The following is a 54450-nucleotide window of genomic DNA, read 5'->3' as shown; positions in this document are numbered from 1 at the left end:
GCCATCGGCGAGCTTCGCGGCGCTGGCGGCAAGGGCCCGCAATGGCCGTGAGACGACCAGGTAGACCCAGCCCAGGCAGACGACGATCGCGGCCAGCCCGAGCATCCCGGCGAGCACGCTGCGGTCCTCGCGCTCGTACGGGGTGATCTGGAAGCGCTCGGCGTTCTGCCAGCTGACGACCGTCCAGCCGATGTCGGCCGCGATACCCCCGCCGGAAAACGGGGCTGCCGCGGCGACGCTGACGCTGCCTCCTTCGCGGATGAGCAAGCCGTTCTCGACGGGGCCGGCGCCGGCCTGCACGCCGGCGGCCCGGACCAGGTCGGGAAGGTCCTCGTTCGGCAGTTCCTCGAAGGCCAGGAAGCCGTCACTGGCGGCGAGGGTCTCCGCGTCGGCGTTCACGACGCGCACCTCGCCGAGGCCGGGCCGCTTCAGCAGCGAGTTCAGGAACTCCACCCGTATCTCGCCGACGAGGGTCGTGCCCTTGTGCTTCGGCACGGGCGCGCCGGCCTGGATCACCGGCTTCTTCTCGCCCTTGCCGGACACGCGGACCAGGGGCAGGTCCTCGCCGTCGCTCCAGGCGTGCTGGTCGCTGCCGGCCCGGGCGACGACGTCGCCGCTCTCGTCGACTACGTACAGGGCCGCGTAGCGGGAGTGCTTGCCCAGGGCGTCCTGGAGCAGGCCGGTCGTGGCTGCGGGGTCGTCCGCGTCTATCAGGCGGGAGGTGGAGACGAGGTCGGCGTGGGCCTCGTTCAGCGCCCGGCGGACCCGGTCGGCGACCAGATCGGTGCGGTCGCGCTGGTCGTTGACCATGGTGGTCGGCACACTGACCGAGTCGTCCGTACGGTTCAGCAGCAGACCGACGGGCACGCACCACAGCAAGAGCAGAGCGGCCGTCAGCACGAGCGGTCCACGTGTCCCGAACCGGCTCCTGCCGCCGTGGGGGGCGTCGGAGTCGTCTCCCGCGCGTCCCGCGCCGCGCAGCTGCTCGCGCAACCGTTCCAGGGCGAAGCCGATCCGGGCGGCTTCTCCCCAGCGGGGCACCGAGACAGGGCGGGTCAGATCCCCCCGGACGAGCCGACGGGACTCCAGGAACAGCCGCAGCAGCGGCCGCTGCACGGTCGCCCACAGCACGGCCGCGGCCAGCAGCCCGAGCACCACCAGGGCGCCGGCCGCCACCAACCCGTAGAGCTCCCGGTCCTGCTCACCGGCCTGCTGCTGGACGACGGGGAGCATGGCCACCACCGTCAGCCCGAGTCCTGCAGCGACGCTCTGCTTCTCCTCCGGATCGGAGGAGGCAAGTGAGGCGTAACCGGCAGTGGCCAGACGGCCGTTGTAGTCATCGCCCACGAGGGTGCCGCTGACGCCTGGGTAGCCCCGGGAGCCGGGCTCCTTGGCGTTGACGGGGTGCTGCTCGGTCTGTTCCGCCGCCTGGCCGGACAGCTGGGTCATCTGCTTCTGCAGGAACAGGAGTTCCTTGCGTTCCTGGTCCGAGTTGAGCGCTTCGGCCTGCTCGAAACCGGCCGTGGCAAGGACCTCCCCGTCCCGGGCGACGACCGCCATGGTGCGGAAGGGGCCGAGGTTGATGGCGGGCACGGACAGACTGTTGGACGCGACCAGTAGCTGCTGCGGCCGGTCCTTCCGGTCCAGGACCGCCATCGTCATCAGGCGGACGTCACCGGTCTCCAGCCGCACCATGCGGGGGATGAGGGCCTGGTCACCGGTGAGGACGTCCTTGTCCAGCCAGGCGAGAGGGATCTTCTCACCGCGTGCGGCAAGGACCTTACCGCTCTCCAGGTCCAGCACGGTGGTGCCGGTCCACTTCTGGTACGTCCTTCCCAAGTCGGACAGGACGCGCTCCGGTTCCGCCGGGGCACCCGCATTCAGCGCGGCGGCAGTGCGGTTGAGGTCGGTGACCCGCTCGTCGATCGAGGCACGCAGGGCAATGGCGCCGTCCTCCGCGAAGTGCTGCTGCGAGGAGAGCACCGCCTTCGGCACGACCGGTTCGCCGCCGGGGCCGAGCACCTTCGCGGTGAGGCCGGCCAGTGCGAGGATCAGCACGCACAGCACCGCGATCGGTGGACGGATGCCGCCCAGGAGCGGCATGTCCGCCCGTCTGCGGTTGCGCCGCCGCCCTCCCCGCACGGAATTCGCGGCATGGCTCGTGGTCACCGGTGTTCTTCCCCTGTGCTTTCTACGCGTGCGCAGCGCCCGAAGGAACCACCGCCGCCTTACAACGCCGTCACTGACAAGACTTCTCGGAGCTGCCGAGGTTGTGCCCCCGGCGCGGAACGAGCTGTGCTGTCGCTCACGTCCCGAGCGAGAGTTCATCCAGGCCGTCGCCGCCTGGAGCGCCCCGGTTGTAGAGGAAGCCACGCGTGCGGTCGGCCGCCAGCCGGTAGCGGGCCAGCCGGGCCTCGGACAGCTCGCCCGGGTTGTCGAGCACCTGCTTCACGTCGACCAACCGGTGGTCCTCGACCGCGCCCTCGGGCAGCTCCTCACCGGGCTCCACCTCCGGCGGGATGTCCACCAGCGTGGTGCGGTAGCGGGCGGTGACGTCCCAACCATCGGCCGTCTCCCGGAACTCGAACCAGCCGATCGCCCCCTCCTCGGTGAGCCCCGTCGGCGAGGAGTGCCGGGCCACCTGGTTGCCGAGGCTGTATGCGATCCAGGTGCCGTTCAGCTTCTGGATCGGCTGCACCACGTGGGCGTGGTGCCCGATCACGAGGTCGATCCCGGTCTCCTGGGTGATCCGCTCCGCCAACTGGAGCTGCGGGACGCTCGGTTCGTTGTAGTGCTCGAGACCCCAGTGGACCGAGAGGATGACCACCTCGGCGCCCTGCTTCCGGGCCCGGGCCTCGGTCTTCTTGATCCCGTCCGTGCTGATCCGGTTGAACGCCCAGCGCTCCTTGTTGGGCGTGGGGTTGAGGAAGGACTCCCAGGAGTAGGAGAGGTGGGCAACCTTGACGCCTTTGACGTGCCGGATGTTGATCTGCTCTGCTTCCTCGGGCGTCCGCGCCGAGCCGGTGTGACCGAGCCCCACCTCGTCCATGGCGTTCAGTGTGCGCCGTACGGCCTTCAGACCGTGGTCGTAGGTGTGGTTGGAGGCCGTCGAGCAGGTGTCGTAACCCACATCCTTGAGGGATGTCAGGATCTGCGGCGGAACCAGAAACTCCGGGTATCCCTCGAAGGGGCCCTTGGGCCTCCCGACGGGAGTCTCCATGTGACAGATCGCCAGATCGGCTTTACTGATGACCGGCTTCACCCCGGCGAGCAGCGGCCCGAAGTCCAGTCCTGCCTCCCCCTCACCGGTCTCCTCGGCATCCTTGGCCGCCTGCTCCACCAGCTCGGGGTGGATGAGCACATCACCCGCGGCTGCGACGGTGAACACGCGGCCACCCGGCCTGCTCTTCGGCTCCGAGGGGCCCGAGGTACAACCAGCGGTCAGTACGGCGATTGCCGCCGGAATCGCCAGTGCACGACCGATACGGAGAGACTTACGAAATGTCACTGACTAATGGTCACACGCCCTCTACAGCCACCGCCGGGTTTACGATCACAAGACAATCACTTTTCCTGCACATTCTTGGGCTTGCAGGTTTGGTCCTCGTGCTGCTCGGCTGCCAGTCGACGTCGCACGAGGCTGCGGAGGTCTCGGTCCCGAAAGCCCGGGAGCTGGTGGACCTGCGCAGCAGGATCCTCACGTACACGGCCGAGCTCGAGCCCGGCGACCCCTACACACCACCCGACGACGCAGAGCGCGAGCAGTTGGCCCGGGGCGTCGGACTGCTCCTGGAGGGCGACGCGCGAGAGGCCGAGAGGCTGCTGGCGCCGGTCGGCCTCGGCGTCACCCGGCTCACCGACACCGCGTCCGGCCGCCGCTACGACGAGGTCGCCGCCACCGGGCGGGGTGACAGCGAGCACTGGGGTCGGCTGTACGTGACCGCGGACGCCCGCCTCCGCTGGAACTCGCAGGTACCGCACCCCGTGTCCGACCGGGACACCGAGGAACTCGGCGTGCGGCTGCTGGAGGACAACCCCGGCGGAGCGCTGGTCCTGGCCGGTGCCCACCGCCGGGCCGGTCGCGACGACGCCGCCGACGTCGCCCACCGCGAGGACAGCGCCTTCCACGCCATCGTCCTGGAGCTGCAGAAGCGCGGGGTACCCGGCGTCCAGCTGCACGGCTTCGGCGACTCCGACAAGCGCCCCTACGACGCAGTGGTCTCCACCGGCGCTGTGGAGAGCGCGCCCGGCGAGGTCGCCGCCCTGGCCGACCGCATGGAGGCCGATGGGATGCGTGTCTGCCGGGCCTGGTCGGCGCGCTGCCCCCTGGAAGGCGCCACGAACGTCCAGGGCAAGGCGGCACAGCGCCAGCACGCCACCTTCGTCCACGTGGAGCTGGCCCGCGACGCCCGGGACGACGGCCCCGAGTCCGAGAAGGCGACGGATGCCCTCTCTGGCCTCCTCACGACGTGGGCGAACGACTGAGCAGCGGCCGCTCGTTCAGCCGCAGCCACCGCACCCGCCCGGTAGCGAACCGGTCGGCAGGGAGCGCCTGTTGCGGGCCTCCCTGTTCCGGGCGGCCAGCAACTCGTCGGCGGGGTAGCCCACTTCCTCGAGCGTCAGCCCGTGCGGGCGTACGACGTGCACCGCCGAGTCCCGCACGCCCGCCGAGAGCACCTTCGCCGGCCATTCCACCGGCCGGTGGCCGTCGCCCACGAACAGCAGCGCGCCGACGAGCGAACGCACCATGTTGTGGCAGAAGGCATCGGCCTTCACGGTCGCGGTGAGGACCCCGGACGCGTCCCGCTCCCAGGACAGCTGCTGCAGGGTACGGATGGTCGTCGCCCCGTCGCGCCTCTTGCAGTACGCGGCGAAGTCGTGTTCCCCGAGCAGTCTCGCGGCCGCGGCGTTCATCGCGTCGACGTCCAAGGGCCAGTCGTGCCACAGGACATGGCCGCGCAGCAGCGGATCGACACCGCCGGGGTTGTCGGTCACGCGGTACGCGTAGCGGCGCCAGATCGCCGAGAACCGCGCGTTGAACCCCGCCGGCGCCTCGGCCGCGCTCCAGATTCGCACGTCCCGCGACAGCCGGCCCGCCAGCCGCTTCAGGAGCTTGTCCCGGTGCTCGGCCCAGAGCTCCTCGGGCAGGTCCACGTGCGCCACCTGCCCGCGCGCGTGCACCCCGGCGTCCGTCCGCCCGGCGACCGTCAGCTCGTACGTCGCCCGCGAGCGCGTCACCGTACGCAGCGCGTCCTCGATCTCGCCCTGCACGGTCCGCTGCCCGCGGGCCTGCTTGGCCCAGCCGGAGAAGTCCTTGCCGTCGTACGAAAGGTCCAGCCGTACCCGGACGAAACCGGGCTCCACCTCGTCGCTCACGCGATCCATCCTTATCTGCTGAACGGGCCCGCCCCCCAGGTGGGGAGCGGGCCCGTCCGAAGACCTCTTGCCACGAAGCGCGGCTCAGGCCTCCTTGGTCTCCTCGGCCGGAGCCTCGGCGGCCTCGTCGGCCTCGGTCTTCTCGACCTTGGCCTCCTCGGCCTCCTTGACCGCACGCTTGGCGGCGGCCTCGGCCTCGGCGACGGTCGCCTTCTTGGCAATCTCACCCTCGACCAGCTCGATCACAGCCATCGGGGCGTTGTCGCCACGACGGTTGCCGATCTTGGTGATACGGGTGTAGCCACCCGGACGCTCGGCGTAACGCGGAGCGATCTCGGTGAAGAGCGTGTGCACGATGCCCTTGTCCGTGATCGTCTGCAGCACCAGGCGACGGTTGTGGATGTCGCCCTTCTTCGCCTTGGTGATCAGGCGCTCGGCGACCGGACGCAGGCGGCGGGCCTTGGCCTCGGTCGTGGTGATGCGGCCGTGCTCGAACAGCGACTTCGCCAGGTTCGCGAGAAGCAGCTTCTCGTGAGCGGCGCTGCCACCGAAACGGGCTCCCTTGGTGGGACGCGGCATGGGGTTTCTCCTTGTGATCTGCACCGGCCGTGTCAGGTACCGGTGTCAGTTCCCTCCAAACGGTCGCCGGAGGGTGTGCGGGGAGCCTGGGCTCCCCGCAAGCCTTCTCAGTACTGCTCGGTCTCGACGAACCCGGCGTCCGCGTCGTCGTCGGCGCCGAAGGCGTCGGCGGCGGCGGTCGGGTCGAATCCGGGCGGGCTGTCCTTCAGGGCCAGGCCCATGCCGGCCAGCTTCGCCTTGACCTCGTCGATCGACTTCGCACCGAAGTTGCGGATGTCGAGCAGGTCGGCCTCGGAGCGCGCCACGAGCTCACCCACGGAGTGGATGCCCTCACGCTTGAGGCAGTTGTACGAACGAACGGTGAGCTCGAGCTCCTCGATCGGCAGCGCCAGATCGGCGGCGAGGGCGGCGTCCGTGGGGGACGGGCCCATGTCGATGCCCTCGGCGTCGATGTTGAGCTCGCGGGCCAGACCGAACAGCTCGACCAGGGTCTTACCGGCGGACGCCATGGCGTCACGCGGGCGCATGGCCTGCTTGGTCTCGACGTCGACGATCAGCTTGTCGAAGTCGGTGCGCTGCTCGACTCGGGTCGCCTCGACCTTGTAGGTGACCTTGAGCACCGGCGAGTAGATGGAGTCGACCGGGATCCGGCCGATCTCCTGGCCCACCTGCTTGTTCTGCACGGCGGAGACGTAGCCGCGACCGCGCTCGACGGTCAGCTCCATCTCCAGCTTGCCCTTGCCGTTCAGCGTGGCGAGCACCAGGTCGGGGTTGTGCACCTCGACACCGGCCGGCGGGGCGATGTCGGCAGCGGTGACCAGGCCGGGGCCCTGCTTGCGCAGGTACATCACGACCGGCTCGTCGTGCTCCGAGGAGACGACCAGCTGCTTGATGTTCAGGATGAGGTCGGTGACGTCCTCCTTGACGCCCGGCACGGTGGTGAACTCGTGCAGGACACCGTCGATGCGGATGGACGTGACAGCCGCACCCGGGATCGAGGAGAGGAGCGTGCGACGGAGGCTGTTGCCGAGCGTGTAGCCGAAGCCCGGCTCCAGCGGCTCGATGACGAACCGCGAGCGGTACTCGTCGACAACCTCTTCGGTCAGCGAGGGGCGCTGAGCGATCAGCATGGTGGTGTTCCTTCAGTCGTGGACGCCCGCTATTTGACGTCCTCTGCCACCGGGCGGAGCCCGGTGCTGTTACAGCAAGGGTACGGGCGATACGACCCGAAGGGGTCGTACCGCCCGGACACTCAGGTCAAGCGGACGTCAGACGCGACGACGCTTGGGGGGACGGCAGCCGTTGTGCGGCGTGGGGGTGACGTCCTGGATCGAGCCGACCTCGAGGCCGGTGGCCTGGAGGGAGCGGATCGCGGTCTCACGGCCGGAGCCGGGACCCTTGACGAAGACGTCGACCTTGCGCATGCCGTGCTCCTGCGCGCGGCGTGCGGCCGACTCGGCGGCCATCTGCGCGGCGAAGGGGGTGGACTTGCGCGAGCCCTTGAAGCCGACGTGGCCCGCGGAGGCCCACGAGATCACGTTGCCGGTCGGGTCCGTGATGGACACGATCGTGTTGTTGAACGTGCTCTTGATGTGCGCGTGGCCGTGAGCGACGTTCTTCTTTTCCTTGCGGCGCACCTTCTTGGCAGCGCCCTGACGTCCCTTGGGGGGCATGTCTTATCTCCTACGGGAGGTGGTCGGTCCTACAGCGAAGACCGTGGGAACGCGGGGGTCCGGGGGTCGCCCCCGGATACCGCAGTGTCCGCTGCGGACTACTTCTTGCCCGGCTTCTTCTTGCCGGCGATTGCGCGACGCGGGCCCTTGCGGGTACGGGCGTTCGTGCTGGTGCGCTGACCGTGGACCGGCAGACCGCGACGGTGGCGCAGACCCTGGTAGCAGCCGATCTCGACCTTGCGGCGGATGTCGGCCTGGATCTCGCGACGGAGGTCACCCTCGGTCTTGAGGTTGACGTCCACGTACTCGCGGATCTTGACCAGGTCCTCTTCGGCCAGGTCACGAACGCGGGTGTTCGGGTTCACACCGGTCGCGGCGAGAGTCGCCTTCGACTGGGTGCGGCCGATACCGAAGACGTAGGTGAGTGCGACCTCCACACGCTTGTCGCGCGGGATGTCAACACCGGAAACGCGTGCCATTCAATGGCTCCTGTGTGTTCGGGGGTCTTCCGCAGTACCGCTCCCGACCGCCGACCTCTCGGATCGAGAGGTGGTACGTCCGGGTCCCCGGCCCCCGCCGGAGGTGTCGTCAGCCCAGTGGCTTGGACGGGCACTGCGTATGTACGAATTCTTACGTCGCGCGAAGAACTGCGAGGTGCAGGTCGGCGTGCGTCAGCCCTGGCGCTGCTTGTGGCGCAGGTTGTCGCAGATGACCATGACCCGGCCGTGACGGCGGATCACCTTGCACTTGTCGCAGATCTTCTTGACGCTCGGCTTGACCTTCATGGGATGTGAGGTTCTCCGGGTCAGTGCCGACACCCCACGGAAGGGGGTGCGACAAGATCTACTTGTAGCGGTAGACGATCCGCCCACGCGTCAGGTCGTACGGAGAGAGCTCCACCACGACCCGGTCGTCCGGAAGGATACGGATGTAGTGCATCCGCATCTTGCCGGAGATGTGCGCGAGGACCTTGTGACCGTTCTGGAGCTCCACCTTGAACATGGCGTTCGGGAGGGACTCGATCACGGTGCCCTCGATTTCGATGGCACCTTGCTTCTTGGCCACGCTTCGCCTTTCGAATCGGCTACCTTGATCGACTCTCCTCCCCGGGTGCGGACACACGGGTACACGAGAGCCGACGCATCAGTCTACGTCAGGGCCTTCGAAAAGACGAATCCGGCAAGTCTGCCCACCCCAGAAGATCATTAAGCCCTGCTCAGGGGCGGGGCACGGCCGATCGGCCTCGGTCGCTACCCGGGGGCAGGCCGAGGGGAAGGAAAGGATCCGGTCGTCAGGCCAGAGGGCCGGCCGTCAGGCCAAGGGGTCCGGCCGTCAGGCCAAGGGGTCCGGCGCTGCCGTGATGCCCAGTTCGGCCAGCTTCGCCTTGCCGCCGTCGGGGGCGGTCAGCACCAGCGGGCCCTCTTCGGTGAGCGCCACGGAATGCTCCCAGTGCGAGGACCAGGTGCCGTCGGTCGTGACGACCGTCCAGTCGTCCTCGAGCACATCGGTCAGCGGCGTACCGAGGGACACCATCGGCTCGATCGCGAGGCAGAAGCCGGGCACCAGCTTGGGGCCGCGGCCGCGCTTGCGGGAGACGTAGTTCAGCAGATGCGGGTCCATGTGCATCTCGGTGCCGATGCCGTGGCCGCCGTACTCCTCGATGATCCCGTACTTCCCGGTCGCGGGGCGGGGCTGACGGCGGATGTACGTCTCGATGGCGCGGGAGATGTCCACGAGGCGGTTGCCGTTCTTCATGGCGGCGATGCCGGCCCACATCGACTCCTCGGTCACCCGGGACAGCTCGATGAGCTCCGGAGCGTGACCGCTGCCCACGAACGCCGTGTACGCGGCGTCGCCGTGCCAGCCGTCGACGATGGCGCCGCAGTCGATGGAGATGATGTCGCCGTCCTTCAGGACGGTCTTGTCGTCGGGGATGCCGTGGACGACGACCTCGTTCACGGAGGTGCAGATCGTCGCGGGGAAGCCGCCGTACCCGAGGAAGTTCGACTTGGCGCCGTGGTCGGCGATCACCTTGCGCGCGACCTCGTCCAGATCCCGGGTCGTGGCGCCCGGCACCGCGGCCTCGCGGGTCGCCGCATGGATGGCGGCGACGACCAGCCCCGCCTCGCGCATCTTCGCGATCTGCTCGGGGGTCTTGATCTGCACCATTGCGGCGGGTGCCTTTCTCGGCGGGGAATCAGGGGGCTCATCAACAATACGGCCGCGGCGTCCGTCGGACACCGCGGCCGTACACAAGACTGTCCGGATCAGGCCTGGGCGGCCTTGTCCTGCTGCAGGGCCTCCATCGCCCGGGCGGTGACGTCGCTCACCTTGCCCAGCGCGGGGATGGTGACCACCAGGCCCTGGGCCTTGTAGTAGTCGATGATCGGCTCGGTCTGCGTGTGGTAGACCTCGAGCCGCTTGCGCACGGTGTCCTCGGAGTCGTCGTCGCGCTGGTACAGCTCGCCGCCGCACTCGTCGCAGACGCCCTCGGCCTTCGGCGGGGTGTAGGTGACGTGGAAGACGTGCGCACTGTTGTTGCGGCACACACGGCGCCCGGCGATCCGCTTGACGACCTCGTCCTCGGGAACCTCGAGGTCGAGGACGGCGTCGAGCCCGGCGCCCTCGCCCCGGAGCATCTCGTCCAGCGCCTCGGCCTGGCCCACGTTGCGCGGGAAGCCGTCCAGCAGGAAGCCGTTCGCGGCGTCGGGCTGGGCCATGCGGTCCTTGGCCATTCCGATGGTCACCTCGTCCGGGACCAGGTTGCCGGCGTCCATGTACGCCTTGGCCTGCTTGCCCAGCTCCGTGCCCTGGGAGATGTTGGCGCGGAAGAGGTCGCCCGTGGAGATGTGCGGGATCGACAGGTTCTTGGCAAGGTACGCGGCCTGCGTTCCCTTCCCGGCACCGGGCGGTCCGACAAGGACGATTCGCATCAGCGGAGGAACCCTTCGTAATTGCGCTGCTGGAGCTGGCTCTCGATCTGCTTCACGGTCTCCAGACCCACACCCACGATGATGAGGATGCTCGTCCCGCCGAACGGGAAGTTCTGGTTCGCGCCGAAGCCTGCCAACGCCATCGTCGGGACAAGAGCGATCAGACCCAGGTACAGCGAGCCCGGCCAAGTGATCCTGTTGAGCACGTAGCTCAGGTACTCGGCAGTAGGACGACCAGCCCGGATACCCGGGATGAAGCCACCATACTTCTTCATGTTGTCAGCGACTTCGTCGGAGTTGAACGAGATCGCCACATAGAAGAAGGCGAAGAACACGATCAACAGGAAGTACGTGGCAACGTAGAACGGTTTGCCGTCGACGAAGTGCTGTTGGATCCAGGATCCCCAGGCGGAGCTGCCTCCGCCTGCACTGAATTGGACCACGAGCGTCGGGATGTAGAGCAGCGAGGAGGCGAAGATCACAGGGATGACGCCGGCCTGATTGACCTTCAGCGGGATGTAGGTCGACGTACCGCCATAGGACCTGCGGCCGATCATCCGCTTCGCGTACTGGACCGGAATTCGACGCTGCGCCTGCTCCACGAAGACCACCAGGCCGACCATCACGAAGCCGACCAGCATGACCACGGCGAACTCGATCCAGCCGTCGGCGAGCTTGCCCTGCTGCTTGATGGCCCACAGGGCTCCGGGGAAGCCGGCGGCGATCGAGATGAACATCAGGATGGACATGCCGTTGCCGATACCGCGGTCGGTGATGAGCTCACCCAGCCACATGACCGCCGCAGTGCCCGCGGTCATGGTGATCACCATGGTGACGATAACGAAGATCGACTTATCCGGAACGATTGCGTCGGCCGAGGCGCAGCCCTGGAACAGCGCGCCGCTGCGCGCGGTGGCGACCAGACCGGTGCCCTGGAGCACCGCGAGAGCGACCGTGAGATACCGCGTGTACTGAGTGATCTTCGCCGTGCCGGACTGACCCTCCTTCTTGAGGGCCTCCAGCCGGGGGATGACCACCGTCAGCAGCTGCAGGATGATGCTCGCTGTGATGTACGGCATGATGCCGAGCGCAAACACCGTGATCTGCAGCAGCGCACCGCCGCTGAACAGGTTGGCCAGGCCGAGGAGGTTGTTGCTCTTCGCGGTCTGATCAACACAAATCTGCACGCTCTGGTAGTCGACACCGGGAATCGGGATGTGAGCCCCAAGCCGGTACAACACGATCATGGCGAGGGTGAAGAGCAATTTCTTGCGCAGGTCGGGCGTCTTGAACGCCCGGGCGAACGCGGTGAGCACGGTGCCTCCTGCGACCCCCGCGTTGCGCGCGAGAGGTAACGGTCGGAAAGAATCAGGGTTACTTGCAACAGGGCATTCTTACGATGGGCACAGACCACCGACAGATGAGCACGGCTACCTTACCCGGGTAGTAGGCAAGCATGAAACTTCCGGGCGATACCCCCCGTCGGCCTGCCGCGGTCGGCCCACCCCAATGTCCCGGAGCGTACGGCTTTCGCCGGGTGCCTGCCCCGACGAAGGAAGCCATGACAGCAGTGGATCTCCGCCAAAGACCGGACCGTCGGGTTCCCGGCGAGTCGGGGACGGCTCCAGGACCGGATCCGCGCTGCCGGTACCGCCACTGCGATGGCGGCCGCCGTGATCTGCGGGCGGCAAGCTCGACACGGTGCGGGAGAACGGCACACGCCGGGACCGAGGCCCTCTCTGGCTACGAGACTGCCCGCCGTGGCACCATCGCCATCGTCCAGTCGCCGTCCCGGACCCACCGGATCCGTCACCTCCATCCCTGAGGCCCCCGGATCGGTCACCCTGGCCGGTTCCCCGGCATCCTCCCCGGCATCCCCTCCTATGCCGTGAGGCAGGTCCTATGCCGCGAGGCAGACCGACGGAGTCGCCGTGCGGAAGGAACGGGCAGGGCTCGTGACCACGCCGTACGCGGACGGAGGCGGCGACTGAGGCGTGCGCCGGCAGCCAGGGTCCACTCTCACTCCTCACGGCATGACAGTGGATCGCGACTCCCCTCTTGTTGCGCATGCAAAAGTCCGGGAAAGCGGAACCTTAGATACCGCCCTCAATAGTATTGACTACGAGATTTTCATCTCGGATCAGTGTCGATCACTCACGTCCAGAGCATCAAATGCGGACAAGCAACAAGGCGGGCGTTCTCATCACCGATGAGATTCCCGCACATCATTGGAACGCTCGAATACATCGACAGTGCAGCCGCCAGTCAGGACGCCGACCGGCCCGACGCCGTGCTCCTGGGACCTTCGACCAGGCCACATGATGAACGACCCGTCTGGGCAGAGCTGGAGAACACCGGCCCCGGGTGTCGGTTCATCGCGCGCGAAGACCGCCCCCGCTGCTTGGCGGGATTCACCTATTTCCCGCGGACCATCACAGAAGAACTCGCAACATACCGCGCCCGGTTTCTCGAACGCTCTCCTCGGGGGAATAAGTCCTCGGCTCCCCTGTCAAACGGCCTCAGCAATTACCGCATCGCCCGGGAAGGCGGCGTAAAAAAGGCGACAGTCCCGGCCTGCCCCCGACGTCCATGCCATGTGTTGCCAGCAAAGAAGCCTGGCCGGTACCCCCGAAGGGATACCGGCCAGGCTTCTTGAAAGACCTGTCAGCCGCTGCTCAGACGAGCTCGGTGACGGTGCCGCCGGCAGCGGCGATCTTCTCCTTGGCGGAGCCGGAGACGGCGTCGACCGTCACCTGCAGCGCCACGGAGATCTCGCCCTGGCCGAGGACCTTGACGAGGCTGTTCTTGCGCACGGCACCCTTGTCGACCAGGTCGGCGACGGTGACCTCGCCACCCTGCGGGTACAGGGCCGCGAGCTTGTCCAGGTTCACGACCTGGTACTCGGTGCGGAACGGGTTCTTGAAGCCCTTGAGCTTCGGCAGGCGCATGTGGAGGGGCATCTGCCCGCCCTCGAAGCGCTGCGGAACCTGGTAACGGGCCTTGGTGCCCTTGGTACCACGACCAGCCGTCTTACCCTTCGACGCCTCACCACGACCGACACGGGTCTTGGCGGTCTTGGCACCGGGGGCGGGACGGAGGTTGTGGACCTTCAGCGGGTTCTGCTCCGCCATGTCAGTCGACCTCCTCGACCGTCACGAGGTGGCGGACGGTGTGCACCATGCCGCGGAACTCGGGGCGGTCCTCCTTGACAACCACGTCGTTGACCCGCTTGAGGCCAAGCGAACGCAGCGTGTCGCGGTGGTTCTGCTTGCTGCCGATGTACGACTTCGTCTGCGTGATCTTGAGGCGAGCCATTACGCACCCGCTCCCGCACGCGCACGCAGCAGAGCCGCGGGAGCGACGTCCTCGAGCGGCAGACCGCGGCGGGCCGCGATCTCCTCGGGACGCTGCAGGCCCTTCAGGGCCGCCACGGTCGCGTGCACGATGTTGATCGCGTTGTCCGAGCCGAGCGACTTCGACAGGATGTCGTGCACGCCCGCGCACTCGAGCACGGCACGCACCGGGCCACCGGCGATAACACCGGTACCGGGGGAAGCCGGCTTGAGCAGAACGACGCCGGCAGCCTTCTCGCCCTGGATCGGGTGCGGGATGGTGCCCTGGATACGGGGGACCTTGAAGAAGTGCTTCTTGGCCTCCTCAACACCCTTGGCGATGGCGGCCGGCACCTCCTTGGCCTTGCCGTAACCGACGCCGACGGTGCCGTCACCATCGCCCACCACGACCAGCGCGGTGAAGCTGAAGCGACGACCACCCTTCACAACCTTGGCGACGCGGTTGATCGCGACAACGCGCTCAACGTACGCGGTCTTCTCGGCGGCAGCTGCGCCGCCGTCACGGCCCTTCCGGTCCCGCCGCTCGCCGCCACCGGCACCGCTTCCGCGGCGCTGGGGTCCAGCCATTGGAATTACCTCTCTTCGTTTTCCGCTGAGCTACGGAACCGGCTCAGAACTTCAGGCCGGCTTCGCGGGCGGCGTCCGCCAGGGCGGCGATGCGCCCGGCGTACTGGTTACCACCACGGTCGAACACGACAGCCTCGACGCCGGCGGCCTTGGCACGCTCGGCGACCAGGGCGCCGACCTGCTTGGCCTGCGCGGACTTGTCGCCCTCGCCACCCCGGATGGAGGTGTCCAGGGTCGACGCCGACGCCAGGGTGTGACCCTTGATGTCGTCGATGACCTGGGCGACCATGTGGCGGTTCGAGCGCGTCACGACCAGGCGCGGACGCTCGGCCGTGCCCGAGACCTTCTTGCGGACGCGGATGTGGCGGCGCTTGATGGCAGCAGCCTTGTAGGCCTTGCCCTTAGCGATCTTCACACCGTATGCCATGGCTTACTTACCCGCCTTTCCGACCTTGCGGCGGATGACCTCGCCCGCGTACTTGACGCCCTTGGCCTTGTACGGGTCGGGCTTGCGCAGCTTGCGGATGTTCGCGGCGACCTCGCCGACCTTCTGCTTGTCGATGCCCTCGACCGAGAACTTGGTCGGCGACTCGACCTTGAAGGAGATGCCGTCAGGCGCCTCCACCAGGATCGGGTGGCTGTAGCCGAGCTGGAACTCCAGGTTGGAGCCCTTCGCGGCAACGCGGTAACCGACACCGCTGATCTCGAGCGCCTTGGTGTATCCCTGGGTCACACCGGTGATCATGTTCGCCACCAGCGTGCGGGACAGGCCGTGGAGGGCCTTGTTCTGACGCTCGTCGTTGGGGCGGGTGACGTTCAGAACGCCGTCCTCACCCTTGACGATCTCGATCGGCGCGGCGACGGTGTGCGTGAGGGTGCCCTTGGAACCCTTCACGGTGACCGTGCGGCCATCGATGGTGACGTCCACACCGGCGGGAACCTGGATGGGGAGCTTGCCGATTCGCGACATGAGCTTTTCCTCCGTTCCCGACTACCAGACGTAGGCGAGGACTTCCCCACCCACGCCCTTCTTCTGCGCCTGCTGGCCGGTCAGGAGACCGTGGGACGTGGAGATGATCGCCACGCCCAGGCCGCCGAGAACCTTCGGCAGGTTGGTGGACTTCGCGTAAACGCGCAGACCCGGCTTGGAGATGCGCTTGATGCCGGCGATCGAACGCTCACGGTTCGGGCCGAACTTCAGGTCCAGGACGAGGTTCTTGCCGACCTCGGCGTCCTCGACCTTCCAGCCGGTGATGAAACCCTCCTGCTGGAGGATCTCCGCGATGTGCGACTTGATCTTGCTGTGCGGCATCGACACGGAGTCGTGGTATGCCGAGTTCGCGTTCCGCAGACGCGTAAGCATGTCTGCGATCGGATCAGTCATGGTCATGAATTGGCCTTCGGCCTCTCTCGCCGGGGTTTCCTGTATGCGCCATCCCTCTCCCCACTCAGTGGCGGGACGGGTGCGGTGCGGGGACCTACGGCGTAGTAAGTCGGTCGGGGCGGCGGACGCCCAACCCTCCTAGCCTAAGCCATGGAGGAGTGGGCCACCGCCGACCCTTTACTTACCGAGAGACTCCGGTGTTCCCAAGTAGGGAATTACCAGGAGCTCTTGGTCACGCCCGGCAGCTCGCCACGGTGAGCCATCTCACGAAGGCACACGCGGCACAGGCCGAACTTGCGGTAGACGGAGTGCGGGCGGCCGCAGCGCTGGCAGCGGGTGTACGCGCGCACACCGAACTTCGGCTTGCGAGCAGCCTTGGCAATCAGAGCCTTCTTCGCCATCTCGCTCATGCCTCCTTGAACGGGAAGCCGAGGTGACGAAGGAGGGCACGGCCCTCGTCGTCGTTGGTCGCCGTGGTGACCACGGTGATGTCCATACCCCGGACACGGTCGATCTTGTCCTGGTCGATCTCGTGGAACATGACCTGTTCCGTGAGACCGAAGGTGTAGTTGCCACGGCCGTCGAACTGCTTGGGGGACAGACCACGGAAGTCGCGGATGCGCGGGAGCGCGAGCGACAGGGTGCGGTCCAGGAACTCCCACATGCGGTCGCCACGGAGCGTGACGTGGGCACCGATCGGCTGACCCTCGCGCAGCTTGAACTGCGCGATGGACTTGCGGGCCTTGGTGACGGCCGGCTTCTGACCGGTGATCGTGGTGAGGTCGCGGATGGCGCCCTCGATCAGCTTGGAGTCGCGGGCGGCGTCGCCCACACCCATGTTGACCACGATCTTGACGAGGCCGGGAACCTGCATGACGTTCTCGTACGAGAACTCCTCACGCAGCTTGCCCGCGATCTCCTCGCGGTACTTCGTCTTCAGACGCGGAGTGGTGGTGGTAGCCATCAGATGTCCTCACCCGTCCGCTTGGCAACGCGGATCTTGTTGCCCTCTTCGTCGAAGCGGTAACCGACGCGCGTGACGACCTTGTTGCCGTCCTTCTCCACGACGAGCTGAACATTGCTCACGTGGATGGGGGCCTCGGTCGTGACGATGCCACCGGTCTGCGAACCGCGAGCGGTCTGGCCGGCCTTGGTGTGCTTCTTGACCCGGTTGACACCCTCGACCAGGACGCGGTCCTCGCGGGGGAAGGCCTGAATGACCTTGCCCTGCTTGCCCTTGTCCTTACCGGTGATGACCTGTACCAGGTCGCCCTTCTTGATCTTCATGCTTACAGCACCTCCGGCGCGAGCGAGATGATCTTCATGAACTTCTTCTCGCGCAGCTCACGGCCCACGGGGCCGAAGATACGGGTGCCGCGAGGGTCGCCGTCGTTCTTCAGAATGACGGCGGCGTTCTCGTCGAAGCGGATGTACGAGCCGTCCTGGCGGCGGCGCTCCTTGACGGTGCGAACGATGACCGCCTTGACGACGTCACCCTTCTTCACGTTGCCACCGGGGATCGCGTCCTTGACGGTGGCGACGATGACGTCACCGATGCCCGCGTAGCGGCGACCGGAGCCACCGAGAACACGGATGCAAAGGATTTCCTTGGCACCAGTGTTGTCGGCGACACGCAGTCGCGACTCCTGCTGGATCACGTCTATCTCCTGATTGTCTGCCGGTTCCCGGCGGGGGCCGTCCTCTTACGAGGGAAAGCCCCCACCGAGCCTGGCGGAACGAACTCGAAGGGTTACCCCTTCAAGCAATTACTTGGCCTTCTCGAGGATCTCGACGACGCGCCAGCGCTTCGTCGCGGACAGCGGCCGGGTCTCCATGAGGAGGACACGGTCGCCGACGCCCGCGGCGTTCTGCTCGTCGTGCGCCTTGAGCTTGTTCGTACGGCGGATGACCTTGCCGTACAGCGCGTGCTTCACGCGGTCCTCGACGGCGACGACGACGGTCTTGTCCATCTTGTCGCTGACGACCAGACCCTCACGGGTCTTGCGGAAACCGCGGGCTTCCTTGTTCTCAGTCACGTTGCTCTCGCTCATCAGGCGCTCTCCACCGTCTCGATGCCCAGCTCACGCTCACGCATCAGGGTGTAGATCCGGGCGATGTCCTTGCGGACGGCCTTCAGCCGGCCGTGGTTCTCGAGCTGGCCGGTCGCCGCCTGGAAGCGGAGGTTGAACAGCTCTTCCTTGGCCTCGCGGAGCTTGGCAAGAAGCTCCTCGTTGCCCAGCTCGCGCAGCTCGGACGCCTTGGTTCCGGCCGACATCACGCCTCACCTGCCTCGCGCCGAACGATGCGGCACTTCATCGGAAGCTTGTGAGCAGCGCGGGTGAGCGCCTCACGAGCAATCTTCTCGTTCGGGTAGGACAGCTCGAACATCACCCGACCGGGCTTGACGTTCGCGACCCACCACTCAGGGGAACCCTTACCGGAACCCATGCGGGTCTCGGCGGGCTTCTTGGTCAGCGGGCGGTCCGGGTAGATGTTGATCCAGACCTTGCCGCCACGCTTGATGTGGCGGGTCATCGCGATACGAGCCGCCTCGATCTGGCGGTTGGTCACGTACGCCGGGGTGAGGGCCTGGATGCCGTACTCGCCGAACGCAACCTGCGTACCACCCTTGGACATACCGCTGCGCTTCGGGTGGTGCTGCTTGCGGTGCTTGACCCTACGGGGGATCAGCATTTCGGTCAGGCCTCCGTTCCGGTGCTCTCAGCCGGAGCGGCGGCAGCGGCCTCGGCCTTGGGGGCCTCGGCCGCAGCAGCCTGCTGCGGCTTGCGACCGCGACCGCCACGCTCGCCACCGCGGCCACCACGGGCCGGGCGGTCGGCGCCGCCACGGGCCGGGCGGTTGCCGGCGCGGGCAGCAGCGTTCTCGGCGCGGACCTCGGCGATGTTCTTGACGTCGCCCTTGTAGATCCAGACCTTCACGCCGATGCGGCCGAAGGTGGTCTTGGCCTCGAAGAAGCCGTACTCGACGTTCGCGCGGAGCGTGTGCAGCGGCACACGGCCCTCGCGGTAGAACTCCGAGCGGGACATCTCGGCGCCGCCGAGACGGCCGCCACACTGGATCTTGATGCCCTTGGCGCCCGCCTTCATCGCCGACTGCATGCTCTTACGCATGGCGCGGCGGAAGGAGACGCGGGAGGACAGCTGCTCGGCAACGGCCTGGGCCACGAGCTGAGCGTCGACCTCGGGGTTCTTGACCTCGAGGATGTTCAGCTGGACCTGCTTGCCCGTGAGCTTCTCGAGGTCGCCGCGGATGCGGTCGGCCTCGGCGCCACGGCGGCCGATGACGATGCCGGGACGCGCGGTGTGGATGTCCACCCGCACGCGGTCACGGGTGCGCTCGATCTCAACCTTCGAGATACCGGCGCGCTCCATGCCGGACGTCATCATCCGACGGATGGCGACGTCTTCCTTGACGTAGTCCTTGTACAGCTTGTCGGCGTACCAGCGGGACTTGAAGTCCGTGGTGATACCGAGCCGGAACCCGTGCGGGTTTACCTTCTGGCCCATTACCGGGTTCCTTCCTTGCTGCTGACGACCACGGTGATGTGGCTGGTCCGCTTACGGATCCGGTAGGCACGGCCCTGAGCACGCGGACGGAACCGCTTCAGGGTCGGGCCCTCGTCCACGTACGCCTCGCTGATGAACAGCGAAGAGGCGTCCGTGTGGTCGTAGTTGTGCGCGGCGTTGGCAATGGCGCTGTCCAGCACCTTGCCGACCGGCACGCTCGCGGCCTGCGGGGCGAAACGCAGGACCGCCTGAGCCTCCGTGGCGTCCATGCCACGGATGAGGTCCACCACGCGGCGGGCCTTCATGGGCGTGACGCGGATGTACCGCGCCTGGGCCCTGGCTTCCATGGTTGTCCCTTCGGTGTAAGTCATTAGTCGTTCCACCCCGCGCTTAGCGGCGCTTCGACTTCCGGTCGTCCTTGACGTGGCCGCGGAAGGTGCGAGTCGGCGAGAACTCGCCGAGCTTGTGGCCGACCATGGACTCGGTGACGAACACCGGGACGTGGGTCTTGCCGTTGTGCACCGCGATCGTGTGGCCGAGCATGGCCGGGACGATCATCGAGCGACGGGACCAGGTCTTGATGACGTTCTTGGTGCCGGCTTCGTTCTGCGAATCCACCTTCTTGATCAGGTGGTCGTCGACGAAGGGCCCCTTCTTGAGACTGCGCGGCATCTAAACCCGCTCCTAGCGCTTCTTGTTCGTCTTGCGGCGGCGGACGATGTACTTGTTGCTCGCCTTCTTGGGAGAACGAGTACGACCCTCCTTCTGACCCCACGGGGAGACCGGGTGGCGACCACCGGAGGTCTTGCCCTCACCACCACCGTGCGGGTGGTCAACCGGGTTCATCGCCACACCGCGAACGGTCGGGCGAACGCCCAGCCAGCGCTTGCGGCCGGCCTTGCCCCAGTTGATGTTCGACTGCTCGGCGTTGCCGACCTCGCCGATGGTGGCGCGGCAGCGGACGTCGACCAGGCGGATCTCGCCGGACGGCATACGGAGGTGGGCCATCTGGCCCTCCTTCGCCAGCAGCTGCACGGAGGCACCCGCGGAGCGGGCGAACTTCGCGCCGCCGCCGGGCCGCAGCTCGATGGCGTGGATGGTCGTACCGACCGGGATGTTGCGCAGCGCCAGGTTGTTGCCGGGCTTGATGTCGGCGGCCGGGCCGTTCTCGACACGGTCGCCCTGGCTCAGGCCACGCGGCGCGATGATGTAGCGCTTCTCGCCGTCTGCGTAGTGCAGGAGCGCGATGCGCGCGGTGCGGTTCGGGTCGTACTCGATGTGAGCGACCTTGGCCGGCACGCCGTCCTTGTCGTGACGACGGAAGTCGATCAGACGGTAGGCGCGCTTGTGGCCACCGCCCTGGTGACGGACGGTCACACGACCGGTGTTGTTACGGCCGCCCTTGCTGTGCAGGGGGCGGACCAGCGACTTCTCCGGCGTGGACCGCGTGATCTCGACGAAGTCGGCGACGCTGGAGCCACGACGGCCCGGAGTCGTCGGCTTGTACTTGCGGATACCCATTTCTCAGTCCTCGTCCGATATCGGACGACTCGACCTCCGTCAGGAGGTCGGGCCGCCGAAGATGTCGATACGGTCGCCCTCAGCAAGGGTCACGATGGCGCGCTTGGTGTTGGCGCGCTTGCCGAAACCGGTGCGGGTGCGCTTGCGCTTGCCCTGGCGGTTGATCGTGTTGACCCCGGTGACCTTGACCGAGAAGACCGCCTCGACGGCCTGCTTGATCTGGGTCTTGTTGGCACGCGGGTCGACGATGAACGTGTACTTGTTCTCGTCCAGCAGCGCGTAGCTCTTCTCGGAAACAACCGGCTTGACAAGAATGTCGCGCGGGTCCGAGTAGGTCTTGCTGGTGATAGTGGCCTCGGACATCAGGCCTCGCTCCCTTCGGTGTCGTTGGCGGCCTTGGGGCCGGACACGAAGGACTCGAAGGCGGCCTGGGTGAAGACCACGTCGTCGGAGACGAGCACGTCGTACGTGTTCAGCTGGCCCGGCTCCAGGATGTGGACCTGGGGCAGGTTGCGGGCGGACAGCCACGCGGCCTCGTCGGCGCGGTCGACGACCAGGAGCAGGTTCTTGCGCTCACTGATCTTGCCGAACAGCGTCTTCGCTGCCTTGGTGGAGACCTCACCCTCGACCACGCCGGAGACGACATGGATACGGGAGTGACGCGCCCGGTCCGAGAGGGCACCGCGCAGGGCGGCGGCCTTCATCTTCTTCGGGGTCCGCTGCGAGTAGTCACGCGGCACGGGGCCGTGGACGACGCCACCGCCGGCGAACTGCGGCGCACGGGTCGAACCCTGGCGCGCGCGGCCGGTGCCCTTCTGGCGGTAGGGCTTCTTGCCACCACCACGGACCTCGCCACGCGTCTTGACCTTGTGCGTGCCCTGACGGGCGGCGGCCAGCTGCGCGACGACGACCTGGTGGATCAGCGGGATGCTGACCTTGGCGTCGAAGATCTCGGCCGGGAGCTCTACGGTCCCGGACTTGTCGCCGGCGGGCGACAGAATGTCAATGGTGCTCATAGTCCTCAGGCCCCCTTGGCCGCAGTGCGGACCAGGACCAGGCCGCCGTTCGGACCGGGAACTGCGCCCTTGATGAGCAGCAGACCCTTCTCCGCGTCAACGGCGTGAACGGTCAGGTTCTGGGTGGTGACCCGCTCGTTGCCCATGCGGCCCGCCATGCGGAGGCCCTTGAACACACGGCCCGGGGTGGCACAGCCACCGATAGAGCCGGGAGAGCGGTGCTTGCGCTGGGTGCCGTGACCGGCGCCGAGGCCCTTGAAGTTGTGACGCTTCATGACACCGGCGAAGCCCTTGCCCTTGCTCTTGCCCGTGACGTCAACCTTGACGCCGGACTCGAACACCTCGGCAGTGATCTCCTGGCCCAGCGTGTACTCGCTGGCGTCAGGGGTACGGAGCTCCACCAGGTGACGGCGGGGGGTCACGTCGGCCTTGGCGAAGTGGCCCTTGAGGGGCTTGTTCACCTTGCGCGGGTCGATCTCGCCGAAGGCGATCTGGACCGACTCGTAGCCGTCGATGTCGTTCGTGCGGACCTGGGTAACGACGCAGGGCCCGGCCTTGACAACGGTCACCGGGACGACACGGTTGTTCTCGTCCCAGACCTGGGTCATGCCGAGCTTCTCGCCCAGGACGCCCTTGATCTGCTTAGCCATCTCTTCCGCGCCTCTCAGAGCTTGATCTCGATGTCAACGCCGGCCGGAAGGTCCAGGCGCATCAGCGAGTCAACGGTCTTGGGCGTCGGGTCGAGGATGTCGATCAGGCGCTTGTGCGTGCGCATCTCGAAGTGCTCGCGCGAGTCCTTGTACTTGTGCGGCGACTTGATGACGCAGTACACGTTCTTCTCAGTGGGCAGCGGCACCGGGCCCGCGACCGACGCACCAGTGCGGGTCACCGTCTCGACGATCTTCTTCGCCGAGGAGTCGATGACCTCGTGGTCGTAGGCCTTGAGCCGGATGCGGATCTTCTGTCCCGCCATGGCTACTCAGTAGTCCTTTGTCTAGTGAAAACGCTCTGGTACTCGGAGGGTCCTGCCCTCTTCTCCGACCCACGCGGTCGGGCGTGTCGCATTCCCTCTACGAAGATCTCCCGAAGGATTTCCCAACCAAGGGGTGCGGGCCTGAAGACCGCGGAACCGGGAGAAGAGCTCCCGCCGAGTGCCTGGCCGGTACCCCGCTGACACTTCCCGGAAGATTCCCGTACGTCCGACCCGCATGGGGTCGACGAGTACTGTGGGACTCGCTTCCGGTCCTCCCGGCGGGAGGCGCGCAGCATCGGTACTCAACCGAGCAACCCGGACAGTCTGCCACACGGTCCCGCCCCCTGGCCAATCGAGCCGAAGAGATTACCCCGAGGGGGTTGACTGTCAAACCGCGGCGCGCGGAAGACCCGTTCCACCAGGGCCTCCGCTTCCCTCGGCCCGCTCCCGAACGGGCGCTCACGCTGCGCCTTGTGGCCGGCTCGAGCGGTAGCCCGCCGAGCAGGTCCACCATGCACGTGCGGCCAGGGCGGCGGGCAGATCCGGCACCCTCGCGCGCGGCGTCGCCCTTTGCGCACCCCGGTGGCCGCGGCCACCGTCACGATCACCGGGAAGTGCCGCCGGGTCAGAGCTCCGCCGAGCCGGTCGCCCCGGTCCCCCAGGCCCACCTGCCCGCCGGAGCACGCGGCCAGCGCCTCCCCGCACAGCGGCGAGACGCAGCAGTGACGGCCGTGGACGTCCACGGCCGGACTCGAACCGGGAACCGATCACCGCCCCAGCGCGATCAAGATTCTCACCGCCTCCCCGGCCCGGGCATATCCGGACCATACGGTCACCGCGCGTGGGCGGGCGACGCAGCGCCGTCCTCGCGCGCCCTCGCGCCGTCCTCGCTCGCGGCCCGGTCGCATCCTCTGTGGCCCGTCGGAATATCCGCTGGAGGCCGCGTCCCCGCACACCTAGAGTGACCGGGCAGTCGGCCATGACGGGGGATCGATCACCATGCGTACGCACTATCCGCGCACGCCGCACCTGCCCTGGTCGCCCGGCGCGAGTGTGGACGATCTGCGCGTCAGCGACCTGTCGCGCCTGTGCGGGCGCGAGGTCGTCGTCACCGAGAAGCTCGACGGCGAGAACACCACGCTGTACGCCGACGGCCTGCACGCCCGGTCCCTGGACTCGGCGCACCATCCGTCCCGGGCCTGGGTCAAGGCGCTGCACGGGCGGATCGGGCACGCCATACCCGCGGGCTGGCGGGTGTGCGGCGAGAACATGTACGCCCGGCACTCACTCGCGTACGACGACCTGGACGGCTACTTCTACGGCTTCTCCGTGTGGGACGCCCGCGGCCGTTGCCTCGACTGGGACCGGACCGTGCCGTTCCTGCGCGATCTGGGCATCCCCGTGCCGCGCGTGCTGTGGCGGGGCGTGTTCGACGCGCGGGCCGAGAAGACGCTGCGCACGATGCGGCTCGACCTCACGCGGCAGGAGGGATACGTCGTCCGGACCGCCGAGGGGTTCGCCGCCGAGGACTTCGGGCAGCGCGTGGCCAAGTGGGTGCGCCCCGGTCATGTGCAGACCGGTACGCACTGGATGCACGCGGCCGTGGTGGAGAACGGACTCGGCCCGAACGCCCCTTTGTGGGCGGTGCGTTCCGGCGCGCCCGCCGACGCGCAGGCGCTCGCGGCCGCGGTCGGGGTGCCCGGCGGGGACGGGGCCGCCCTCGGCAGGCTGGAGGCGGCCGATGCGACGGGCGATGCCCGGCTCGCCGGCGTACTGGCCACACTGCTGCACGGCACCCGGCGGGCGTGGCTCGCGCCGAAGCTGGCTCCGGTGCTCGGCATGCCGCTCGCCCGGCGCGTCGCGGACCTCGTCGGGCTCCACCCGGCGCTGCACCGGCCCTACCCGGACGAGGACCGGGGTGCCGGTCTGCTGCGGATGGCGTACGCCGCAGATCTCGGCGTCCTGCACGCCGTCGCACGGGCTACCGCGCCGACCGCCGGGGCGCGCGAGCAGGTGGAGTGGTCCGCGCTGCATGCGGAGGACGCACGACCTGTCGAAGGGCTGCGGGAAGCCTTCGCCGGCCTGGACGACGACGCGGCCGCACGCTGCCTCGCCGAGTCCCGCGAAGCGTACGCGCTCGGGCGGATCGGCTCGGCCGAGGAGGCCGTCGCGGCGACCTGGCGGTGGCGTACGGGCGGCTTCCCCAAGCTGATCCAGATGGTGGGGCCGTCGGGCAGCGGCAAGAGCACGTTCGCGCGGGGGCTCCCCGGAGTGGACGCGTACGTCTCACTCGACGACCTGCGCGAGGCCCGCGGCGCGCGCTCCGACCAGAAGGCCAACCAGGAAGTCCTGCGCACGGGGCTCGGCCGGCTGGACACCGCCCTGGCCGCGGGAGGCACCGTGGTGTGGGACGCGACGTCGCTCAACCAGCAACAGCGTTCCCTGGTGCATACGGTCGCCCGGCGCCGCGACGCCCTGATCACCCATGCCGTGGTCCTCGTCGACGAGGACGAGCTCGTCCGCCGCAACGGCGCACGCGAGCATCCCGTGCCGCGTGAAGTCCTCGCCGCCCAGCTGCACCGCTTCGGCCCGCCGTACCCGGGCCAGGCGCACCGCACCTGGTACATCGGGGCGAGCGGGACCGTCGAGGAGGAGGCGTAGAGGTGCGCACCAGCGAGGAGATCTACCACCGGGTGCGCTGGGACGCGCGCTTCGACCCCGCCCGCTTCGTGATCGGGGTCCTCCAGCGCGGGGCGCCGCCCAAGCGGGTGCCGCTGCCCGCGTTCGTGCCCGGCGGCGACATCCCCTGGCACCGGGTCCTGTTCTTCGAGGCCGACGGCGAGGTGGTCTGGGACCGGACGTCCGGCGTCGACCGGATCGACGCCACGGACGCGGGGCGGGTGCGCGAGGCTCGCCGGCTGCGGGCGCCGTTCTTCGCGGCCCGCACGCCGCACGTGTGGGACGGCGCCGACTGGGTGCCCGCGCGCACGCCCCGGGGCGCCGCGCCCTTGGGCCCGCTGCGCGTGCTGACGTGGAACACCCTGTGGGACCGCTACGACGCCGACCGCATCGACACCGCGCTGCGCAGGCCGCTGCTCCTGGCCGCCCTCCGCGCCGCCGACGCCGACGTCATCGCGCTCCAGGAGGTCGAGCCCCGGTTGCTCACGATGGTGCTGGCCGAGCCGTGGGTGCGTGAGGCGTACACCCTCGGCACCGATCCGGGGGCGCGGGACGTCGACGAGTGCGGTCTCCTCCTGCTGAGCAGGCTGCCGGTGCGGGAGGCCGGTCACCACGGACTCGGCTCGCACAAGGCGGTGACCGCACTGGTCGTGGAGACGGGCACGGAGCCGGGGGCGGAGCCGCTCACGGTGGCCGCGACCCATCTGAGCAGCGACCACTCCGAGAACGGCGCCGGGCGGCGCGATGCCGAACTGGTCCGGATCGCCGAGGGACTGGCGCAGCTGGACGGCGATGTCGTCCTGATGGGCGACTTCAACGACGGCACGGACGCACCGGGCACGGCCCTCGGGATGCGCGACGCCTGGAGCGAGGTCCATGGCCCGGACGACACGACCCCCACCTTCGACCCCGGCGTCAATCCGCTCGCCGCGGTCTCCTCGCTGACGGGGCGCGCCTCCCGGCTGGACCGGGTGCTGCTGCGCGCGGAGGGACTGCGGGTGCGGGAGGCCGTGCTGTGCGGCGACACGCCGACGGACGAGGGCCTGTACATCTCCGACCACTACGGAGTGGGCGTCGAGCTGGGTCTCGCCGGAGCCGAGCCCGGGGAGGTGCTGGACCTGCGGCCGACGCCCCGTACGGCGCTGGCGTGGCTCCCGCCGCACGAGGTGTGGCCACCGCTGCAGGAGATCCGCCGGGACCACGACCCGCAGATCCGCCGGTGGCCGCCGCACGTCAACCTGCTCTTCGGTTTCGTGCCGGAGCACGCCTTCGAGCGGGCGGCCCCGCTGATCGCGGCGGCCGCCGCGGAGAGCGCGCCGTTCGACGCGCGGCTCGACGGCGTGCAGTGGTTCGGCCACCGCGAGGACGCCACGGTGTGGCTGGACCCGGCGGCAGGCGGCGAGGAGCCGTGGGCGGCGCTGCGGGAGGCGCTGGCCGGACGCTTCCCGGCCTGCCGGGGCCGCCGCGAGGGCTTCACCCCGCACCTCAGCCTGGGCCGGACCACGGATCCCCACGCCCTGGCCGCCCAGTGCGCCGAACGGCTCGCCCCCGTGCGGGTGCGGGTCGGCGAGCTGGCGCTGCTTTCGCGCCGCGGCACCGAACCGATGCGCGTCCGGGCGACGGTGGCACTGGGCACCGGGGAGGTCCGCTGGGTACCGGAGGAGGTGCCTGCGGACGGAGTGGCGGCGGACACCGCAGAAGCCGCGCGCGCCGGGCGCATCGCGGAGCGCGTCGCGGCCGCGCTCCCCGACGGCGTCGTCCACGTCGTCGGCTCCCGTGCCATGGGCTGCGCGCTGCCCGGCGCGGATCTGGACCTGGTGGCCGCGCTGCCGGGCGACGTCCGGCTCGCGGACGTGCGTGCCCGGTCGGCGGCGGCCCTGCCCGAGGCGTCCGGCATGCGCGAGGTGGTCGGCGCGCGGGTCCCCGGCCTGCGGATGGACGTCGGCGCGCTGACCGTGGACCTGGTCGTGGTGCCCACCGGAGCGACGGCGCCCGCCCGGGCCGTCGACCGCCGTACCGAACTGGGCGAGGCGGCGGCGATCGCGCTCAGCGCGGTCAGCGACGCGGAAGCGGTCCTCGCACGAGTCGGCGACCGCCGCGAGGTGTTCACCCGGCTGGCGCGGGAGGTCAAGGCGTGGGCGAAGGCGCGGGGCCTCGACTCGGCGCCGTTCGGCGGACTGCCGGGACTGGCGTGGTCCGTGCTCGCCGCCCGCACCGTCCGCGAGGCCGGGGATGTGCCGCCCGCCGAGTTGCTGCGGCACTTCTTCGCGACGTGGGCGGCCTGGGACTGGCGCGAACCGGTGGGCACGGCCCTGCCGGGTGGGCCCAGCCTGCCGGTCACGATCATGACCCCGTCCGAGCCCGTGCGCCCCTGCAGCGATCAGGTCACGCCCGGCATGCGCGACCTGCTCACGCAGGAGCTGTTCCGCGCCTGGGAGTTGCTCGGGGCCGGCTCCGCGGAACTGCTGCTGTGCCCGCCGCCGCTGCACCGGCGGCACGCGGCCTGGGCGGTCGTGACCGTACCGCCGGGCCCGGACGAGGGACGGGTCCGGGGCCGGATGCGCGCGCTGCTCACCGAGCTGTCCGAGGTGGCCCCCGACGCCCACGCCTGGCCCAGGCCCTGGGGCACGGATCCGCCGCGCCTGGCGATCGGGCTCGGCGCGACTCCGCCGGAGCGGGCGGTGATCGACCGGATCGCGGACCGGTGGCTGCGGGGGCTCCCCGGTGTGACGGTGACGCGCGCCGACGGCGGGGACGTACCGACCCTGCGCTGACGCGCGCCGACGGCGGGAACGTACGACCCTGCATCGGCCACCCGGCCGCGCCGTGGGAAGACCACGTGCCCCCACCCCGCTGCCCGGCCAAGACCACCTGACCCCACCCGGCCACGCGGCGAAGACCCATGCCCGTACCCGGCCGCGCGGCCGGGACCGCCTGGCCCCGCCCCGCCGCGCGGCCAAGGCCACACATGCCGCCAGGCAACCCCACACCGCTCGCCGCCGTCTTGTTGATCGTCGGAAGGGCCCTGACCAGCCCGTCCGCACGTGGGGAGATCACAGTACGCAGTCGGGGGCGTGACACTGCCCGTCCGCTGCGGGGGGAAGCGGACGGAGCATCACCAGTGAAGGACAGAGCTGTCTGCGCGCTGCCCGGGGCCGCGCGCGAGGACGACCGGAACGCCACCACCCGGCCGAGGCCGCGCCGCCGCAGTGTCGTCGCCGCCCTCACCGCACTCGCCGCCCTGGCCGGCACGGGCGCGCTCGGCGGCTGTTCCGTACCCGCCCCGCGGCGATCGGGCCCGGTGGCCGATCCCGCGCCCGGCATTCCGATAGCCAGCTCCCGGCGGGCGCAGCTGATGCAGATCCTGGCGCACCCGGACGACGACCTGTACTTCATGAACCCGGACACGCAGCAGATGCTGACCGCCGGGGTGCCGCTGGTCTGCGTGTACGTCACCGCCGGCGAGGCCGACGGCAAGAACCACATACCAGGTGACTGGGACGTCCCCGTCGACAAGACCGCGTACTCCTCGGCCCGCCACCAAGGACTGCGCCAGGCGTACGCCGAGTTGCTCGGGCTCGACAGGTTCACCGACTGGCAGAAGGGCGTCGTGACCCTGCGCGGCGACCGGCGGGCAGAGATCAACACTCTGGCGAACGGCGTCCGCCGGGTCGAGCTGATCTTCCTCAACCTCGCCATGCACACCGCCCGCGGCGACCGGATGGGCCTGCCGAGCCTGTGGCACGACCGGGCGCTCGGACTCGCGACCGTCGTGGCCGACGACTCCCCCGTCCGCAAGGCCGACTCGTACGACTACGACCAACTCGTCGACGTGCTCGTCGGACTGATGGAGCGTTACCGGCCGACCGTCGTGCAGACCCTCGACCCGGATCCGGACATCCAGCACAGCGACGAGGCGACGCGCAAGAAGGACAGTGAGCAGCGCGGCTACTCCGACCACGCCGACCACACGGCGGTGGCCTCCTTCAGCTGGGCGGCCATGGTCCGCTGGGTGGCCGAGGCGACGCAGGACGGCGGCGAGGTGCCCGCCTTCGTGGCGACGTCCTTCCGCGGGTACTACAACCGTCACTGGCCGAAGAACCTCCCCGCCGCCGTGCTGGGCCGCAAGGCGTCGCACCTCGTCCCCTACGGCGGCGACCCCGACTGGGACTGCGGCAACGCGGCCGGCTGCGGCGACTACAACGTCGGCGGCAAGCGCCCGCTGAAGAACAAGAAGGGGTGGGTCCGCTCCACCCACCACCGCTACCCCGGCCCCCGCACCGCCGTCGTGAGGGAACCGGACGGACGGCTGTCCGCCTACGGGGTGCTCGGGCTGCGGGCGGTCCGCTGGCGCGAGAGCGACCCCGGGAGCGGTCGCTGGGGCAAGCCCGCCGACCTCGGCGGCGGCCCACTCGCCCCCGCCCTGGGCGCCGCCGCGCTGGAGGACGGCAGGCAACTGCTGTTCGGGCTGCGGTTCTCGGCGGTCAGCGGGCACGGCGGGGACAATGCCCGCGAGATCGTGCTGCTGGAGCAGCGCTCCGCCGGCGGGTCCTTCCTCGCCTGGCGCGGTCTGGGCAATCCCGAGCGCGACGACGACCGCGGCCGGCGCATCGGCGTACCGGTGGCCGTCACCGCGCCGGACGGCCGGGTGCATCTCTTCGTGCGCAACGCGGACAAGGGCGTCAGCACCCGGGTGCGGGACACCGGCGGCGGCTGGAGCGGCTGGCAGGACCTCGGCGGCGGCGAGATCCAGGACGGGCTGACCACCGTCGTCGACACCGAGGGCCGCGTCCACCTCTTCGGCGCCGGGCACGACACCGTGCACCATTGGGCCCAGGACGCGCCCGGCGGGGCCATGGCCCTGCGTCCGGGGGGCCGGCTGCCGGCGGCCGTGGACGTTCCGGCCGCGCTGGCGGATGCCGACGGGGCCCTCCAGCTGCTGTACCGGCAGGAGCGGCCCTACGAGCGCGCCACGCCGACGGACTCCCGAGGCACGGCGGCGGCCGGGCTCACCCGTATAGGTCCCGACGGAAAGCGGCTGCCGGCAATCCGCTTCGAGGGGTACGGGCCCGTACGGGCGGCGGTCGGGAAGAACGGTGCCGCCCTCCTGGGCATGGATCTGCACGGCCGGATCCAACTCCGTTTCGCCGGACGCCTGTTGACCCGTATGGCCGGGGTGCAGAGCATCGACGTGCCCAGCCTGCACATGGGCGGCGACGGCCCGGCCGTCGTGGGCCTGGGCGCGGACGCCCACCCGTGGACCTGGTGGCCCAGCCCCGGGGCGGACGGCTGACTGCGCCCGCCACGACCCGGCACCCGTCATCGCCGGACGGGCCCGCGACGGCGGACCGAGAGCGCAGGGCCCCGGCATCCGGGAACGCGGACCCTGGCATCCGGGGCCACGCGGTCACAGCGGCGCCCGCGCCCTCAGCCGCCGCAGCATCCGCGCGTCCTCGAAGCCCACCTCGCGTGCCGCGCTCTCCACGGTCGCGCCGAGGCCGACCAAGTGCTCGGCCCGTTCTACCCGTAGCGCCTGCTGGTAGCGCAGGGGCGTCAGACCCCCGGTGGCGCGGACGAACAGCCGGGTGAGGGTGCGTGCGCTCACGCCGGCGAAGGCCGCCAGATCCGCCAGCGGCAGCGCCGCGGTGAACCGGGCGTCGATGAGGTCCTGGACCTCGTGGACGGTGTCGTCCACATGGGACCGGTGCCGCAGCATGGCGCTGGTCTGCGGTTCGTTGCCGTTGCGGCGGGCGTAGACGACCATCTCGCGCGCGACCCGGGCCGCGAGCGCCGGGCCGTGCCGCCCGGCCAGCAGGTGCAGCGCCAGGTCGATGCCGCTGGCGATGCCGGCCGAGGTCACCACCCGGTCGTCGGTGGTGAACAGCACGTCCCGTACGACGACCGCCCTCGGATGCCTCGCCGCCAGCTCCTCCTGGAGGTGGTGGTGCGTGGTGCACCGCCGTCCGTCCAGCAGCCCGGCGAGACCCAGGGCCTCGGCGCCGGCGCACACGCTGGCGACGGTGCCCCCGGCCGCGTGGTGGGCGCGCAGTCGTTCCAGCACCGACGAGCCGGGGAGCGGGCCGCCGCGCAGTGTGGGCGCGCGCCAGCCCGGCACCACGATCAGGTCGTCCGGTCCCAGCTCCGGCCAGCGGGTCGATGCCGCCAGCGGCAGGCCCTGGGCGCTGGGCACCTGCTCCCGCTCGGCGACATAGGCGAGCCGGTAGGGATGCCCGAAGTCCGCCGCGGTGCCGAAGACCTGGGCGGGTCCGGCCAGGTCGAGCAGATGAACGCCGGGGACGAGGACGAAGACGACCTGGCTCACGCCGCGGACGCTCCCGACTCCGCCTCCAACTCGGCCACGGTGGCGATGCGGGCGAACCGGTCGCGCAGGACCGCCTCGGTCCGCTCGATGATCGCTTCGGCGCTGAGTCCACCGATCGGGTTGGTGGTGGTGGCGTCGCTGACGAAGACCATCCGGTAGCCGAGGTCGCTGCCCAGGCGGGTGGTCGTCTCCACGCACTGTTCGGTGCGGATGCCGCACACCCACAGCTCGCCCACGCCTTCGGCGGTCAGGATCCGCTGCAGATCGGTGGTGGTGAAGGCGTTGTGCGACGTCTTGTGCAGCACGGGTTCGCCCGCCGCCGGACGCCGGAGTTCCGCCAGGAGCCGTACGTGTCCGAGCGCCGGGTCGAACACATCGCCGCTGCCGGGTTCGGTGTGCAGCACCCACACCACCAGGTCTCCGGCCGAACGGGCCAGCCCGACAAGCCGGTTGACCGGCTCGGCGATCTCCGGGTCGGCGATCTGCTTCCACAGCGGGCGCGCCCGGAAGGATTCCTGGACATCGATGACTATCAGCGCTCGTCTCATGGCACCTATTCTGACCAGGCAGGACACCGCACAGAAAGGCCCGATCAGGACCGGCTGCGGAACGATCAGGTCAGCCCCGGGCACCCGGTGCGCACACCTGCGCGCAAACGCCGAAGGGCCCCGCACCAGCAGGTGCGGGGCCCTTCTTGCAGCTCAAGCGAGCCACCAGGTCGAACCGTCGAAGTTCCGGGGAACTTACTTGACGATCTTGGTGACCTGGCCGGCGCCGACGGTCCGGCCACCCTCACGGATGGCGAACTTGAGGCCTTCCTCCATGGCGACGGGCTGAATCAGGTTCACCGTCATGGTGGTGTTGTCGCCCGGCATGACCATCTCGGTGCCCTCGGGGAGGGTCACGACGCCGGTCACGTCCGTGGTACGGAAGTAGAACTGCGGGCGGTAGTTGTTGAAGAAGGGGGTGTGACGGCCACCCTCGTCCTTCGACAGGATGTAGGCCTGGGCCTCGAACTCGGTGTGCGGCGTGACCGAACCGGGCTTGATGATGACCTGGCCGCGCTCGACGTCCTCGCGCTTGATGCCACGGAGGAGCAGACCGACGTTCTCACCGGCCTGGCCCTCGTCGAGCAGCTTGCGGAACATCTCGATGCCGGTGACCGTGGTGGTGGTCTTCTCGGTCTTGATACCGACGATGTCGACGGTCTCGTTGACCTTGAGGACACCACGCTCGATACGACCGGTGACGACGGTGCCACGACCGGTGATCGTGAAGACGTCCTCGATCGGCATCAGGAACGGCTTGTCGACGTCACGCTCGGGCTGCGGGATCGACTCGTCGACGGCCTTCATCAGGTCGAGGACGGTCTGGCCCCACTCGGCGTCACCCTCGAGCGCCTTGAGCGCCGAGACCTTGACGACCGGCAGGTCGTCGCCCGGGAACTCGTACTCGGAGAGGAGCTCACGCACCTCGAGCTCGACGAGCTCCAGGATCTCCTCGTCGTCCACCATGTCGGCCTTGTTCAGGGCGACGACGATGTACGGAACGCCGACCTGGCGGGCCAGGAGCACGTGCTCCTTGGTCTGCGGCATCGGGCCGTCGGTGGCGGCGACCACGAGGATGGCGCCGTCCATCTGGGCAGCACCGGTGATCATGTTCTTGATGTAGTCCGCGTGACCGGGGCAGTCGACGTGGGCGTAGTGACGCGACTCGGTCTGGTACTCGACGTGCGCGATGGAGATGGTGATACCGCGCTGGCGCTCCTCAGGAGCCTTGTCGATCTGGTCGAAGGCCGAGGCCTCGTTCAGGTCCGGGTACGCGTCGTGCAGCACCTTGGTAATGGCGGCCGTGAGGGTCGTCTTACCGTGGTCGATGTGACCGATGGTGCCGATGTTGACGTGCGGCTTAGTCCGCTCGAACTTCGCCTTCGCCACTGGGGTCCTCCTGTGGAGTGGTTCTGTACGCCTTACTCATCGGCGCCAGGTGATCTTTGCTGGGAAGCCGGCCGCCGGGGTTACGACCCGAAGGTATCGGGGCGAACCCCCCGGCGGACGGTGTCAAGCCTAAAGCGTGAACTCGGGTGAGTTACTCGCCCTTGGCCTTCGCGATGATCTCCTCGGCGACGTTCCGGGGAACCTCGGCGTAGGAGTCGAACTGCATCGAGTAGCTTGCGCGACCCGAGGTCTTGCTGCGGAGGTCTCCGACGTAGCCGAACATCTCCGAGAGGGGCACGAGGCCCTTCACGACGCGAGCGCCGCTGCGCTCCTCCATGGCCTGAATCTGACCACGGCGGGAGTTGATGTCGCCGATGACCTCGCCCATGTAGTCCTCGGGCGTGGTGACCTCGACGGACATCATCGGCTCGAGCAGCACGGGCGAAGCCTTGCGCGCGGCCTCCTTGAAGGCCTGCGAGCCGGCGATCTTGAAGGCGAGTTCGGAGGAGTCGACCTCGTGGTAGCCACCGTCGAGAAGAACGACGCGAACGCCGGTCATCTCGTAGCCCGCCAGGATGCCGAACTGCATGGCCTCCTGCGCACCCGCGTCCACCGAGGGGATGTACTCCTTGGGGATGCGGCCACCGGTGACCTTGTTCACGAACTCGTACGAGGCGTCGCCGCCCTCGATCGGCTCGATCGCAATCTGCACCTTGGCGAACTGACCGGTACCACCGGTCTGCTTCTTGTGCGTGTAGTCGTGACGCTCGACGGCCTTGCGGATCGTCTCGCGGTACGCGACCTGCGGCTTGCCGACGTTGGCCTCGACCTTGAACTCGCGGCGCATACGGTCGACGAGGACGTCGAGGTGAAGCTCGCCCATACCACCGATGATGGTCTGGCCGGTCTCCTCGTCCGAGTGAACCTGGAAGGAGGGGTCCTCCTCCGCGAGACGCTGGATGGCGACACCCAGCTTCTCCTGGTCACCCTTGGACTTGGGCTCGATCGCGACCTGGATGACCGGCGCCGGGAAGTCCATGGACTCCAGGATCACCGGGTTCTTCTCGTCGCACAGCGTCTCACCGGTGGTGGTCTGCTTCAGGCCCATGACGGCGACGATGTCGCCGGCACCCACCGAGTCGATCTCCTCACGCTTGTTGGCGTGCATGCGGTAGATCTTGCCGATGCGCTCCTTCTTGCCCTTGACGGAGTTCAGCACCGAGGTGCCGGCCTCCAGGCGACCCGAGTAGACCCGGATGAAGGTGAGCTTGCCGAGGTGCGGGTCGCTCGCGATCTTGAACGCGAGCGCCGACAGCGGCTCGGTCTCGGACGGCTTGCGGCGGACGACCTCCTCCGGGTCCTTCACGTCGTGGCCCTCGATGGCCTCGACGTCCAGGGGGGAGGGGAGGTAGCGCACGACCGCGTCGAGCAGGGGCTGGACGCCCTTGTTCTTGAACGCGGTGCCACAGAACACCGGGGTGACCGTGGTGTCGCCGCCCTTGCCGGACGCGATGGTGATACGACGGATCGCGGCGTACAGCTGCTCCTCGGTGGGCTCCTGGCCCTCCAGGTACAGCTCCATGATCTCTTCGTCGTTCTCCGCGACCGTCTCGACCAGCTTGCCGCGCCACTCCTCGGCGGCCTCGGCGTGCGTGGCCGGGATGTCGACGACGTCGTACATCTCACCCTTGGTGGCCTCGGCGGACCAGACAAGGGCCTTCATACGAACAAGGTCGACGACACCCTTGAAGTCGGCCTCGGCGCCGATGGGGAGCTGCATGACGATCGGGGTCGCGCCGAGGCGGTTCACGATCATGTCGACACAGCGGTGGAACTCGGCACCGGTCCGGTCGAGCTTGTTGACGAAGCAGATGCGCGGCACGCCGTAGCGGTCCGCCTGACGCCAGACGGTCTCGGACTGGGGCTCGACACCGGCGACACCGTCGAACACGGTGACAGCGCCGTCGAGGACGCGGAGCGAACGCTCCACCTCGACGGTGAAGTCGACGTGACCCGGCGTGTCGATGATGTTGATCGTGTGATCGACGTCCTCGAGCGGCCAGTGACAGGTCGTCGCGGCGGACGTAATCGTGATGCCGCGCTCCTGCTCCTGCTCCATCCAGTCCATCGTGGCGGCGCCGTCGTGGACCTCACCGATCTTGTAGCTCACACCGGTGTAGAACAGGATGCGCTCGGTGGTCGTCGTCTTGCCCGCGTCGATGTGGGCCATGATCCCGATGTTGCGGACCTTGGCCAGGTCAAGCGAAGTGGTGGCCATATGGCTCAGTCTTCTCTCGGTCTCGATGTGGGTAGCGACTACCAGCGGTAGTGCGCGAAGGCCTTGTTGGACTCGGCCATCTTGTGCGTGTCCTCACGCTTCTTGACCGAAGCGCCGAGGCCGTTGGAGGCGTCGAGCAGTTCGTTCATGAGGCGCTCGGTCATGGTCTTCTCGCGACGGGCGCGGGAGTAACCGACCAGCCAGCGCAGCGCCAGCGTGGAGGCGCGGCCGGGCTTGACCTCGACCGGCACCTGGTAGGTGGCGCCACCGACACGACGGGACTTGACCTCGAGCGCCGGCTTGACGTTCTCGAGGGCGCGCTTCAGCGTGATGACCGGGTCGTTGCCGGTCTTCTCGCGGAGGCCTTCCATGGCGCCGTAGACGATGCGCTCAGCGGTGGAACGCTTGCCGTTGAGCAGGATCTTGTTGATCAGCGAGGTCACCAGAGGAGAACCGTAAACCGGGTCGATGATGACCGGGCGCTTCGGGGCGGGGCCCTTACGAGGCATTCTTACTTCTCCTTCTTGGCGCCGTAGCGGCTGCGGGCCTGCTTGCGGTTCTTGACGCCCTGGGTGTCCAGGGAACCGCGGATGATCTTGTAACGAACACCCGGCAGGTCCTTCACACGGCCACCACGCACGAGCACGATGGAGTGCTCCTGCAGGTTGTGTCCCTCACCCGGGATGTAGGCCGTGACCTCGATGCCAGAGGTCAGACGCACACGCGCGACCTTACGCAGGGCCGAGTTCGGCTTCTTCGGGGTGGTCGTGAACACACGCGTGCAGACGCCGCGGCGCTGAGGGGAACCCTCGAGTGCGGGCGTCTTGTTCTTCTCGACCTTGTCCTGCCGGCCCTTGCGGACCAGCTGCTGGATCGTAGGCACTACTTCTCCGGTTTCTGTGTGCCGTCAGTGAAGCTAACCTGGAACGTCGCCGACCCACGCGGTCGGGTGTGTCGAATGCTGCGGACCTCCGCCGCGAGCGGAAAAGGGCGCAGATTGCGGTGGCCGGTATCTGACTCGCCATGCGGTTGAGGACACGCACACGAGCCCAGGCACACCCCAGGCACAAGGTCTGAGCGTACCTATCGCATGGACTCCGGTCAAAACAAATGCCCACGCCTACGAGGGGCGGGCCGACGCGGGAGAACGTATCCCGGAACGGGTCGGTGCGCGGGCCGGTACGGAGAGCCCGCAGGCCCGCCTGGCACCCGCCTTCCGGCGGACGGGGGCGCCGACACGAGCCCGGTCGCGCGTGAGGTCAGTCCTGGGCGGCGCGGCGCGGCTCGCCGGCGGTTCGCGGCTCGCCGACGGTTCGCGGCTCGGTCTCCTCCTCGCCGGGCTCCAGGAACTGGTTGACGACCTTGACGAACACACTCATCCGCTCGTCGGGGACGCCGAGCCAGCGGGCGAAGTCCTCCATGGTGGGCTGCCAGTCGCCGGGTGGCAGCAGGTCCGCCGCCAGGGGCAGCTCGTCGGGGGTAACCCGGCCCGATCGGATCAGCATGTCGCGGACGGAGACCCCGAGGAGGGGGGCGATCCTGCGCATGGTCTCCAGGTCGGGCATGCTCTGTCGCTGCAGCAGCCGGGTCACGGCCGCTCGGTGCACACCGGCCTCGTCCGCGATCCGTGACTTCCCTCCGCCGCGCGGACTGTCGATGTCGTAGCCGCGCGCCCTCATCAGGCCTTCCACCCAGCCTGCGAACTCGTCGAGCCCTTGCGTGCCCATGTACCGCTCCCTACTAACGCCCTCACCTTTCAGGGCACACCACTCTAGCGTGCTTGCGCGCACGGAATTACGTGCTTTCGGGCGCGCAATCGTGTCGAATCAGTGAAGAGGTGCTCATGAGATTGTTGCGCGCCCGCACGCAACATGTCACTCTCTCACTCGCGTCGCACTCATCGGCCTCATGAGCCCCAGGGGGCTCGGTGGCCCGGACCGTGGAGAAGAACCTTGCTCCTGCCCGACTCGTCCTCATGGCAGGCCGCCGCCGCGTGCGTCGGCCTCTCCCCGTCCGTCGTCTTCGCCCGCCGCGCCCAGCAGGCCGCCCCGGCGCTGCGCGCCTGCGCCGCCTGTCTCGTCCGCCGAGAATGCGAGGCGGCCGTGGCCCCTGCGGAGAGCTGGTTCGACGGCGTATGCGCGGGCCGTCTCTGGCGCAACGGCCGCCCCGTCGTCCCACGCCGCGGCCGGAGTTCCGCGGGCACCGCGCACTCCGGGGGTCCTCGTGACTGACGGCACCGTCCACTCCACCGACCGGATCATGCGGGACATTCCGCTCTGGACCGCCTCCCTGGTACGACAGTTCCCCGAGCTCGCCAACGAGCTGGCGCCAGGCCGCCGCTCCCCCGCCGGGACCGCGACCCCCGCTCCGCATCCCGGCCGCGACGAACTCATCCGCGAGGAGCGCCGCGAGGCCCTGCTCCTCCAGCAGCGGCACGGGCTCGCCGTGCCGGGCCACGGGGCCGCCCCGATCCGGCTGCACGTGTCCGACGCCATCCGGGACATCAGCGACGGCGTGGTGGAGCTGGAGGAGGCCGTCTGCGCCCGTCTCGGCCTGCCCCGGCCGCGCCGGGCCGGGGTGATCGAACGGCTCCGGCGCGTCGTCGGTCTGCTCGGCGACATCGCGCCCCACCCCGACCTGTCCCGGCACGTGCGCGACGAGATGCGCCGGATGGCACGGCGCTGCGCGCGCACGCTCGGGGACACGGAGACGGTCGTGCGCGTGGCGGGACGCTGCCCGTGGTGCGACTCGGTGTCGCTGCGGGCGTTCCCGGACCGGCGGGTGGTGCTGTGCGTCAACCCGGCCTGCACGTGCACCGTGGAGGACTGCGGCTGCCAGGACGACCCCGCCTACCGGCATCTGTGGCCGGAGGCGCGGTGGGGCGAGCTGGCTGATGCATCGGGAACCCGTACGGAGGAGATCGAAGCGGCGATGGAGGAGACCCCGTGCTGACGTCCCTGACGATGCCCGCCCTGATCCCGGGACCGCTCGCGGCCGAGGAGGCAGGGGTGGCTCCCGCGACCATCCGCAAGTGGGTCCAGCTGGGCCATCTGCGAGCGGCCGGCAAGGCGGGCCGGGCGCAGCTCTTCCGCCTGGAGGACGTCTTCGCGGCGGAACGCGCGGCCCGCCGCCGCCCTCGTACCGCGTAGGCCGCACGCACCGCATGACGAAGCGCCCCGTGTCTCTTAGGAGAGACACGGGGCGCTTCGTCATGCGTCGGGATTCCCCGGTCCCGGTGGTCGAACGTCACCTACAGTCCGGTGCAGGGTCCAAGACGCGCACAGGGAACACAGGGGGCACGGAGTCATGAGCTGGTACGTGCTGGTGGAGGCCAACGGGCCATACAGCGACAACAGATGGGCACTGGTGGCGAAGATCCCTGTCGAAGGCGGACGGGAAGCGGCCATCGCCCGGGCCGAGGAGATGAGCCGGACCCATATGCGCGGCGCCTTCCCCGATCAACAGGGCCGCCTCGTGTTCCGTACGTCCCCGACGAGCTGGCTCGTGGAGCAGTCCCGCTTGATGCGGCTCGAGCGCTCCGCCGACCCGACCATGTTGACCGAGCACATGCGCATCTGCGTCGCCGAGCTGGTGATGGCGCGGGAGCCGGCCCCTCTCGAGCCCCCCAAGAAGGGCTGGCTGCGGGGGTAACCGCCCGTGGCCAGCCCCAGCCGGTGACGGCCTCGACGGCCGGTCGCCCGCCGTCCCGCCACGAATTCCCTGCGGACCGTACGAATTAGTTGCGTGCGCGCACGCTCTCTGTCACAGTTGGTGCAGCGGCGGAGCTGTGCCCGCGAGTCGGGCCGCGGCTCCGCCGTTCGCTGTCCGGGGACGCTTCCGCGCCCCACCCCCTCCCTCGCGGAGCGGCCCCGGCAGCGGATCGCCCGCTGGCGCCCCGCACTCCCTCAAACCGCCCTCACGCCTCCGAGGAGAACCGTCATGACCACTCCCCCGAGTGCCTTCCCAGACGTCGAGGCGTTGGTCGTCGACGTCCTCCAGGCCGACCCCGCCCTCTCCACCGCCACTGTCGCCGTCGCCCCGCCCGCCGGGTTCGACGGCACCCAGCGCGCCGTCCTCGTCAATCGGCGTGGCGGCGCCTGGGTCGGCGATCTGCACGTCGACATGCCGCTGATCGAGTTCGAGGTGTACGGGCCGGACAAGAGCACCGCCCACACCCTGGCCAACGCGGCCCGCCGCGCCCTGCTCGCCGCCATCGGCAAGCAGTACGGCACGAACGTCATCAGCGACGTCGAGGAGCAGGACGGCCCGCGCTGGCTGCCCGACTACCTCTACCGGGCGGCCAACCGCTATGTGTGCGTGATCCGGCTCTCCGTGGACGTCTTCTGACCCCGACGCCCCGTCAGCCCGTCCCGCACGCCACTCCCCAGATCGAGGCCCTGCCGTCCGGCGGGGCCTTTGCCGTACCCGGATCAGGAAGGCCGGGCGCGGCGCCACCCCCTCTATAAGGAGAAAACCCACCATGGCAGGAACCAACTCGTCCGAGATCCGCGTTGCCGGTACCGGTCGCCTCTACGTGGCCACCGCCAACGCCGAACTGCCGACCACGTTCGGCCCCGAGTCCGCCGCCGACTGGACGGCGAAGCAGTGGAAGGACCTCGGCTACACCACCGCCGACGGCGTGACCTTCGCCAAGAAGGACAAGCTGGAGCCCGTCGACTCGTGGCAGGCCGTCAGCCCGGTCCACTTCACGTACTCGGACCGGGACCTCACCCTGAAGTTCTCGCTGCTCCAGTTCAACGAGGAGACGCTGCCGTTCTTCATGGGCGGCGGCGAGGTCAAGGCGGAGCCGGCCACGAGCACCGAGGTCTTCCGGTACGACATCGGCGACCGTGCCTACGCGGACGTGCGCGCCCTCGGCCTGGAGTTCACCGACAAGGCCGGCCCGAACGCGGTGACGTACCGCTTCTACATCCCGCGCGGCCAGGTCACCGCTTCCGACGACATCAAGCTGGCCCGCAAGTCCGCGGCCCAGCTCGGCATCACCTTCACCGCCATGTCCCAGGGTGACGGCAAGCCGCTGGCGAGCTTCGTCATGAAGGACACCTCGTACGCCGTCTGATCCCTCCACCCGGGGGCGGGACGGCCCAGCGCCGCCCCGCCCCCCGCCCCTCTCCTCTTCAGCCACTCGAACAAGGAGTACGCATCACCATGGCCCGTTTCGACGTCAACGCCGCCCGCGCCCAGCGACTGGAGACCGTCGGTCACTCCTGGTCCTTCGAACTGGACGGCGAATCCTACGAACTCCCCACCGAGCTCAGCCGGGCGACCGCCAAGGCGCTCCGCAAGCTCGACGACAACGACGTGGACGGCCTGCTCGCGCTCCTGATGGGTGAGAAGCAGTTCAGCCGCTTCGAGCAGCACGACATCACCATGCAGGACATCGCCGCCATCCTGGAGGCCTACGGCAAGGAGACCGGGCTCGGCCTGGGGGAAGACTGAGCCTCGTCGAGTTCGTCGACGAACACGCCGAGGCACTCGAAGCGGACCTGCTCCGTTACTACGGCACCGACCTGCTCGACTGGTACCGGGGCGATCTCTCCAGCCGGCGCGTCGCGGTCCTGATCAAGCATCTGCCGAGCGACAGCGCCGTCCTGCGCGAACTCCACGGCGAGGCCGCGGAGTGGTCGGTCTCCGACCACCTCCTCGCGGCGGCGGTGGATCATCTGGCCGTCGCCAACTGGATGTTCGCGAGCGTCAACACGGGCGAGGACGACGACCCGCCCGAGCCGCCCACCCCCATACCGCGCCCGGGAGGTCCCGAGCCGGAGGAGGAGGACGGAGAGGACGGAGAGGGCGGCACGCCGGAAACGGCGGAGGGCAGCGCCACGGCGCCGTCACCCGGTGAACTCGCCCATTTCTTCGGGTGACCCCCGCGGCCCCCGGAGCCCGTTCCCGTCAGGGATCGGTCTCCGGGGGCGCTTCCCGTGCTCGGTCGGTCAGCTCCTCCTCCAGGGCCCTGGCCCGTTCCGACAGTCGGCGGCTCTGCGCGCGGGAGTCCGCCTCACCGGCCCCGGCCGCCCGGCGTTCGGGGCCGGATCCGGGCTGTGTGGGAACCCCGAGCGGCGGCACTATCGGGCGCCCGCCCTTGCCGCGGACGACCTTCCGTACCGGCTGCACGGTCCGGCGCGTCCGGGCCTCCTGGGCGGTCGGCGGGCCGTCCTGTTCGAGAGTGGACTCGTCGGCACGAGGGCGCGAGGCCTCGTCCCGTTCAGGCGCGGTCGCGTGCTGAAGCTCCGCGTCGGGATCCGGCCCCGGCTCACGATCGGGATCGGGCTCAGGCCGCCGTTCGAGGCGCTCGCGCTCCCCGCGTATCCGCTCCTCGGCCTGACGCACCGCGGCAGGCGGTTCGAGGAACCGCGCGAACGGCAGCGGAATGACCCGGGCTCCGTCCTCACCGCCCTCCCCGCGTCGCTGGGGACGCCGGATTCCACGCGCGTCACTCTGCCCCTGCGCATAGGCGTCCGCCACACGCCTCTCGTACTCCCGCCGTATACGCGGGAGTTCCTCCGAGACCGCCTCCGCCCAGCCGGCGGTGAAGGCCGCCGTCTCGCGCCGATCGATCTCGGCACGGCCGATCACCACGAGGTCCTCTGGCGCGTATCCGGCGACATGGACCAGTTCGGACAGCCGTGCGAACAGATGAGGCAGATCGGGGCTCATCGCGAGCCAGTCGATGACCTGCGCGCGCCGTCTGGCGCTCAGCTCCCTGTCCATGCGTAAGCAATGCCTTCCCGCCCCCTTGGGTCCCCTCGCATCCCCCGGAACCCTCACTCCCTGAACTGGTCCGATCCAGGGAGCGTGGATCCAGCGTACCCGGTCGCACCGAGGCCGCCGGTGGTGGCCAATCCCACCTGGGCAGACGCATGCAGACACGCCGTCAGGCGTTTCACGCTCGACAAATCCGAAACCGCCGTTCGACAATGAATCGCACACCAGTTCGATACTCTCCTCAAGGTGAGTCCGCGGGCCCCACCCGCGATCGGATTGCTCCGGCAAGCAACGGAAGGCAGGGCACCATGACGTCACAGGCTGGGGGAAGCCGCGTACGGAGCACACTCCAGGACCGCCTCAACGAGTTGCTGCACCGCCCCGGCCCCCTCGACAAACGCGCACTGCTCGCCACCCTCGACGCCGAAGTCACGGCTCGCGAGCTCCACGCGTACAAGGCCGGCTGGAACGACGCCGTCGCCGAACTACGCCGCCACTGACACCCAGACGCCCCACCACGCCTCCTCGGCGGGGATCGTTCCCACCACCCACGCACAAGCCGCCCGCACCCGTCCAGGGGCAGGCGGCTTCGGCGTTTCCGGGTGCACCCAGGCACGCCACCTCCGAATCGAGAGCAGCCATGACAGTCATACCCGGCCCCGTGCAAGATCTCTCCGCAGCCCTGGTCCAGGCGCCCCCGTGGATCGACCACCAGAAGGACTACACAGAGACCAAGAAGATGGCGGTCAATCTGTCGACCACCGTCTCCGGCATCAAGGGCGACATCACCTTGATGAAGGTGGAGATGGCGGGCCTTTTCGCCCTCTCCGTCGGCCTCTTCAAGATCGACTACACCTGGTTCAAGCTCGATGACAAGGGCATCACGATCAACGGCCGCCAGAGGTTCGGATGGCCGTGGGCGGACAAGGCCAAGCACTTCCAACTGCGCGTGGAACGTCGCCAAAGGGCCCTCTTCGACGACCAGAAGGGCCTGAAGAAGAAGCTCGAGAGGCTGACCTCGCGCCAGGACGAGCTGGCCCGCGCACAGAGCCGTCTACGGGGGGCCGAAGCGCAGCAACGCGGTGCCCAGCGCCGATTCGACGAGGGACGGGGCTCCCAGCGAGCGCTCGACCGGGCCAAGGCGCTGGCGGCCGGGGCCAGGGAGGAGGTGGAAAGGCTGCAGAAGAGGGTCGACCGCGCCAAGAAATCCGCCGAGGGACTCGCCAAGAGCGCCTCCACGACTTGGACGAAGCTTCAAGCGCTCGAAGTCAAGGAAGAGAAAGCGAAGAATCTTTGGAAGAACAACGCCGCGGAAGCGACCACCGACCTCAACGCCCTACGGACCGCCCTCGGACAGGCCGCACTGGCAGCCAGCTGACGAACACCGTCATCACGATCGGCTCCCGCCCCCTTCCGTGAAATCAGGTGACCATGTCCCTCGCCAAAGCACTCTCCACCACCTCGTCTGCGCTCAGAAACCTCAAGACCAACGCCCAGCAGGGCGCCCAGGCCGTCTCCCGCGTCGGCAGCGGCGCGAACTCCGCGTCGAGCGGGGTCAAGCAGCTCAAGTCCTCGGCACAGACCACCACTTCCCAGCTCAAGAGCCTCAAGACCGCCACCGACCGGGCCGAGCGCTCCATGGCCAAGGCCGGCCAGACCGGCCAGTCCGCCGGGAAGAAGCTCAGCAAATACGAGTCCGGCGCCGGTAAGGCCGCCAAGGGTCAGGACAAGCTCAACAAGTCCATGAAGGGCAACTTCCTCGCCCGCCTGATCGAGCTGTTCATGCCGCTCATCGAGAAGATCGTCGAGATGGCGACCCGCTCGAAAACGATGCAGACGATCATGAAGAAGGCGTTCGGCGCCATCAAGACCGTGATCAGCTCCGTCATGAAGGCCATCGGGCCGATCATGAAAAAGGCCGGCTCCCTGATCAAGACGGTGTGGAACGGCATCAAGAAGGCCATCTCCACAGTCGTCAAGGCCGTGGCGACCGTCATCAGGACGTACGTCAACACCTGGAAGAAGATCATCACCACGGTGATGAACGCCATCAAGTCCGTCATCGGGGCCGTCTGGCGCGGCATCAAGGCCGTCATCATGCCGGTCGTCAACTGGATCAAGTCCGCGATCCCCGCCGCGTTCCGGGCCGTCAAGGACAAGATGTCGTCCATCTGGAACGGCCTGAAGGACATCGCGTCCCGGGCGTTCAACGGCATCAAGAACGGCGTGAAGGGCCCGATCAACGCCGTCATCGGCCTCATCAACTCGATGATCCGCCGACTGAACGGCATCAAGGTCAGCGTCCCCGGCTGGGTCCCGCTCGTCGGCGGCAAGACCTTCGGCGTCAGCCTGCCGACCATCCCCATGCTCGCCACCGGTGGTGTCGTCATGCCGCGCCGCGGGGGCGTCCCCGCCATCCTCGCCGAGGCCGGCGAGGCCGAGGCCGTGCTCCCGCTCTCCAAGCTGGACCGGCTGCTCGCCCTCACCGCCCGACGGGCCCGCACGGCGCATGCCCGGGCCGGCGCGGCAGGCGCCGGATTCCACATCGAGCACTACCACGCCGCCCGCAACAGTGACCCGCAGGCAACGGCGGACGCGCTCATGTACCTGGCGAAGGCGCGCGGATGAGTACCGCCGCACTGGCGCCGGTGTACAGCGGGTCACTGCTCACGGGGTTGCCCGCCGCCTTCCGCAACCTCAGCAGCACCATCCGGCCGGCCAACGCGGCGCTCCGGGAGCTGACCCGGGCCCTGCGCGAAGCCACTGGCAAGGCCACCCCCTTCGCCGGAGATGCCCGGGGCGCGGCCACGACGGTGTCCCGCTTCCGCACCGGAGCCACGTCAGTCGGCGGTTCCGTCACCAAGCTGAGCCGCTCGTCAGCCCACCGCGGCGTCAAGTCGTTCGGCGACAGGGCCGGCAAGGCGAAGGCGTCGGTCGGCAAGCTCGGTCAGGGTCTCGGCGGCATCGTCGCCATCCTCCTGCCGTTGCTTCCCGTCACCGACATCATCACCAAGCTGATGGAGACCTTCGGCACCCTTACGACCGTCGCTGCCGTCGCCATGACGGCCGTCAACGTCGCCATGCGTGCCAACCCGATCGGATTCCTCATCGGCATCCTGGTGCCCGTCGCCGCCTGGCTCATCGAGTACGCGATGCACAGCGAGACCGGTCAGCGGATCATGAAGCAGGTCTTCGCGCAGGCGCTGAAGGGCTTCCAGGCGGTCTGGAAGTTCATCGGGCCGGTCATGAAGCTGATCGGGAAGGCCGTCGGCACCTACTTCAAGGCGTACCTGACCGTGATCACCGGGGTCCTCAAGGGCCTCGGCTCCGCGTTCGGCGGGATCTCCCGGACCGGGTCGGCCGTCTCCTCGGCCGCCAACGCCCTGCGCGGGATCGTCTCCCGCGCCTGGAGCGGGCTGAGGAACGCCGTCCAGCCGGTCATCAAGTGGATCACCGGCTCCGTGCCAGGGTTCTTCACCCGGATCAAGGACGCCGTCACCGGCACCCTGCGCGGTATCGGCGGAATGCTCGAAGGCGGCATGCAGACCGTCCTCGGCGTCGTCAAAGGTCCCATCAACGGGCTGATCGCCTTCGCCAACTGGATCATCGACGGGCTGAACAAGCTCAGCTTCAGCCTCCTCGGCAAGAAGTTCGGCGTCGACATCGACAAAATCCCGATGCTCGCCGAGGGCGGTGTCGTCTTCCCCGGCTCGGCGGACGCCCCGCGGATCCATTCGCTCACCGAGCTCGAGCACCGCCGCGTCCCGGCCATCACGGAGCCCACTCAACGGCCTTACCAGATACGGGAGTTCCGTGAGGAGCCGGGCGCCGGTCCGCGCTCGACCGCCGAGGACCTGCTGTTTCTCGCGACCGCCCGCCCCTGAACCCACCCAGAAGTGAGGTGACGGCCCCCATGGCCGAGACCACAACCCCATACGCCGGAAACACCTATACGGCCGACCTCGCGCCCGGTTCACTGATCACCCAGGACGGGCAGATCCAGTGGGCCGGGCTTCTCATCGGCCCCGGAACCCCGTTCGCGGTCGACCGCTCCGGCCTCACCGGCTGGGAGGACCTGCCCGATTACGACGCCTCCGACGCCGACCGGCCCACCTCCCACGGCGCCTGGCCGGGCTCCCGCTACGCCAAGCCGCGCAGGGTCGGCGGGACCATCGTGCTGATGCCGGAGTACAGCGCGACGGCCGAGGCCGTCCGCGCGCTGCGGCAGGCGCTCGCCCTGCTCGACGAGGAGCGCTGGCTCGCGGTACGGCTGCACGGCGAAATCCTCGCCGTGCGCGCCCGGATCGCCCAGCGCGTGGTCCCCACCGACCGCGGCTTCGCCACCCAGGGCACGTCCAAGATGTCCATCCAGTGGCTCGCCGCCGATCCGCGCCGCTACGTCGTCAACGAGCAGGTCGCCACCACCACGGCCCCGCAGCCCGAGTCCGGGCTGACGTGGCCGCTGACCTGGCCGCTGGACTGGGGCCAGGCGACGAGCACCGGCGACGCCGTCGCCGAGAACACCGGCTCCGCGCCGGCCCACCCGGTGATCGTCTTCCGCGGCCCGTGCTCCATGCCGACCGTCACGCAGCGGGTCAGCCGGCGCCGGCTGCGGTACGCGATCGATCTGGCCGCAGGCGACGAGCTCACGGTCGACACGGCAGCGGGCACGGTCATGCTCAACAACACGGCCTCCCGGCGGCACACGGCCATGGCGGACTCCAGCCCGGAGGAACTCTTCCTTCTGGAGCCGGGCCGCACCGAGCTGTCCTTCCGGCCGGACGGCGCGAACGGGGACGCGCTGATGACCGTCCGCTGGCGCAGCGCCGAATGGTGACCCGCCCGAAACCGGCACCTGCCCGCTGACCGCACCCGCGCGACCGACGGCACCGGCACCGGCACCGGCACCGATCCGTACAGCACCCGCACTCGACCCGCGTAGCAGACGCGTACGGCGGCGAACGCCGTACCCGCCCACGCGCCGCCCGACCGCGGCGCCGAGCGGCGGCCCGCACCGTTCGTGCGCCGCCCCGGCCCGCACCCCGCCCGGCCGACCGCGGCGACGCGGGCGGTGCCCCGTCATGCGCACGACTCGCCGCGCAAACGCCCCGCGAACGCCCCCGACGCCCACGCCCCTCCCGAAGAGGTGACCCATGACCGTACGTGCCGCATGGCTGCAGCCCACCGGCCAGACCCGCGAGGACACCCGCCTCACCCTCGCCGCCCTGCTCACCCCCAGTGGCGAGTCCCCCGAGGAGACGCCGCTGCGCTCGCGGCCGGGCATCGTGCCGGGCGGCTTCGTCCTGACCGGCAGCTCGCCCATGCAGTGCTCGATCGGCACCGGTCGCGCGATCGTGCAGGGCAACGACACCGACCAGGGCGCCTATCTGGTCGCCGTCACGACGCCCGAGACGCTCACCGTCGCCGACGGCGACCCCCAGCACCGCCGGATCGACCTGATCGAACTGGCCGTCGTCGACGACGCGTACGACAAGACGGGCGTCACCGAGGCCGTCGTACGCCTGGTCGAGGGCACCCCCTCGGCCACCCCGACCGCCCCGCCGAGCGGCCCGGGCAGCACGATCCCGCTGTACACGGTCTCCGTGCCGGCCGGCACCTCGGCCGGCACCGGCGGTGTCCCCTGGACGACCTCCGCGGTGACCCCGCTGCACTGGCCGGCCGTGGCCCTCGGCGGCATCATGCCGACCAGCGGCTTCAAGGGCGCGTACGTCGGCCAGTACCGGGACACCGCCGGGCTCCTCCAGCGCTGGGACGGCACGACCTGGGTCTCGTACCCGAAGCCGATCGGCGGTATCGCGCCCAACGGGACGCTGACGACCGGGAGTTACACCGGCCAGTACCGCGACAACGCCGGTGTGCTCCAGCGCTGGGACGGGACGAACTGGCAGTACGCCGAAGGCAAGGCGACAGTCCTGTTCTCCGTCTCGCAGACGGCGCAGCAGAGCATCTCCCCCAACACCTGGACCACGATCACCTTCCAGAGCATCGACGTCGACGACGCGGCGGGCTGGAACGGCTCCACCACCTACACCGCTCCGCGGGCCGGCTGGTACCGGATCTCCGGCCATGTCGTCTGGGCCGGCGACTCCGCGAACGGTTTCCGTGGCGCCCGGGTCCTGATCAACGGTGTCGGCGTACCGCGCTGCACCTGGCTGACCCCCGCCGGCAACGGCGCCGTCGTGGTCGGCGGCCAGGGCCTGATCAAGCTCACCGCGGGCAGCACCGTCCAGCTCGCCGGCTACCAGACCCACACCGCGGCGGTGAAGACCCTCGGCGGTTCGGGCTACGCCGGCAACCTCTCCGCCGAGTGGATCAAGTCCTGACCTCCCGAACTCCCTCGCCCGCAACTTCGATCGGAGAAACCCCATGAACCTGCGCAGCAGCTGGGTCGCCGAGACCGGCCAGACCCGTGAGGACACCCGCCTCAACCAGATCGGCGCGACCACCGCGGTCAACCCCGTCCAGGTCCGTTCCGGCATCCTGCCGGGCTCCTACAACGGCCAGTTCCGGCTCTCCGGCTTCTGGATGGCGGGCACCGCCGCCATGTCGGCGACCGTCCACGAGGGCCGGGCACTGATCCAGGGCGAGATCTCCCAGGGCGTGTACCCGGTGGCGCTGCCCGTGGCACAGACGATCACCTTCGCCGAGGGCGACGCCCAGTACGGCCGGATCGACCTGGTCGTCGCCAAGGTCTACGACGCCCTGTACGACTCCTCCGACCGCCATGAGGCGAAGATCGAGATCATCCAGGGCGTGCCGGGCCCGGCCCCGCAGGCCCCCGCCCTCCCGCCGCTGAGCCTCGCGCTGTACGAGGTGACGGTCGTCGCCGGCGTGAGCGCGGGCAACGGCGGCATCAACTGGAACACCTCCCTCAAGGACCTGCGTACGCCGGTGGTCTCCCTCGGCGGCATCCTCCCGGTCGAGGGCGCGGTCTTCCCGGGCGCCTACCCGGGGCAGTACCAGGACTCCGGAGGCGCGCTCCAGCGGTGGGACGGCGGCGCGTGGGTGCCGTACCCGTCGGCGCTCGGCGGCATCATCCCGAACAGCGCGTCCACGCTGCCGGCCACGTACACGGGCCAGTACCGAGACTCCACGGGCGGCCAGCTCCAGCGCTGGAACGGCTCGGCGTGGGTTCCCGCGGTGCCCGGCCCGTTCTTCACCGGCTCCAACGACTCCGGGTGGACCCAGTCGACCACGTACACGGCGGCGCTGACGGACACGACGAGCACCCCGCTCGACGTGGACTTCGTCGCCGGTCCGTCGGGTGCCGTGCTGATCACCTACGGCGCGCGGATGCACGCCGAGTCCGCCACTCCCACCACGGTCGCCATGAGCTTCCGGCTGACCAAGGGCACCGCGTCGGCCTTGGAACCGAGCGACGAGACGGCCGTGCTCTACACCGGCTCCTCTCCGGCGTCGATATCGTCCACGACGCGCGTCTACGGCATGACCCCTGGGGCCACCTACACGCTGACGGCCGTGTTCAAGGTCGGCAACAGCGCCGTCAAGGGCCACTTCGACAACACCTTCCTCCGCGTCGACAACCAGGCCTGACCCGCACCCCCAGGAGACTTCCCATGGTTCTTCGCAACGGCTGGCTCGCCCCCACCGGACAGACCCGCCTCGACACCCGCCACACCGCACTCGGCGCCACCACCCCCGCCGGCCCGTTCGCCTCCCGGTCCGGCATCCTCCCCGGCACGTACGACGGCAAGTACCGCGTCGGCGGCCTGTGGATGAGCTCCAACGGCCCGATGTCGGCCACGGTCTACCACGGCCGGGCCGTCATCCAGGGCCCGGAGCCCCAGGGCGCGTATCCCGTCGCCCTCGACTCGGACACCGTCATCACCTTCGCCGACGGCGACCCGCTCAACCCGCGTGTCGACCTCGTCGTGCTGCGGGTGTACGACGACCAGTTCGACGGCTCGACCAGGAGCGAAGCCGCCCTGGAGATCGTCCGGGGCACCCCTGCCGCCACTCCGGTGGCGCCGGCCGCACCCGCGCTCTCGCTGACGCTGTTCTCGGTCCGCGTCCCGGCCGGAACCTCCGCGGGTACGGGGGGCATCCCCTGGACCACCACCGGAACGGTCACCGACCTGCGCGTCACGGTCGCCGGCGTCGGCGGCATCCTTCCCGTCTACAACAACGGCGCCCTGCCCGGCGCGTACCCGGGCCAGTACCAGGACAACGACAACTCGCACTTCCTCCAGCGCTGGGACGGCACGGCCTGGGTCGCGTACCCGAAGGAGATCGGCGGCATCGCCCCCAACGGCGCTTTGTCCACCGGCAGTTACCCCGGCCAGTTCCGGGATGCCGGCGGGGTGATCCAGCGCTGGAACGGCACCATGTGGGTCACCTACCAGCCTCCGGTCGAGGTGGAGACCCTCACCAGCGGCGTCACGGCCCTGCCCGGCTGGACCCTGCAGTCCTTCAACGCGCGCCGCACCCGCGGCATCGTCACCCTGACCGTGGTCCTCACCCGCAACGGCGCCGACATCAACGCCAACAGCGCGGGCAACATCACCGACGAGCAGCTCTGCACGCTGCCCGCCGGCTGGCGTCCCGCCTTCGACGTCGAGACCACCGCCTGCGACGGCTTCGCCAACGGCGGCGCCTACATCTCGACCAGCGGGCAGGTCATTCTGCGTACCTGGTCCCCCAACGGCGCCCTTGTCGCCGGCCGCAACCTGCGCGTCTCCGCCACCTACGTCCTCTGAGGGGAGCCCGATGAGCCTCGACACGCCCTATCGGGCGATCTTCTGCGATCTGCTCTCCGACCAGACCATCGACATCCTGCCTCTGCAGGACGTCCAGTTCGACGACTACATCGGCAAGGCCGGCTCGCTGTCCGGCACCGTACCCATACCGGACAAGGCCATCGCCGGGCGCGTCCGCCAGGTCGAGGAGGGCCGCACCGCGGTCTACCTGGAGCGCGGCGGGGACCTGTGGTGGGGCGGCATCATCTGGACGAGCACCCTGCAGAGCAGCGAGCGCGGGGTGCTGACCCTGGCCATCCAGGCCGCCACCTTCGACTCTTACGCGGCCCGGCGCCGCATCCGCGAAGAGATCAAGTTCACGACGCCGACCGACCAGCTGGAGATCGCCCGCACTCTCTGGAACCACCTCCAGAAGACCGACGACGGCAACATCCGGGTCAAGGTCGGCGCGGAGACCTCGTCCGTCAAGCGGACGGCGGCCTGGCGCGACGGCGACGAGACCGTCTACTCGGAGGCGATCGCACAGCTCGCCACCCTGGAGAACGGGTTCGAGCAGCAGATCATGGTGTTCCGGGACCCGGTCACCGGCGAGCGCGTCCGGCAGTTGCGGCTCGGCTCCCCCAAGATCCGTACCGGCGCCACCGATCTCGTCTTCGACCGTCCCGGCACCATCCTGTCGTACTCCTTCCCGCGCGACGCGACCCGCGGTGGCACCACCTCCGTGGCCCGCGGCGCGTCCGTCAACAACAACGCCGCCGCCGAGTCCCGGCCGCTGTACTCCAAGCCCCCGGCCGTCGCCCAGGACCTGCTCGACGGCGGCTGGCCGCGGATCGACCTCTCGTCGGACCACAACGAGATCACCAGCCAGGCGGCGCTGAACTCCCTGGCCGCCGCGAACCTCGCCCAGGTCCGCGGCGCCGTGCTGATCCCCGAGATCAAGATCCGCCTCGGCGGGGTCGTCCCGCCGGCGCTCCTGGGCCGCTTCGCACGGATCCGGATCACCGACGAGTGGCACCCCCAAGGCCTCGACGCCCGCTACCGGATCATCGGCGTCAAGGTCAGTCCGCCGCAACGGGGCCGCCCCGACACCGCCGAGCTCTACCTTGAGGAGGCCTGATGCCTCAGCTGCCCGAGGACATCATCGACCGGCTGACCCAGATGGAACGCCGGATCCAGGCGCTGTCCACCGCGGTCAACACCCGTCCCGCGCTCAACGAGATCACCAACGGCGCGCTCACCGTGAAGCTGCCCAACGAGACCGCCGTCCTCCAGGTCGGCAAGTGGGGCACAAACGAGAACGACAAGGAGTACGGGCTCACGATCCGCCGCCAGACCGGCGAGCGGGCCCTGGCCCTGTACAACGGCAACGGCTCCGACACCGCCAAGCAGGTGCTGCGCCTGTTCGACGCGTACGAGCACGAGCTCTTCTCGGACGACATCAGCGCCGGCGGGCTCGCCCGGCCCTGGCTCCAGATGCTGCCGCCGCAGGACCTGGCCTCGATCAACTGGTCGCAGACCACGTCGACGACGTGGAGCACCATCGCCCGGTCCCTCAACCCGATCTGGCAGCCGCTGATGCGGCTGGGCGTGTACACGCGCTTCTCCTCCGGGGCCGCCGGACAGGTGAAGGTCCTGGTCGACGGCGCCCAGTGGGGTCCGACCGTCAACGCGGGCACGACCTTCGACCACACGGGCCCGATCGTCGCCGACATCCAGACCCGCTTCGGCACCAGTGTGACCGTGGAGATCCAGGCCATCGTCACGAGTGCGAGCGGCACCGTGTACGCCCAGCCGTACGTCATGTACGGCCGGCAGAGCTGAGGAGCACATCGTGATCATCGACCCGGCCCAGCCCTGGGGCGTGGCCATCGACTACGCCGGCCGCGCCGCCGTGAGCGAGAGCGGTCACACGGTCAACATCCGCGTCTACGACAACACCTTCGACGGGGTCCTCCGGCCCGACCCGCTCACCGGCGAGTACCCGCCGGTGTACATCACCGCCCAGATCGAGGAGTACGGCGCGGAGGGCGCAGTCCTGCGCGGCAACGGGCTCGTGATCCTCAACGCCTCGGGCGGAACTCCGGTCGCGCCGGACACCGCCGCCGTCCAGCAGGCCGTGGACGCCGCGCTCGCCGACTTCGAGACCCGGCGCGCCGCGCAGGCCGCCCTGTGCGCGACCTGGGAACCGCCCGCGGCACCGTAGACCCGCATCGCCCCGGCACCACCCGACGCCCGCCCCCGAGCGGGTCTTTTTCATGCCCCGAAAGCCTGGAGGTCACCCATGGCCACTCCCCTCACCGCGGACCGGCTCCTCGCCGCGCTTCGCGCCGAAGGCGTCAAGGTCGTCGAGCACGGCGGCTGGCGCACCCACCACCGCAACCAGGCGGGAGCCTGGGGCCCCGTTGTCGGCGTGATGATCCACCACACCGTCTCCAGCGGCACCGCCTCGTCCGTCGAGCTCTGCTACAACGGCTACGACGGACTGCCGGGCCCGCTCTGCCACGGCGTGATCGCCAAGGACGGCACGGTCCATCTCGTCGCCAACGGACGCGCCAACCACGCGGGAGGCGGGGATCCCTCGGTCCTCCAGGCAGTGATCACCGAGACCTACGGGACCTGCCCGCCCACCCCCCGCGAGCACCAGGGCAGCTCCGGCGCCGTCGACGGCAACTCCCGCTTCTACGGCTTCGAGTGCGTCAACCTCGGCAACGGCACCGACCCCTGGCCGGCGGCCCAGCTCGACGCCATCGAGCGGACCTCCGCCGCGCTCTGCCGGGCCCATGGCTGGGGCGCCAAGTCCGTCATCGGCCACCTGGAGTGGTCCGACTGGAAGAGCGACCCGCGCGGCTTCGCGATGCCGGGCAT

Annotated in this window: 65 protein-coding genes (2 of these 65 cut by a window edge); 24 read left to right on the top strand and 41 right to left on the bottom strand. The window is 69.3% G+C overall.

Annotated features, from left to right (window positions below):
• Window positions 1-2103, bottom strand: the 5' portion of a protein-coding gene (locus ACH5AF_RS20240) for a HAMP domain-containing protein (RefSeq protein ID WP_398903042.1). 150 nt of this gene lie to the left of the window's left edge; the window shows 2103 of its 2253 coding nt (coding positions 1-2103); its start codon is at window positions 2101-2103; its stop codon lies off the left edge, out of view.
• 202 nt (window positions 2104-2305) lie between these two features.
• The gene (locus tag ACH5AF_RS20235) at window positions 2306-3472 is read right to left on the bottom strand and encodes a CapA family protein (protein ID WP_398903041.1); all 1167 of its coding nucleotides are present in this window, start codon (window positions 3470-3472) and stop codon (window positions 2306-2308) included.
• 125 nt (window positions 3473-3597) lie between these two features.
• On the opposite strand from ACH5AF_RS20235, the gene ACH5AF_RS20230 reads away from it, so the two are divergent.
• Entirely contained in the window at window positions 3598-4485 is an 888-nt protein-coding gene (locus tag ACH5AF_RS20230; protein ID WP_398902978.1) for a hypothetical protein, read from the top strand.
• Between the two features lie 15 nt (window positions 4486-4500).
• Here ACH5AF_RS20230 and truA read toward each other — a convergent pair whose 3' ends face one another.
• The 31 genes from truA to rpsJ all read right to left on the bottom strand — a co-directional run bounded on the left by truA (window position 4501) and on the right by rpsJ (window position 22902).
• Complete coding sequence (truA, locus tag ACH5AF_RS20225; RefSeq protein WP_398902977.1) at window positions 4501-5376, bottom strand: tRNA pseudouridine(38-40) synthase TruA; 876 nt, start codon at window positions 5374-5376, stop codon at window positions 4501-4503.
• 84 nt (window positions 5377-5460) lie between these two features.
• Window positions 5461-5955 (bottom strand): 50S ribosomal protein L17, encoded by a 495-nt coding sequence (rplQ, locus tag ACH5AF_RS20220; RefSeq protein WP_398902976.1) that lies wholly within the window; start codon window positions 5953-5955, stop codon window positions 5461-5463.
• Window positions 5956-6062: 107 nt separating this feature from the next.
• A complete protein-coding gene (locus ACH5AF_RS20215) occupies window positions 6063-7085 on the bottom strand; it encodes a DNA-directed RNA polymerase subunit alpha (RefSeq protein WP_003956430.1) in 1023 nt (340 codons plus the stop codon).
• 138 nt (window positions 7086-7223) lie between these two features.
• The gene (gene rpsK, locus ACH5AF_RS20210; protein ID WP_003948617.1) at window positions 7224-7628 is read right to left on the bottom strand and encodes a 30S ribosomal protein S11; all 405 of its coding nucleotides are present in this window, start codon (window positions 7626-7628) and stop codon (window positions 7224-7226) included.
• Between the two features lie 98 nt (window positions 7629-7726).
• Window positions 7727-8107, bottom strand: coding sequence for a 30S ribosomal protein S13 (gene rpsM, locus ACH5AF_RS20205; protein ID WP_215183637.1), 381 nt, complete (start codon window positions 8105-8107; stop codon window positions 7727-7729).
• Window positions 8108-8299: 192 nt separating this feature from the next.
• A complete protein-coding gene (gene rpmJ, locus ACH5AF_RS20200) occupies window positions 8300-8413 on the bottom strand; it encodes a 50S ribosomal protein L36 (RefSeq protein ID WP_003956441.1) in 114 nt (37 codons plus the stop codon).
• 58 nt (window positions 8414-8471) lie between these two features.
• Window positions 8472-8693, bottom strand: coding sequence for a translation initiation factor IF-1 (infA, locus tag ACH5AF_RS20195; protein WP_003956442.1), 222 nt, complete (start codon window positions 8691-8693; stop codon window positions 8472-8474).
• Between the two features lie 267 nt (window positions 8694-8960).
• The gene (map, locus tag ACH5AF_RS20190) at window positions 8961-9797 is read right to left on the bottom strand and encodes a type I methionyl aminopeptidase (protein WP_398902975.1); all 837 of its coding nucleotides are present in this window, start codon (window positions 9795-9797) and stop codon (window positions 8961-8963) included.
• A 98-nt stretch (window positions 9798-9895) separates the two neighbouring features.
• Complete coding sequence (locus ACH5AF_RS20185) at window positions 9896-10561, bottom strand: adenylate kinase (RefSeq protein ID WP_398902974.1); 666 nt, start codon at window positions 10559-10561, stop codon at window positions 9896-9898.
• A complete protein-coding gene (gene secY, locus ACH5AF_RS20180; RefSeq protein WP_398902973.1) occupies window positions 10561-11877 on the bottom strand; it encodes a preprotein translocase subunit SecY in 1317 nt (438 codons plus the stop codon). Before secY ends, ACH5AF_RS20185 begins: the two co-directional genes overlap by 1 nt.
• Window positions 11878-13236: 1359 nt before the next feature.
• A complete protein-coding gene (gene rplO / locus ACH5AF_RS20175) occupies window positions 13237-13692 on the bottom strand; it encodes a 50S ribosomal protein L15 (RefSeq protein WP_177148624.1) in 456 nt (151 codons plus the stop codon).
• 1 nt (window position 13693) lies between these two features.
• Window positions 13694-13876, bottom strand: a complete 183-nt coding sequence (gene rpmD / locus ACH5AF_RS20170) for a 50S ribosomal protein L30 (RefSeq protein WP_071273185.1) — start codon at window positions 13874-13876, stop codon at window positions 13694-13696.
• Window positions 13876-14481 carry a 30S ribosomal protein S5 gene (rpsE, locus tag ACH5AF_RS20165; protein WP_005313527.1) on the bottom strand — a complete coding sequence of 202 codons (606 nt, stop codon included), beginning with the start codon at window positions 14479-14481 and terminating at the stop codon, window positions 13876-13878. Before rpsE ends, rpmD begins: the two co-directional genes overlap by 1 nt.
• A gap of 43 nt (window positions 14482-14524) precedes the next feature.
• Window positions 14525-14908: a 50S ribosomal protein L18 gene (gene rplR / locus ACH5AF_RS20160; RefSeq protein WP_177148623.1), complete on the bottom strand. Its 384-nt coding sequence runs from the start codon at window positions 14906-14908 to the stop codon at window positions 14525-14527.
• 3 nt (window positions 14909-14911) lie between these two features.
• Entirely contained in the window at window positions 14912-15451 is a 540-nt protein-coding gene (rplF, locus tag ACH5AF_RS20155) for a 50S ribosomal protein L6 (RefSeq protein WP_018847495.1), read from the bottom strand.
• Window positions 15452-15472: 21 nt separating this feature from the next.
• Window positions 15473-15871, bottom strand: coding sequence for a 30S ribosomal protein S8 (gene rpsH, locus ACH5AF_RS20150; protein ID WP_215183647.1), 399 nt, complete (start codon window positions 15869-15871; stop codon window positions 15473-15475).
• 209 nt (window positions 15872-16080) lie between these two features.
• Entirely contained in the window at window positions 16081-16266 is a 186-nt protein-coding gene (locus ACH5AF_RS20145) for a type Z 30S ribosomal protein S14 (RefSeq protein WP_003956452.1), read from the bottom strand.
• A gap of 5 nt (window positions 16267-16271) precedes the next feature.
• Complete coding sequence (gene rplE / locus ACH5AF_RS20140) at window positions 16272-16829, bottom strand: 50S ribosomal protein L5 (RefSeq protein WP_019888759.1); 558 nt, start codon at window positions 16827-16829, stop codon at window positions 16272-16274.
• Window positions 16829-17152 carry a 50S ribosomal protein L24 gene (gene rplX / locus ACH5AF_RS20135; RefSeq protein ID WP_177148621.1) on the bottom strand — a complete coding sequence of 108 codons (324 nt, stop codon included), beginning with the start codon at window positions 17150-17152 and terminating at the stop codon, window positions 16829-16831. The genes rplE and rplX overlap by 1 nt, the downstream gene beginning before the upstream one ends.
• A 2-nt stretch (window positions 17153-17154) precedes the next feature.
• Complete coding sequence (rplN, locus tag ACH5AF_RS20130; RefSeq protein ID WP_003956455.1) at window positions 17155-17523, bottom strand: 50S ribosomal protein L14; 369 nt, start codon at window positions 17521-17523, stop codon at window positions 17155-17157.
• 108 nt (window positions 17524-17631) lie between these two features.
• On the bottom strand, window positions 17632-17916 hold the full coding sequence (gene rpsQ, locus ACH5AF_RS20125) for a 30S ribosomal protein S17 (RefSeq protein WP_039656223.1): 285 nt from the start codon (window positions 17914-17916) through the stop codon (window positions 17632-17634).
• On the bottom strand, window positions 17916-18140 hold the full coding sequence (gene rpmC, locus ACH5AF_RS20120) for a 50S ribosomal protein L29 (protein ID WP_003974259.1): 225 nt from the start codon (window positions 18138-18140) through the stop codon (window positions 17916-17918). The genes rpsQ and rpmC overlap by 1 nt, the downstream gene beginning before the upstream one ends.
• Complete coding sequence (rplP, locus tag ACH5AF_RS20115; RefSeq protein ID WP_017949658.1) at window positions 18140-18559, bottom strand: 50S ribosomal protein L16; 420 nt, start codon at window positions 18557-18559, stop codon at window positions 18140-18142. Before rplP ends, rpmC begins: the two co-directional genes overlap by 1 nt.
• A gap of 5 nt (window positions 18560-18564) precedes the next feature.
• The gene (gene rpsC / locus ACH5AF_RS20110; protein WP_177148620.1) at window positions 18565-19392 is read right to left on the bottom strand and encodes a 30S ribosomal protein S3; all 828 of its coding nucleotides are present in this window, start codon (window positions 19390-19392) and stop codon (window positions 18565-18567) included.
• Window positions 19392-19739: a 50S ribosomal protein L22 gene (gene rplV, locus ACH5AF_RS20105; RefSeq protein ID WP_009327087.1), complete on the bottom strand. Its 348-nt coding sequence runs from the start codon at window positions 19737-19739 to the stop codon at window positions 19392-19394. Before rplV ends, rpsC begins: the two co-directional genes overlap by 1 nt.
• Before the next feature lie 43 nt (window positions 19740-19782).
• The gene (rpsS, locus tag ACH5AF_RS20100; RefSeq protein WP_177148619.1) at window positions 19783-20064 is read right to left on the bottom strand and encodes a 30S ribosomal protein S19; all 282 of its coding nucleotides are present in this window, start codon (window positions 20062-20064) and stop codon (window positions 19783-19785) included.
• A gap of 12 nt (window positions 20065-20076) precedes the next feature.
• Window positions 20077-20913 carry a 50S ribosomal protein L2 gene (gene rplB / locus ACH5AF_RS20095; protein WP_398902972.1) on the bottom strand — a complete coding sequence of 279 codons (837 nt, stop codon included), beginning with the start codon at window positions 20911-20913 and terminating at the stop codon, window positions 20077-20079.
• A gap of 39 nt (window positions 20914-20952) precedes the next feature.
• Window positions 20953-21276: a 50S ribosomal protein L23 gene (gene rplW, locus ACH5AF_RS20090; RefSeq protein WP_215183665.1), complete on the bottom strand. Its 324-nt coding sequence runs from the start codon at window positions 21274-21276 to the stop codon at window positions 20953-20955.
• Window positions 21276-21929: a 50S ribosomal protein L4 gene (rplD, locus tag ACH5AF_RS20085; protein WP_398902971.1), complete on the bottom strand. Its 654-nt coding sequence runs from the start codon at window positions 21927-21929 to the stop codon at window positions 21276-21278. The genes rplW and rplD overlap by 1 nt, the downstream gene beginning before the upstream one ends.
• A 5-nt stretch (window positions 21930-21934) precedes the next feature.
• Window positions 21935-22579 (bottom strand): 50S ribosomal protein L3, encoded by a 645-nt coding sequence (rplC, locus tag ACH5AF_RS20080; protein WP_005313592.1) that lies wholly within the window; start codon window positions 22577-22579, stop codon window positions 21935-21937.
• Between the two features lie 14 nt (window positions 22580-22593).
• Window positions 22594-22902 carry a 30S ribosomal protein S10 gene (rpsJ, locus tag ACH5AF_RS20075; protein ID WP_003948644.1) on the bottom strand — a complete coding sequence of 103 codons (309 nt, stop codon included), beginning with the start codon at window positions 22900-22902 and terminating at the stop codon, window positions 22594-22596.
• Between the two features lie 999 nt (window positions 22903-23901).
• On the opposite strand from rpsJ, the gene ACH5AF_RS20070 reads away from it, so the two are divergent.
• From ACH5AF_RS20070 to ACH5AF_RS20060, 3 genes are all read left to right on the top strand, one after another.
• Entirely contained in the window at window positions 23902-25563 is a 1662-nt protein-coding gene (locus ACH5AF_RS20070) for an RNA ligase family protein (protein WP_398902970.1), read from the top strand.
• 2 nt (window positions 25564-25565) lie between these two features.
• Complete coding sequence (locus tag ACH5AF_RS20065; protein ID WP_398902969.1) at window positions 25566-28355, top strand: poly(A) polymerase; 2790 nt, start codon at window positions 25566-25568, stop codon at window positions 28353-28355.
• 347 nt (window positions 28356-28702) lie between these two features.
• On the top strand, window positions 28703-30874 hold the full coding sequence (locus ACH5AF_RS20060; protein WP_398902968.1) for a PIG-L family deacetylase: 2172 nt from the start codon (window positions 28703-28705) through the stop codon (window positions 30872-30874).
• Window positions 30875-30988: 114 nt separating this feature from the next.
• On the opposite strand, the gene ACH5AF_RS20055 is transcribed toward ACH5AF_RS20060, so the two are convergent.
• The 7 genes from ACH5AF_RS20055 to ACH5AF_RS20025 form a co-directional block, all read right to left on the bottom strand.
• On the bottom strand, window positions 30989-31903 hold the full coding sequence (locus ACH5AF_RS20055) for a GlxA family transcriptional regulator (protein WP_398902967.1): 915 nt from the start codon (window positions 31901-31903) through the stop codon (window positions 30989-30991).
• A complete protein-coding gene (locus ACH5AF_RS20050) occupies window positions 31900-32451 on the bottom strand; it encodes a cysteine hydrolase family protein (protein WP_398902966.1) in 552 nt (183 codons plus the stop codon). The genes ACH5AF_RS20055 and ACH5AF_RS20050 overlap by 4 nt, the downstream gene beginning before the upstream one ends.
• A 195-nt stretch (window positions 32452-32646) precedes the next feature.
• Window positions 32647-33840 carry an elongation factor Tu gene (gene tuf / locus ACH5AF_RS20045; RefSeq protein WP_398902965.1) on the bottom strand — a complete coding sequence of 398 codons (1194 nt, stop codon included), beginning with the start codon at window positions 33838-33840 and terminating at the stop codon, window positions 32647-32649.
• Between the two features lie 151 nt (window positions 33841-33991).
• Window positions 33992-36118: an elongation factor G gene (fusA, locus tag ACH5AF_RS20040; protein ID WP_398902964.1), complete on the bottom strand. Its 2127-nt coding sequence runs from the start codon at window positions 36116-36118 to the stop codon at window positions 33992-33994.
• Between the two features lie 38 nt (window positions 36119-36156).
• On the bottom strand, window positions 36157-36627 hold the full coding sequence (gene rpsG, locus ACH5AF_RS20035) for a 30S ribosomal protein S7 (protein ID WP_100108597.1): 471 nt from the start codon (window positions 36625-36627) through the stop codon (window positions 36157-36159).
• A gap of 2 nt (window positions 36628-36629) precedes the next feature.
• The gene (gene rpsL, locus ACH5AF_RS20030; protein WP_003948652.1) at window positions 36630-37001 is read right to left on the bottom strand and encodes a 30S ribosomal protein S12; all 372 of its coding nucleotides are present in this window, start codon (window positions 36999-37001) and stop codon (window positions 36630-36632) included.
• Window positions 37002-37377: 376 nt separating this feature from the next.
• The gene (locus ACH5AF_RS20025) at window positions 37378-37845 is read right to left on the bottom strand and encodes a helix-turn-helix domain-containing protein (protein ID WP_398902963.1); all 468 of its coding nucleotides are present in this window, start codon (window positions 37843-37845) and stop codon (window positions 37378-37380) included.
• Between the two features lie 225 nt (window positions 37846-38070).
• Between ACH5AF_RS20025 and ACH5AF_RS20020 the strand changes: the two genes are divergently transcribed.
• The 8 genes from ACH5AF_RS20020 to ACH5AF_RS19985 all read left to right on the top strand — a co-directional run bounded on the left by ACH5AF_RS20020 (window position 38071) and on the right by ACH5AF_RS19985 (window position 42006).
• Window positions 38071-38349, top strand: coding sequence for a WhiB family transcriptional regulator (locus ACH5AF_RS20020; RefSeq protein WP_398902962.1), 279 nt, complete (start codon window positions 38071-38073; stop codon window positions 38347-38349).
• On the top strand, window positions 38342-39070 hold the full coding sequence (locus ACH5AF_RS20015; protein WP_398902961.1) for a hypothetical protein: 729 nt from the start codon (window positions 38342-38344) through the stop codon (window positions 39068-39070). Before ACH5AF_RS20020 ends, ACH5AF_RS20015 begins: the two co-directional genes overlap by 8 nt.
• Window positions 39071-39081: 11 nt before the next feature.
• Window positions 39082-39267, top strand: coding sequence for a hypothetical protein (locus ACH5AF_RS20010; protein ID WP_398903040.1), 186 nt, complete (start codon window positions 39082-39084; stop codon window positions 39265-39267).
• Between the two features lie 157 nt (window positions 39268-39424).
• Window positions 39425-39769, top strand: coding sequence for a hypothetical protein (locus tag ACH5AF_RS20005; protein ID WP_398902960.1), 345 nt, complete (start codon window positions 39425-39427; stop codon window positions 39767-39769).
• Window positions 39770-40057: 288 nt separating this feature from the next.
• Entirely contained in the window at window positions 40058-40465 is a 408-nt protein-coding gene (locus ACH5AF_RS20000) for a hypothetical protein (protein WP_398902959.1), read from the top strand.
• A gap of 133 nt (window positions 40466-40598) precedes the next feature.
• On the top strand, window positions 40599-41198 hold the full coding sequence (locus ACH5AF_RS19995; RefSeq protein ID WP_398902958.1) for a phage tail protein: 600 nt from the start codon (window positions 40599-40601) through the stop codon (window positions 41196-41198).
• A gap of 89 nt (window positions 41199-41287) precedes the next feature.
• Window positions 41288-41578, top strand: a complete 291-nt coding sequence (locus ACH5AF_RS19990) for a hypothetical protein (RefSeq protein ID WP_398902957.1) — start codon at window positions 41288-41290, stop codon at window positions 41576-41578.
• 47 nt (window positions 41579-41625) lie between these two features.
• Window positions 41626-42006 carry a hypothetical protein gene (locus ACH5AF_RS19985; RefSeq protein ID WP_398903039.1) on the top strand — a complete coding sequence of 127 codons (381 nt, stop codon included), beginning with the start codon at window positions 41626-41628 and terminating at the stop codon, window positions 42004-42006.
• Between the two features lie 28 nt (window positions 42007-42034).
• Here the strand turns inward: ACH5AF_RS19985 and ACH5AF_RS19980 are convergent, their stop codons facing one another.
• Window positions 42035-42853 (bottom strand): hypothetical protein, encoded by an 819-nt coding sequence (locus ACH5AF_RS19980; RefSeq protein ID WP_398902956.1) that lies wholly within the window; start codon window positions 42851-42853, stop codon window positions 42035-42037.
• 302 nt (window positions 42854-43155) lie between these two features.
• Between ACH5AF_RS19980 and ACH5AF_RS19975 the strand changes: the two genes are divergently transcribed.
• The 12 genes from ACH5AF_RS19975 to ACH5AF_RS19920 form a co-directional block, all read left to right on the top strand.
• Entirely contained in the window at window positions 43156-43347 is a 192-nt protein-coding gene (locus ACH5AF_RS19975) for a hypothetical protein (RefSeq protein WP_398902955.1), read from the top strand.
• Window positions 43348-43487: 140 nt separating this feature from the next.
• Window positions 43488-44225: a hypothetical protein gene (locus ACH5AF_RS19970; protein WP_398902954.1), complete on the top strand. Its 738-nt coding sequence runs from the start codon at window positions 43488-43490 to the stop codon at window positions 44223-44225.
• A 53-nt stretch (window positions 44226-44278) separates the two neighbouring features.
• Window positions 44279-45475, top strand: a complete 1197-nt coding sequence (locus ACH5AF_RS19965; RefSeq protein WP_398902953.1) for a phage tail protein — start codon at window positions 44279-44281, stop codon at window positions 45473-45475.
• Window positions 45472-46731 (top strand): tape-measure protein, encoded by a 1260-nt coding sequence (locus ACH5AF_RS19960; protein ID WP_398902952.1) that lies wholly within the window; start codon window positions 45472-45474, stop codon window positions 46729-46731. The genes ACH5AF_RS19965 and ACH5AF_RS19960 overlap by 4 nt, the downstream gene beginning before the upstream one ends.
• A 29-nt stretch (window positions 46732-46760) precedes the next feature.
• The gene (locus tag ACH5AF_RS19955; RefSeq protein WP_398902951.1) at window positions 46761-47684 is read left to right on the top strand and encodes a phage distal tail protein; all 924 of its coding nucleotides are present in this window, start codon (window positions 46761-46763) and stop codon (window positions 47682-47684) included.
• 316 nt (window positions 47685-48000) lie between these two features.
• Window positions 48001-49191 carry a hypothetical protein gene (locus ACH5AF_RS19950; RefSeq protein ID WP_398902950.1) on the top strand — a complete coding sequence of 397 codons (1191 nt, stop codon included), beginning with the start codon at window positions 48001-48003 and terminating at the stop codon, window positions 49189-49191.
• A 43-nt stretch (window positions 49192-49234) separates the two neighbouring features.
• Window positions 49235-50422: a hypothetical protein gene (locus ACH5AF_RS19945; RefSeq protein ID WP_398902949.1), complete on the top strand. Its 1188-nt coding sequence runs from the start codon at window positions 49235-49237 to the stop codon at window positions 50420-50422.
• Window positions 50423-50445: 23 nt separating this feature from the next.
• Window positions 50446-51585: a hypothetical protein gene (locus ACH5AF_RS19940; RefSeq protein WP_398902948.1), complete on the top strand. Its 1140-nt coding sequence runs from the start codon at window positions 50446-50448 to the stop codon at window positions 51583-51585.
• Between the two features lie 10 nt (window positions 51586-51595).
• A complete protein-coding gene (locus ACH5AF_RS19935; RefSeq protein WP_398902946.1) occupies window positions 51596-52702 on the top strand; it encodes a hypothetical protein in 1107 nt (368 codons plus the stop codon).
• Entirely contained in the window at window positions 52702-53406 is a 705-nt protein-coding gene (locus ACH5AF_RS19930) for a hypothetical protein (protein WP_398902945.1), read from the top strand. Before ACH5AF_RS19935 ends, ACH5AF_RS19930 begins: the two co-directional genes overlap by 1 nt.
• A gap of 10 nt (window positions 53407-53416) precedes the next feature.
• Window positions 53417-53788 (top strand): ATP-binding protein, encoded by a 372-nt coding sequence (locus ACH5AF_RS19925; RefSeq protein ID WP_398902944.1) that lies wholly within the window; start codon window positions 53417-53419, stop codon window positions 53786-53788.
• A 78-nt stretch (window positions 53789-53866) separates the two neighbouring features.
• On the top strand, window positions 53867-54450 hold the 5' portion of the coding sequence (locus ACH5AF_RS19920; protein WP_398902943.1) for a peptidoglycan-binding protein. The gene runs 328 nt beyond the window's last position; only the first 584 of its 912 coding nucleotides appear in the window; it begins with the start codon at window positions 53867-53869; the stop codon falls past the right edge of the window.

This window comes from Streptomyces sp. NPDC018833, from assembly GCF_044390825.1.
GTDB lineage: Bacteria > Actinomycetota > Actinomycetes > Streptomycetales > Streptomycetaceae > Streptomyces.
The sequence above is the reverse complement of the archived record's forward strand: the minus strand, read 5'-3'. Positions and strand labels throughout refer to the sequence as shown.

Excerpts from the sequence above, each read along its gene's own strand:
- rplQ (WP_398902976.1), bottom strand. The coding sequence starts at position 5,955 with ATGCCGCGTCCCACCAAGGGAGCCCGTTTCGGTGGCAGCGCCGCTCAC.
- ACH5AF_RS20215 (WP_003956430.1), bottom strand. The coding sequence starts at position 7,085 with ATGCTGATCGCTCAGCGCCCCTCGCTGACCGAAGAGGTTGTCGACGAG.
- rpsK (WP_003948617.1), bottom strand. The coding sequence starts at position 7,628 with ATGCCCCCCAAGGGACGTCAGGGCGCTGCCAAGAAGGTGCGCCGCAAG.
- rpsM (WP_215183637.1), bottom strand. The coding sequence starts at position 8,107 with ATGGCACGCGTTTCCGGTGTTGACATCCCGCGCGACAAGCGTGTGGAG.
- rpmJ (WP_003956441.1), bottom strand. The coding sequence starts at position 8,413 with ATGAAGGTCAAGCCGAGCGTCAAGAAGATCTGCGACAAGTGCAAGGTG.
- map (WP_398902975.1), bottom strand. The coding sequence starts at position 9,797 with ATGGTGCAGATCAAGACCCCCGAGCAGATCGCGAAGATGCGCGAGGCG.
- ACH5AF_RS20185 (WP_398902974.1), bottom strand. The coding sequence starts at position 10,561 with ATGCGAATCGTCCTTGTCGGACCGCCCGGTGCCGGGAAGGGAACGCAG.
- rplO (WP_177148624.1), bottom strand. The coding sequence starts at position 13,692 with ATGGCGGAGCAGAACCCGCTGAAGGTCCACAACCTCCGTCCCGCCCCC.
- rpmD (WP_071273185.1), bottom strand. The coding sequence starts at position 13,876 with ATGGCTCGCCTCAAGATCACGCAGACGAAGTCGTACATCGGCAGCAAG.
- rpsE (WP_005313527.1), bottom strand. The coding sequence starts at position 14,481 with ATGGCTGGACCCCAGCGCCGCGGAAGCGGTGCCGGTGGCGGCGAGCGG.
- rplR (WP_177148623.1), bottom strand. The coding sequence starts at position 14,908 with ATGGCATACGGTGTGAAGATCGCTAAGGGCAAGGCCTACAAGGCTGCT.
- rplF (WP_018847495.1), bottom strand. The coding sequence starts at position 15,451 with ATGTCGCGAATCGGCAAGCTCCCCATCCAGGTTCCCGCCGGTGTGGAC.
- rpsH (WP_215183647.1), bottom strand. The coding sequence starts at position 15,871 with ATGACCATGACTGATCCGATCGCAGACATGCTTACGCGTCTGCGGAAC.
- ACH5AF_RS20145 (WP_003956452.1), bottom strand. The coding sequence starts at position 16,266 with ATGGCGAAGAAGGCTCTGATTGCCAAGGCTGCTCGCAAGCCGAAGTTC.
- rplE (WP_019888759.1), bottom strand. The coding sequence starts at position 16,829 with ATGGCTACCACCACCACTCCGCGTCTGAAGACGAAGTACCGCGAGGAG.
- rplX (WP_177148621.1), bottom strand. The coding sequence starts at position 17,152 with ATGAAGATCAAGAAGGGCGACCTGGTACAGGTCATCACCGGTAAGGAC.
- rpsQ (WP_039656223.1), bottom strand. The coding sequence starts at position 17,916 with ATGAGCGAGAGCAACGTGACTGAGAACAAGGAAGCCCGCGGTTTCCGC.
- rpmC (WP_003974259.1), bottom strand. The coding sequence starts at position 18,140 with ATGTCGGCCGGAACCAAGGCGTCCGAGCTGCGCGAGCTGGGCAACGAG.
- rplP (WP_017949658.1), bottom strand. The coding sequence starts at position 18,559 with ATGCTGATCCCCCGTAGGGTCAAGCACCGCAAGCAGCACCACCCGAAG.
- rpsC (WP_177148620.1), bottom strand. The coding sequence starts at position 19,392 with ATGGGCCAGAAGGTAAACCCGCACGGGTTCCGGCTCGGTATCACCACG.
- rplV (WP_009327087.1), bottom strand. The coding sequence starts at position 19,739 with ATGGAAGCCAGGGCCCAGGCGCGGTACATCCGCGTCACGCCCATGAAG.
- rpsS (WP_177148619.1), bottom strand. The coding sequence starts at position 20,064 with ATGCCGCGCAGTCTCAAGAAGGGGCCCTTCGTCGACGACCACCTGATC.
- rplB (WP_398902972.1), bottom strand. The coding sequence starts at position 20,913 with ATGGGTATCCGCAAGTACAAGCCGACGACTCCGGGCCGTCGTGGCTCC.
- rplW (WP_215183665.1), bottom strand. The coding sequence starts at position 21,276 with ATGTCCGAGGCCACTATCACCAGCAAGACCTACTCGGACCCGCGCGAC.
- rplD (WP_398902971.1), bottom strand. The coding sequence starts at position 21,929 with ATGAGCACCATTGACATTCTGTCGCCCGCCGGCGACAAGTCCGGGACC.
- rplC (WP_005313592.1), bottom strand. The coding sequence starts at position 22,579 with ATGGCTAAGCAGATCAAGGGCGTCCTGGGCGAGAAGCTCGGCATGACC.
- rpsJ (WP_003948644.1), bottom strand. The coding sequence starts at position 22,902 with ATGGCGGGACAGAAGATCCGCATCCGGCTCAAGGCCTACGACCACGAG.
- ACH5AF_RS20070 (WP_398902970.1), top strand. The coding sequence starts at position 23,902 with ATGCGTACGCACTATCCGCGCACGCCGCACCTGCCCTGGTCGCCCGGC.
- ACH5AF_RS20050 (WP_398902966.1), bottom strand. The coding sequence starts at position 32,451 with ATGAGACGAGCGCTGATAGTCATCGATGTCCAGGAATCCTTCCGGGCG.
- fusA (WP_398902964.1), bottom strand. The coding sequence starts at position 36,118 with ATGGCCACCACTTCGCTTGACCTGGCCAAGGTCCGCAACATCGGGATC.
- rpsG (WP_100108597.1), bottom strand. The coding sequence starts at position 36,627 with ATGCCTCGTAAGGGCCCCGCCCCGAAGCGCCCGGTCATCATCGACCCG.
- ACH5AF_RS20025 (WP_398902963.1), bottom strand. The coding sequence starts at position 37,845 with ATGGGCACGCAAGGGCTCGACGAGTTCGCAGGCTGGGTGGAAGGCCTG.
- ACH5AF_RS20010 (WP_398903040.1), top strand. The coding sequence starts at position 39,082 with ATGCCCGCCCTGATCCCGGGACCGCTCGCGGCCGAGGAGGCAGGGGTG.
- ACH5AF_RS20005 (WP_398902960.1), top strand. The coding sequence starts at position 39,425 with ATGAGCTGGTACGTGCTGGTGGAGGCCAACGGGCCATACAGCGACAAC.
- ACH5AF_RS20000 (WP_398902959.1), top strand. The coding sequence starts at position 40,058 with ATGACCACTCCCCCGAGTGCCTTCCCAGACGTCGAGGCGTTGGTCGTC.
- ACH5AF_RS19995 (WP_398902958.1), top strand. The coding sequence starts at position 40,599 with ATGGCAGGAACCAACTCGTCCGAGATCCGCGTTGCCGGTACCGGTCGC.
- ACH5AF_RS19990 (WP_398902957.1), top strand. The coding sequence starts at position 41,288 with ATGGCCCGTTTCGACGTCAACGCCGCCCGCGCCCAGCGACTGGAGACC.
- ACH5AF_RS19980 (WP_398902956.1), bottom strand. The coding sequence starts at position 42,853 with ATGGACAGGGAGCTGAGCGCCAGACGGCGCGCGCAGGTCATCGACTGG.
- ACH5AF_RS19975 (WP_398902955.1), top strand. The coding sequence starts at position 43,156 with ATGACGTCACAGGCTGGGGGAAGCCGCGTACGGAGCACACTCCAGGAC.
- ACH5AF_RS19970 (WP_398902954.1), top strand. The coding sequence starts at position 43,488 with ATGACAGTCATACCCGGCCCCGTGCAAGATCTCTCCGCAGCCCTGGTC.
- ACH5AF_RS19965 (WP_398902953.1), top strand. The coding sequence starts at position 44,279 with ATGTCCCTCGCCAAAGCACTCTCCACCACCTCGTCTGCGCTCAGAAAC.
- ACH5AF_RS19960 (WP_398902952.1), top strand. The coding sequence starts at position 45,472 with ATGAGTACCGCCGCACTGGCGCCGGTGTACAGCGGGTCACTGCTCACG.
- ACH5AF_RS19955 (WP_398902951.1), top strand. The coding sequence starts at position 46,761 with ATGGCCGAGACCACAACCCCATACGCCGGAAACACCTATACGGCCGAC.
- ACH5AF_RS19950 (WP_398902950.1), top strand. The coding sequence starts at position 48,001 with ATGACCGTACGTGCCGCATGGCTGCAGCCCACCGGCCAGACCCGCGAG.
- ACH5AF_RS19945 (WP_398902949.1), top strand. The coding sequence starts at position 49,235 with ATGAACCTGCGCAGCAGCTGGGTCGCCGAGACCGGCCAGACCCGTGAG.
- ACH5AF_RS19940 (WP_398902948.1), top strand. The coding sequence starts at position 50,446 with ATGGTTCTTCGCAACGGCTGGCTCGCCCCCACCGGACAGACCCGCCTC.
- ACH5AF_RS19935 (WP_398902946.1), top strand. The coding sequence starts at position 51,596 with ATGAGCCTCGACACGCCCTATCGGGCGATCTTCTGCGATCTGCTCTCC.
- ACH5AF_RS19930 (WP_398902945.1), top strand. The coding sequence starts at position 52,702 with ATGCCTCAGCTGCCCGAGGACATCATCGACCGGCTGACCCAGATGGAA.